This is a genomic window from Myroides odoratimimus, assembly GCF_001485415.1.
Taxonomy (GTDB): domain Bacteria; phylum Bacteroidota; class Bacteroidia; order Flavobacteriales; family Flavobacteriaceae; genus Flavobacterium; species Flavobacterium odoratimimum.
The window spans coordinates 1-57,671 of record NZ_BCMQ01000009.1; the positions used below are offsets into that span (position 1 = coordinate 1).

Below are 57,671 nucleotides of genomic sequence, written 5' to 3' on the forward strand. Positions count from 1 at the left end.
GTTTACAGTTTACAGTTGCTCTCGACATCTATAAACAGAACGTTGACCTGTGTTCTTATTTTGATTTACGGTGAACGGTATACAGCTTACAGCAAGCGGTTTACAGTTTACAGTTAAATGTACCCGATAATTCTATTAATGTTCTATTTATAGAATAAACAATATTATAGTTTACTTTTTACTATCCATTGTTTCTCTTATTCTTTTAATCAACACTACAAGCATCTTTTTAATACTTACAATATCATTCTGAACTGAGTAAAAATCATTCTCATTCAAGTAACCTAAGTCTTTTGATAAAAATATTAAATACTCAACTTCATGTGCTGAACCTGAGGCGATATATAGATATCTAACAAGTTCTTTTTGTGTATCCTTACCACATCCTTCTGCGATATTGGTAGGAATTGATACTACTGCCCTTCTTATCTGATCTATTAAATTTCTTTCCTCATACTTAGGATATAAATTTAATAATGGATAGATCTTTAATACCAATTCATGGCTCAGTTTCCAAACATTATAATTTCGATAGTCTATCATATAATTCATGGTTATTTATAGTACCATAAATTGCAACAACAAACATTCCATTATACACAAAATCTAATAACTTAATAATTTGTTTATATAACTAATTATCTCTATTAAGTAGTTTTATACTGTAAACTGTTAACCGTGAACTGTAAACTATTTCATCCAATCAACAGGATTAGCTAATACCTTCAACAGCTTTTCTTCCCAACTGTTTTCTTCTGGATGGTGGTCATATACCCATTGTACATGTGGTGGCAAACTCATTAGGATAGATTCGATACGTCCATTGGTTTTTAGGCCAAATAGAGTTCCTTTATCATGAACAAGATTAAACTCTACGTATCTACCTCTTCTGATTTCTTGCCATGTACGGTGCTCATTGCTATAAGGGGTATCCATACGACGTTCTACGATAGGTGCATAAGCTTCTAAGAAGCTATCTCCTACTTCGGTTACGAAGTCATACCACTGTTGCATAGACATTTCTTCTGTTACTTCTAAGCGGTCAAAGAATAATCCTCCGATACCACGTGCCTCTTCTCTATGTGCATTCCAAAAATATTCATCACATTGCTTTTTATACAATGGATAAAACGCTGGATTATGTTTATCACAAGCTGTCTTACATACAGTATGAAAATGCGTAGCATCCTCATCGAATAGGTAATAAGGTGTAAGGTCTTGTCCTCCACCAAACCAAGAACGCACTACTGTACCTTCTTTGTCATACATTTCAAAATAACGCCAGTTAGCATGTACTGTAGGTACCATAGGACTCTTCGGGTGAATCACTAACGATAGTCCACAAGCGAAGAAATCTACATCTCCTACATTAAAGTACTTTTGCATCGCTACTGGTAATGGTCCGTGTACGGCAGAGATATTCACTCCTCCTTTTTCGAATACTGCTCCATTCTCGATTACGCGTGTGCGACCTCCACCACCTTCAGGACGTTCCCAAAGGTCTTCTTGGAATTTTGCCTTTCCATCTATATCTTCAAGTCCTTTTGTAATGGTATCTTGAAGCTGTTGTATATATTGATAAAATTGTTCTTTCATATTATAAATAGTACATATCCTCTCTCTGTCAGGATACTCATCATTAAAAAAACTATTGTTCCGTAGTTCAGCCAATACATTATATTACACCTCTCTACCTTATCTTTAAATAAACAATAGTAAGCAGACTCCTCTAGTCCTACATATCACTATCATAGTGTGTATGATACCTCAACCTGTTTCTGCTGTAAATAGTGATCTCTTAAAGACGACTAATCTTAGTCATGATATTAAATGAGAATGCTTTACTCTCATCTTGGATATATTGATAGACAGCCTTTGCTTTTGCTTTTAATAAAGGCTCTTGAGAAGACCACTTCACTAATAGATCTGTGAACTCTTCCATCTTATCCCAAGGGAAGTTGAATTTATGTAAGTGTAAGGCTAAGTCCTTACCTTCTGTTATCAACAGTTGTTCATAACTCAGGCCTATCTTTTGAAGCTCTACGTCTAGATCTTCTATAAATTTCTTGTCCTCTGGTGTAAATCCAATAGAAGACAACTTCTGAACAATAGACTCTATACGTCTTTCTTCTTCACTTTTTGTTCCTTTGTTTAACATAGGTCAAATGATATAGTAAAACAAAAAAGCCTACGTCATACTTCGGCAGGCTTTTCTGTCAATATTTTACTTGTGTTCGTATTCTTTTACCGCTTCGATAAATGCTTTTGCATGATCTACTGGGATATGAGGTAAGATACCGTGACCTAAGTTCACTATATACTTATCTTTACCGAAAGCATCGATCATCTCGTGTACCATTTTCTTAATAGTAGGGATCGGAGACATTAGACGGCTTGGGTCAAAGTTACCTTGTAATGTGATATCTCCTCCTGTGAATAGACGAGCGTTCTGTGGGCTACAAGTCCAGTCTACTCCTAATGCAGAAGCTTTTGAATTCGCCATTTCAGGTAATGCAAACCAACATCCTTTTCCAAATACAATAACTGGAGTGATATCAGCTAATGCTTCTACTATTTGATTAATATACTGCCATGAAAACTCTTGGTAATCTACTGGAGATAACATACCTCCCCATGAATCGAATATTTGTACTGCATTTACACCTGCTTTTACCTTTTCTTTAAGGTATAAAATAGTTGTATCTGTAATTTTTTGTAATAACGTATGCGCCGCTACTGGGTCAGAAAAACACATTCCTTTCGCTAAGTCAAAGCTCTTAGAACCTTTTCCTTCTACTGCATAACAAAAGATAGTCCAAGGTGAACCAGCGAATCCAATCAATGGTACCTCATCGTTTAACATCTCTTTCGTTACTTTAATAGCATCCATTACATATCCTAATGTCTCTTCGATATTAGGTACGATAACTTGCTCTACATCTTTAGCAGAACGGATAGGATTAGGTACCCATGGCCCTACTCCTGGTCTCATCTCTACATCAATGTTCATAGCTTGCGGTACGACTAAAATATCTGAGAATAAAATAGCAGCATCTGGTTTTACAATACGAATCGGTTGTACTGTAATCTCAGCTGCGATTTCTGGCATTCTACAACGTGTAAAAAAATCATACTTATCTCTTAATTCGCGAAACTCTGGTAAGTATCTACCTGCTTGACGCATCATCCATACAGGTGGTCTCTCTACTGTTTCACCTTTTAACGCTCTTAAGAATAAATCATTTTTAATCATTTCTATTCGATTTTAATACGTCAATTTTTAGCTGACTCTATTTATAATAATCCACACAAGCTTGTAATGTAGCCTCCACTGTAGGTTGCTTCGCTATTACAATATTCTGTGTAACTCCTTTTAATGGTTCTGCTGTAGTATCTCCTATACAGAAGCACACTTCTGTCGTGATGCTGTTCTGCTGAAGATAACTCTCTATCGCTGAAGGACTGTAAAAGCACAATCCATCTATTTTATATTCATTCTTTACTGGATTAAGTACAGTCTGATATACTGTGAACTCATTAAAGACCACACCATTTGCTCTAAAAGCATCTGGCAATAGATCTCTTCTGATACTTCCACTAAAGAATGTTATGTATCTATCTTTATAGTCCTGAACAATGATAGGAGCTAATTCTTTTGCATAATGTGCCCAAGCCTTAACTTCCCAACCGTTCTCTTCCAACAATTCTTTTGTTTTTATCCCTACACATAGCGCTGGTTTCTTATTCAGAACTTCTCTATACCCTTGACTAATCACACTCTTCACCGCATTCTGACTTGTAAACAATACATACTCATGTACAGCATCTAAGTCGAATACCAAGTGTTCTGTCAAGATATAATCTTGTTCTACTAAATGCACCTTCCCTAAAGCAACAGTGTCTAATACACTCGCTTTAATCTTACGTGTAGATAAAATAGTTGGATTAAAAGACATTTTATTTTTTTAATTGTTGACGTAGTGTTTCCATTAATTCACTACCACCATTCTCAAGAATTTCTTTAGCCGCAAAGAATCCAAGTTTCTTCCACTCTGCGATATCCACTACTTTGTTCACTTCGAACTTCTGTTGACCATCTAAAGAGAATAATACCCCTTTAAAATTAATCGTGTCATCGTGATCATTATAAGTAGCTAAAGCACCGATAGGAGCTGTACACCCACCTTCTAGTGTTCTTAAGAACTGTCTTTCTATATAAGTAGTCATCTCTGTTTCATAATCATTTAACTGAGCTACTGCGTCTAAAGCATGATTATCATCTGCATTTACGACTACTACCATAGCTCCCTGTGCAGGTGCTGGTATCATCCAGTCAAGATTAATGAAGTTCGATGGTTTCTTTTTAATACGATCTAAACCAGCTGAAGCGAAGATTGCTCCATTCCAATCGCTGTTTTGTAGTTTTTCCATACGAGTATTTACATTACCTCGTAGGTCAACTGTTGTATGCTTTGGGAAACGGTTTAACCATTGAGCTTTACGTCTTAAACTTCCTGTAGCTACTACTGCCTCAACCTCTTCTGACATAAAAGATGTATCTCCTTTATGTAATAAGATATCTACAGTATTAGCACGTTTAAGTACTGCTCCTTGTACGATTCCTTGTGGTAGAGCTGTTGGTACATCTTTCATAGAATGTACTGCGATATCTACCTCTTTTTTAATCATTGCCACATCTAGAGTCTTAGTAAAGATTCCTGTGATTCCCATCTCATATAGTGGCTTATCTAACACTAGATCTCCTGTAGATTTAACAGGTACTAACTCTGTTTTGTACCCTAATTTCTGAAGAGATTGTTCAACTGTTTTTGCTTGCCACATTGCTAGTTCACTATCACGTGTACCTATACGAATAATTCTACCCATTTTAATTTGATTCTATATGAAACACTTTTTCTATCCATTCTATACTCTGATCCACTACTGTATCTTCATGACGAAGATGGTTTGCAAAGTGCGTAGTGATCTTCTGTATGATGCGCATACTGATTAGTTCAGCCTGCTCAGAATCAAAGTTATCATATTTCTTTTTATGATAATCTAATTCCCCATCTTTTATCTGCTCTAGCTTAGATTTAAGAGCATGTATAGTAGGTGCGAATTTTCTCATCTTCGTCCAAGCGATAAACTCAGACATGATCTCTTCTATAATTTCTTCTGCTTGTGGAATGAACTCTCTTCTTCTCTCGATCGTCTTATCTGTCATTTGAGATAAATAATCAAGGTGTATTAATTCTACTCCTTCTATCTCAGTCACATCATCACTCACGTTCTTAGGAATAGACAAATCTAAAATAACAAGAGGTTTTGTCAAGTTAAGCAACGCCTTATCTACTGTAGGTTTCTGCGCACCAGTCGCTACGATAAGCACATCTGATTTGCGTATTTCTGCTTGTAAATCTGCATAATCCTTTACGATAAGGTTAAACTTACCTGCTACTTCTAATGCTTTCTCTTTTGTTCTATTAATAAGTGTGATATGATCATTCTTAGTATGCTTCACTAAGTTTTCGCATGTATTTCTACCGATTTTACCTGTTCCGAATAACAAGATATTCTTATTAGAGATATCTTCTACATGGTCCATAATATATTGTACAGAAGCAAATGACACAGAAGTAGCTCCAGAACTAAGCTCAGTCTCATTCTTGATACGTTTACTTGCTTGGATAACTGCATTGACTAATCTCTCGAAGTAATTTGTTGTCAATTCTTTCTCCTTCGCTAAGTAGAAAGCATTCTTAATCTGACTGATAATTTCAAAATCACCTAATATCTGACTATCTAGTCCTGTTCCAACACGGAATAAGTGTTCTATCGCCTCCTTAGTCTTATATACATAAGCCACGTTGCGGAAGTCATCCACTGTACCATTACTGTTATCACATAATAATTTAATCAGTTCGAAAGGGTGTTGTGCGAAACCAAATATCTCCGTTCTATTACATGTAGAAATCACGATTAAACTCTCGATTCCTTCATTTTTAGCTTGAGTTAATAAATTGTCTTTGGCCTCATCACTTAGACTAAACTTACCGCGCATTTCAGCGTCCGCTTTCTTATAACTTAATCCCACTGCATAAAAAGTCGCAGGTTTAGTCTTATCTATTTTGTCCATACCACAGAGTTAATTCAAAAAAGTAAACAAATTTAAGATTAAAGAATCGACAAAAGTAACGCTAGAAGGACTATTTATATCGCTAAGGGATTTCTGAAAAAAAAAGCCTTGCATTTCATTATAATACAGTACATTTGCAACAATAGCAAGGGTTAAAAGACACCCTATATAGAATCATTCTAAATAAAAAATAACTAGATAAGTTTCTAACTTAAGTTTAAAAAGTATCGCTATGAGTCCTACGGAAGAAATAATAATTGATGATAATTTTTCGATATTAAGATTCGAAAACAACTTGACAGAGAACATAACATTTCAACGAGAAATGGGAACAGATGTTATCCAATTTTACTTTGGTTTAAAAGGGTCTGCCAAATTTGTATTCAATCAAGGAGCCTATTCTCTTCCTCTTAATGAAGAAAAGTTCTTGATCTTATACAACCCACAAAAACAGCTTCCTGTACACTTAGAGATATCCCCTAATACATGGGTCATAAGTGTTTTAATTTCTATCAAGAAGTTCCATGCTCTATTTTCAACAGAAGCAGAGTTCATCGGTTTTTTAACTGGTGAAAACAGAGACAAGAAGTATTACTCTGAAGAAGGAATTACTCCTTCTATGGCTATAGTCCTAAATCAGTTGTTTAACTTCTATATGAATCCAACTATCAAAAAGCTATACTACACTGGTAAGACATACGAGTTACTTAGTTTACTATTTAATCAGAATGAAGATCAAAACATAGAGAATTGCCCATTCTTATCTGATGAAGACGATGTCGTTAAAATCAAAAAAGCGAAAGATATCATCATCAGTAAAATGGCTGAACCACCTACTCTTCAAGAGTTAGCAGACTCAGTAGGTATTAACATTAAAAAACTAAAAATGGGCTTTAAGCAGATTTACGGTGACTCTGTATTCAGCTTCTTGTTTGATTATAAGATGGAATACGCACGCAAGCTCTTAGACAACGGTAGTTATAATGTAAACGAAGTAGGACTAAAGATCGGTTATAGTTCTGCTAGTCATTTCATTGCTGCCTTTAAAAAGAAGTTTGGCACTACACCGAAAAAATACTTAATGTCTCTCAACACAAATAATTAACAACATGCAAGGTATATTATTAGTTAACCTAGGCTCACCTAAAAGCCCTACAGCAAAAGACGTAAAACCATACTTAGGAGAATTCTTAATGGATGAAAGAGTAATAGACATGCCATACATCCTAAGAAGTTTATTAGTTAAAGGAATCATACTGAATACTAGACCAAAGAAATCAGCAGAAGCTTATTCTAAAATATGGTGGAAAGAAGGTTCACCACTAATCGTAATTTCTGAAAGACAACAAAAGAAAGTACAAGCAAAAGTGGACATACCAGTAGCATTAGCTATGAGATATGGAGAACCCTCTATCCAAACAGGTTTACAAGAATTAAAAGACAAAGGTATAGATGATGTACTAATGATCCCTCTTTACCCTCAGTTTGCCATGGCAACTACAGAGACTATTAATGTATTAGCAGAAGAAGTAAGACAGAAATACTTTCCTCAAATGAAAGTTACGAGCTTCCCAGCTTTCTACAACAAGAAAGAATATGTAGATGCTCTAGCTCATACTATACAAGGTCATCTAGAAGGGTATGACTATGACCATATCGTATTCTCTTATCATGGGGTACCTGAAAGACATATCCGCAAATCAGATGTAACGAAGGGACACTGTACTATAGACGGCTCTTGCTGTCAAACAGCTTCTAAAGCACATGAGTTCTGCTATAGACACCAATGTTTAGAAACAACAAGACAAGTAGTAGAGAAATTAAACATCCCTGCTGATAAATACACTAACTCATTCCAATCTAGATTAGGAATGGACAAATGGCTACAACCTCCAACTGATGCTACTGTAAATGGATTAGCTGAGAAAGGCATTAAAAAGCTAGCAGTAGTTACTCCTGCCTTTGTAGCCGACTGTCTTGAAACACTAGAAGAAATAGGCATGGAAGCACATGACGAATTCTTAAAACACGGAGGAGAAGAGTTTAGAACAATCCCTTGTATGAATGATGATGACATGTGGATAGATGCAATGGTTACTTGGATTAAAGAATGGCAAAACAAATAATAGCATGTTATACCTATATCTAAAAGCTCTACATATTATTTTTATAGTATGCTGGTTTGCAGGACTATTCTATATCGTACGTCTATTTGTATATTACTCCGAGACGAAGGATATGCCTGAAGTACAATCCAACATCCTAAGAGATCAATACACCATCATGACTAATCGCCTGTGGAACATCATCACATGGCCTGCGGCAGTATTGGCAACTATTTTTGGAATATGGATGCTGATAGCAATACCTGCTTGGTTAAGTCAACCTTGGATGCATGTAAAACTATTATTTGTAGTAGCATTAATTGCTTATCATCTAAAATGCCATCAGTTCGTCAAACAAATCAACAATAGAACGATGACTAAAACATCTTCCTTTTTTAGAATTTGGAATGAAGGAGCAACCTTGATTTTATTTTCTGTAGTATTTTTAGTAATTTTAAAAAGTACTTTTAATTGGATATTTGGAGTTGTAGGTCTAGTAGGATTATCAATACTATTAATGCTAGGAATACGCTTATACAAACGAATTCGCGATAGCAGAAAATAATGAAAGATGACTTTATATTAAAGAACTTTTCTCTGAGAAATAGAATATTTTTCTCACTTATATTTTTGAGTATTATCTCATCTGTATTGATATCAGCTGTATCAGTGTATCAATTCAGAGAAGAAGCACGTACTTATCATCAATATAGACTAGAAAGGACAGAAAACTCTATCAACGAGAATATAAACTACATCTTAACAACCTCAGAATACCCTCTAACAACAGAGAATATCCCTCGCATTTTTAGAGATAAAATACATGAGCTAGCAGCCATACACAATACAGAGATCAATATACACGATCTACAAGGACACCTCTTGATTACCTCAAGAGGTACCTTTTCTGTAGATAGCATCTCTAAAAACATCTCTCCTTTAGTTTTAAAGACAATACAGTCCTCTCCAAACAAACGCTTTGTAGATATAAAAACGGTAGATAGCAACCGTATACGTATCGCATATAGCTTCTTAAAGGATTTAAAGTACAAACCCCTAGGTATACTTAAAATACCGTATGAGGAGAAAACAGAGTTTTACGAGAACGAGATTCAGAACTTCATGGTTAAATTTGGACAAGTATATATCATTATGCTGATTATGTCTATTGCTATCTCTTACTTCTTGTCAAACTATATTACCCAAAGTCTAAACAATATTAGTGTCAAGATTACAAGTACTAAGTTCGGGCAAAAAAACGAAAAGATTGATTCTAGCAACACTAGTAAAGAGATCTCAGCTCTTATCACTGCATATAATGATATGGTGGAGAAACTCGATGATTCGTACGAAAAACTAGCTCAAACAGAAAGAGAGCAAGCTTGGAGAGAAATGGCTAAGCAAGTTGCACACGAAATAAAAAATCCTCTTACTCCAATGCGTCTGACTGTTCAAAGCTTTGAAAGAAGATTTGACCCTAATGATCCTAATATTAAAACTAAACTAAAAGATTTTTCACAGGTATTAATACAACAGATAGATACGATGACTTCTGTTGCAACAGCGTTCTCAAGCTTTGCTGCAATGCCTGCTCAGCAAGACGAAACTCTTGACATTGTCAATACTGTAAAATTAACACTTGACATCTTTAATGAAGACTATATCTGGTTTGAAAGCACCGATCAGGAGATCATCTCTAAAATAGATAGAACACAACTAATCAGAATTATTACTAACTTAGTCAAAAATGCAATACAAGCTATCCCATCTGAGCAGAAGAGCCCACAAATAAAAGTGAGTATATCTAGAACAGAAGAAAGCGCAATCATCAAAGTAGCTGATAACGGAACAGGTATAAAGCAAGAAGATCTAAACAAAATATTCCAACCTAAGTTCACTACCAAAACAAGTGGCATGGGATTAGGATTGGGAATCATAAAAAACATAATTACAAATTACAACGGTACAATAGTCTTCGAAACAGAAGAAGGTCTTGGCACCACATTTATTGTTACCTTGCCTATTATAAATAATTAATCAAATAAAAGATATTATGGATTTTGAAAATATTCTAGTAGAAAAAGAAGGAAGTCTGGCCATTATAACCATTAATAGACCAACTAAATTAAACGCTTTAAACAAGCCAACAATTGAAGAGCTTCACCAAGCCCTTAAACACTTTGAAAAAGACCGTGAAACACGTGTTATCATCCTTACTGGAAGTGGAGAAAAAGCTTTCGTTGCAGGTGCTGACATTAAAGAATTCTCTAGCTTCAACACTAGTGAAGGTTCACAGTTAGCTGCCAAAGGACAAGAGCTTCTATTCGACTATGTTCAAAATTACAACAAACCAGTAATCGCTGCTGTTAATGGATTTGCCCTAGGAGGTGGATTAGAGTTAGCGATGTCAGCACACTTCAGAATAGCTTCTAATAACGCTAAAATGGGACTTCCAGAAGTAACACTTGGACTAATCCCAGGATATGGCGGAACACAACGCTTACCTCAACTTATTGGAAAAGGAAGAGCAATGGAGCTAATCATGACTGCAGAGATGATAACAGCTGATAAAGCTCTATCTTATGGATTAGTGAACCACGTTGTAGAGCAAGAAGAACTATTAGCATTCACAAAGAAAATAGCGAACAAAATAGCTTCTAACTCTGCTTCTGCAATTGGAAGAGCAATAAAATCTATTAATGCTAACTTTAAAGATGGTGTAAACGGATACCACGAAGAAATCAAGAACTTCGGAGAATGCTTCGAAACAGAAGACTTCACAGAAGGAACTACTGCTTTCTTAGAAAAAAGAAAACCTGAATTCAAAGGTCAAAACTAATAACAAAAAAAGGTCAGAGCGTGCTCTGACCTTTCTTATTTCAATTCCTTATTCTTGAAATAAAAAAACCTCTTGAATGATCAAGAGGTTTTTTGTTGGCCTACTAGGACTCGAACCTAGAACGACTGAACCAAAATCAGCTGTGTTACCATTACACCATAGGCCAGTACCATTTCATTACTTTGGCATAATTACTTCAGTAATGCGGATGCAAAATTAGCACATTTTTTGATTCTTCCAAATATAAAATGTCTTTTTTAATCACTCTCAGCCCCCTATTTTGCTAAGATACTCATAGTCAAGAGAGAGTATTGATAATTTTAACATTTTATTTTTACGTACAATTAAAATAAAAAAAGCCTCTTGAAAAATCAAGAGGCTTTTCTGTTGGCCTACTAGGACTCGAACCTAGAACGACTGAACCAAAATCAGCTGTGTTACCATTACACCATAGGCCAATACCTTTTTTACATACCGTAAAGCGTAATTACTTCATCAATGCGGATGCAAAAGTATAACTATTTTTATAATCTCCAAACTTTTCTATCAAAAAAATTAATTTTTTCTAATTCCTTCACGCAACACAAAAAAAATCTTTTCTTTGTATATACAATCTGAAAAAATATCTAGTAATTACAAATATGTTGACATTCAATTACAAGAAGTGGAATGTTATAGGAGGATGGCTATGTTTTGCCATTGCCCTATTGACTTATACACTAACAGTAGAGCCTACAGTAAGCTTTTGGGATCCAGGAGAATATATTGCTACCTCTGCTAAACTACAGGTAGGACACCCTCCAGGGGCTCCTTTTTATCAAATGTTAGGAGCTTTCTTCTCGATGTTTGCTACCTCTCCAGATAAAGTTGCCCTAATGGTAAACATGGTTGCTGTTATTTCCAGCGCGTTTACCATTCTTTTTATGTTCTGGACATTATCTAATTTACTTAAGAAAATCGTCGTTGCGAAAAGTGAGTGGACGAATATCAATGCTATCGTTGTTTTAGGTAGTGCTGCTGTTGGTTCATTAGCCTTTTCATTCACAGATAGTTTTTGGTTTAATGCTGTAGAGTCTGAAGTATATGCTTCTGCGATGCTTCTGACATCACTTCTATTGTACTTAGGTGTGAGATGGTATGATGATATCGACACTCCTAAAGGTAATCGTTGGCTATTATTGATAGGATTAGTTATCGGAGCTTCATTTGGAGTCCACCTAATGGCTTTGTTGACAGTTCCATCTATCGCATTACTATACTTCTTTAAAAGATATCAAAAAGTAACTATCAAAAACTTTATCATAGCCAATATAGCGGCTGTGGGAGTTTTATTCTTCCTTTTTGCTTTCTTATTCCCTAAGACCTTAGCCTTATTTGGTAAGACAGAGATCTTTATGGTGAACTCGATAGGAATGCCATTTAACAGTGGGACTATTGTTGCCTTCTTATTGATTGTTGCCTTCTTTGTATTCGGGTTGAGATACACAGAGAAGAAAAACAAAATAATGGCGAACACGCTTATTCTAACACTTCTTTTTGTATTTGTCGGATTGACAAGTTGGATAATGTTACCTATCCGTGCCAATGCAAAAGTAGTGATCAATGAGAACACTCCTTCTGATGCTTCTGAGTTATTAGCATACTACCAACGTGAACAGTATGGAGAAGAAAGTATCTATTACGACTCTTACTTCACTAAAAAATATGTAGGATTAGATAAAAACAATCCTTGGAAAGACGAAAAACCAAACTACGAAAGAAACTACCAAACAGGTAAATATGAAATCGTAAACGAATATAAAAACGCAGGACAAAACTTCGACAGTACTCATAAAGGATTCCTTCCTAGACTGTGGAGTACAGACAAAAATCACCGTGTTAACTATATGCGTTACACTAAACCGTTAGACTTCAGAGTATCTTCTCAATATGCTGGAACAAAAGAGTTAGAAGAATTAGTATCTGGAGTAAAACAAGGTCTTGCTAGTGGTGAAATTGACTATGACGGACTTGATAAGTTCCTAGATCAATATGGAGAATACCTAGAAATCGAAGTACCTTCATTCTCTAGTAATATCGGTTTTATGTTTGAGTACCAATTCGGATATATGTTCTGGCGTTACCTGATGTGGAACTTTGCAGGAAGACAAGATGATGTACAAGGTCAAGGTGACTTACAACACGGTAACTGGATTAGTGGTATCAAATTCTTAGACGAAATACGTTTAGGTTCTCAAGATAACTTACCTTCAGATACATTAGAAAACAAAGGTAGAAACACTTATTTCTTCTTACCTTTTATACTTGGGCTTATCGGTATTGTATTCCACTATCGTAAAGACCCTAAGATGTTCTGGGTATTGTTAGTGTTATTCCTATTTACAAGTTTTGCACTTAAAATATTCTTGAATGAACGTCCATTCGAACCGCGTGAACGTGACTATGCTGTAGTACCAGCATTCTATGTATTCGCGATGTGGATTGGATTCGGAGTATATGCTATCTTCGACGGTCTTAAAAAATATGTACAACCAAAAATAGCTGGTCCAGCTGTTCTAGTTGTATCATTATTTGCAGCTCCTGTATTATTAGCACAACAAAACTGGGATGACCACGACCGTTCAGATCGTTATACAGCCCTTGCTAACGCTAGAGCATACTTAGATTCATGTGATCCGAATGCTATCTTATTTACTATTGGAGATAACGATACATTCCCACTGTGGTATCTACAAGATGTAGAAGGATACAGAACAGACGTAAGAGTTGTATGTACGAGTTTACTTCCATTAGACTGGTATATTGACCAGATGAGAGCAAAAGCGTATGACTCAGAGCCTCTACCTATCTCATTCACACATGATCAATATGTAGGTAATAAAAGAGATGCTATCATCGTAAACAAGATGATTGACGAAAGAATAGACATCAACTCTCTTCTTAACTTCATTAAATCTGATGACGATAGAACGAAGATTAAAACAGAGGCAGGAACTACATTGTATATCGCTCCTACTAATCAGATCAGAATACCTGTAGATAGTGCTAATATAGCGAAACACAATATCGTATCTCCTCACTTAAGAAAAGATATATTACCTTATCTAGACGTTAACATTACTGACCAGGCTATCTATAAGCACCGCCTTATCATGTTAGATATAGTAGCAAATAATAACTGGGAACGACCTATATACTTCTCTGGAGGTAGCTGGGGAGATGATGATTTCATCTGGATGAAAGATTACTTACAGTTAAGTGGTTTAGTATATAAACTAGTTCCTCTGAAATCTGATACAGAGAGTTCTCATGCACTAGATAGAGGTTCTATAGACGCAGATAGAATGTACGATATCGTAACGAAGTGGTACTGGGGTAATATGGGAAGTGATAAAATCTATCACGATCCTCAGACTAGACGTAATGCACTGAGCTACCGTATCAACCTTGCTCGATTGATGGAACAACTATTAATAGAGGGTAAAGATGAGAAAGCGAAGAAAGTTATCGATATAGCGATGACGAACATGCCTATCAAATACTATGGTTTATACGAAGTTGTACATCCATTCGTAGAAGGTTCTTATAAAGTTGGCGAAAAAGAAAATGCTCGTCAAATGGCTAAAGAATTAATTCAAAAATCTCAAGAATCACTTACTTACTATAAAGGCCTTGAGATAAATGATATCGAATACTATGCTAGAGAGATTATTACTGAAATAGAAATATGGCGCTCTCTGTTACAAATAATAGAAGAAGAAGACCCTAGCTACTACGCTAGTCTAGTACCAGACTTCAATACATATAATGGCTATTTTAAATATTTTAAAAGAGCTAACTTATAGTTTAAAAGGCGATAGAAATAAATCTATCGCCTTTTCTTTTTACCTTTGCATTACTTTAAAATAAAGCAGATATACGATGATCGAGAATAAAAATCAATCTAAGACAGATATAGGACATTTAGGTGAGTTTGGATTAATAGAACATTTAACACAAAACTTTACAATAGAAAACGAGAGTACAACTAAAGGCATCGGAGATGACGCTGCAGTATTGTCTTTTGGAGAAGATAAAGTAGTTGTTTCTACAGATTTATTAATCGAAGGAGTGCACTTTGACCTTGCATACTCTCCTCTTAAGCATTTAGGATATAAAGCGGTGGTAGTTAACCTATCCGATATCTGTGCGATGAATGCCATCCCTACACAGATTACAGTATCTATCGCAGTATCTAATCGTTTTCCTCTAGAAGCTCTAGATGAGTTATACGAAGGAATCGCCTTAGCGTGTAAGTATTATAAAGTAGACTTAGTAGGCGGAGACACTACCTCATCACAAAAAGGGTTGATTATAAGCGTGACCGCTATTGGTAAAGCTAAAGAAGAAGAATTAGTATACCGCAATGGAGCGAATGACAACGACTTATTAGTGGTAACAGGAGATATAGGATCTGCTTATATGGGATTGCAAATCCTAGAGCGTGAGAAACAAGTATTCTTAGTAAACCCTAATAATCAGCCAGACTTATCTATCTACGAATACATCATCGAAAGACAGTTAAAACCAGAGGCGAGAACAGATATCAAACAGCTCTTAGCAGATCTAGGTGTAAAACCAACAGCGATGATAGACATCTCTGATGGATTGTCTTCTGAGATTATGCATATTTGCAAAAGTTCTAAGGTAGGATGTAATCTATATGAAGAGAAACTTCCATTAGACCCTCAGTTTATGAACACTTGCGAAGAGTTTAATATCGATGCCACTACGATGGCTATCAATGGTGGTGAAGACTATGAACTGTTATTCACTATTAAAATGGAAGACTTTGACAAAATCAAGGGGAATCCAAACTTAACAGTGATAGGTCACACAACACAAGAGAGTGAAGGTGTTCATCTTATCTCAAGAGCAAACACTAAAATCCCTTTAAAATCAAGAGGATGGAATCCTTTAAAAAACAAAGACGAAGAATAATAACTATTATAAAAGGTAATTTCTAACTAGAGATTACCTTTTTCTTTTTACCCCCTTCTCCATTCTCACTCCACATTCCCTTCACACCTCCTCTAGACTAGTTTTCCATCTTAGCTAACTACCTATATTACCCCTCCATAATAACTCCGTTGTTTTGTATAAAATAACGGACTTACTACGGACTCATAACGGACTCACTACGGACTCAAATACAATAAAACACAATGTTGATTAAAGCCGTTTAGCTATCAGAGAATACCTGTTCTACTTAACGAGAATAGTATAAAAAATTCCGATTGAATACCTTGTAACCTCTTTTATCTTATTTATTTACAATCAGAATCAACCAAAATTATTGTAAAAAAACAATATTTCCACCATAGTGTAGTAAAAAATTAAATTATCAATAAATATTATTTATATATCACACATTTAATTATATTTACGAATACCAAAAACTAAAAATATAATGAATAAAACGTATCAATTAAAAGTGAATGCTGATACTGTTTTTGAAAGTGAAGATTTATTACAAGGAGACATCAATGTATCTCGTGTAAATGAATCTACATATCACGTACTCAAAAACAACAGATCTTATGACGTGGAAATACTTGAGAACTACTTTACAGACAAAAACTATACTGTAAATGTCAACGGGAATAACTATTCTGTTAATATCCAAACCGAACTCGATAAGCTAATCAATCAATTAGGCTTCTCCTTAAACTCTACTAAGCAGGTTAATTCTATCAAGGCTCCTATGCCTGGTCTTATCCTAGATATTTTGGTAACTGTAGGGCAAGAAGTAGCTGAGAATGACAACTTATTAATCTTAGAAGCTATGAAGATGGAGAACAACTTATCTTCTCCTAGAGCTGGGATTATTAAGTCCATCAACGTGACTAAAGGTGCCACTGTTGATAAAGGATTAGTGTTAATTGAATTCGAATAAAGATGAAAAAAATATTAGTTGCCAACCGTGGCGAAATAGCTGTACGTATTATGACTACAGCTAAAAAAATGGGTATTAAGACAGTAGCTGTGTACTCTACTGTTGATCGTAATGCTCCACACGTACGTATGGCTGATGAAGCTGTATGTATCGGAGAGGCTCCTTCTAACCAATCTTATTTATTAGGAGATAAAATATTAGAAGTAGCAAAATCATTAAATGTAGATGGTATCCACCCAGGATATGGATTCTTAAGTGAGAACTCTAACTTCGCTTTAGCGTGTAATGCAGCTGGGATTACCTTTATCGGTCCAGATACGCATGCTATAGAAGTAATGGGTAATAAACTGGCTGCTAAAGAAACTGTAAAAGACTATAACATCCCTATGGTGCCGGGTCTAGACGAGGCTATCACTGACGTAGCCAAAGCGAAACAAGTAGCGAAAGAAATAGGCTTCCCTATCCTAATCAAAGCTGCTGCTGGTGGTGGTGGAAAAGGGATGCGTATCGTAGAAAAAGAAGAAGAATTCGAAAGTCAAATGCAGCGTGCTATTTCTGAAGCAACCAATGCTTTCGGAGATGGTTCTGTTTTCATTGAGAAATATATAGGTTCGCCTAGACACATTGAGATACAAGTGTTAGCGGATAAACATGGTAACGTAGTTCACTTATTTGAAAGAGAATGTAGTATCCAACGTCGTCACCAAAAAGTAATAGAAGAAGCCCCTTCTGCTGTATTAACTCCTGAAGTGCGTAAAGCTATGGGAGAAGCAGCTATTAAGGTAGCTAAGTCTTGTGATTATGTAGGAGCTGGTACGGTGGAGTTCTTAATAGATGAGCACCTTAACTTCTACTTCTTAGAGATGAATACTCGTCTTCAAGTAGAACATCCAGTCTCAGAGTTAATCACTGGATTAGACTTAGTAGAGATGCAAATCAAGGTAGCTCGTGGAGAGAAGCTTCCTTTTACACAAGAAGACTTAGAGATCAAAGGACATGCTATGGAACTTCGTATCTATGCAGAAGACCCTCTAAATGATTTCTTACCTAGTGTAGGGAACTTAGAAATCTATCAACTACCTACTGGAGAAGGTATCCGTGTAGATAACGGTATAGAAGAAGGTATGGATGTACCTATCTACTACGACCCGATGTTAGCCAAGTTAATTACTTATGGACAGACACGTGAGGAGGCTATAGAGATTATGATCGAAGCCATTAAAGCATATAAGGTAAAAGGTATCAGTACGACATTGCCATTCGGTAAGTTCGTAATGGAACACAATGCTTTTAGAGAAGGTCATTTTGACACGAACTTCGTGAAGAAATACTACAATGCTGATTTAATCAAAGAAGAGTATAAAGATGAAGCAGAGATAGCGGCATACCTTGCGTTACAGATGTATTTAGAAGACCAAAAACAACTTCGATTACCAAACTAAGAATCCTATGAATCCGAAAATAAATAAATTACAAGAAATACAAGCCCAAGCTAAATTAGGCGGAGGGCAAAAAAGAATAGATACACAACACAGCAAAGGGAAACTTACTGCTCGTGAACGTGTAGAATACCTACTAGACGAAGGTTCATTCGAAGAAATCGGTATGTTAGTAACACACCGTACGACCGACTTCGGTATGGATAAAGAAGTATATCACGGAGATGGTGTAGTGACTGGCTATGGAACGATCAACGGTCGCTTAGTCTATGTATTCGCACAAGACTTTACCGTATTCGGAGGAGCACTGTCTGAAACACATGCAGAGAAAATCTGTAAAGTAATGGATATGGCTCTTAAAATGGGGGCGCCAATGATAGGTCTAAACGATTCTGGAGGAGCACGTATACAAGAAGGTGTAAGATCATTAGGTGGATATGCAGATATCTTTTACCGCAATGTACAAGCATCTGGTGTGATACCTCAGCTATCTGCTATTATGGGGCCATGTGCTGGAGGAGCAGTATATTCTCCTGCGATGACTGACTTCACAATGATGGTAGAAGGGTCTAGTTATATGTTCGTAACAGGACCTAACGTTGTAAAAACAGTAACTAATGAAGAGGTAACTTCGGAAGAATTAGGAGGAGCAAGTACTCACTCTACGAAGTCTGGAGTAGCTCATACGACATCTCCTAACGACGTAGCCTGTCTAGAGGATGTAAAAACGCTATTGTCTTATATGCCTCAAAACAATATGGAGAAGCCTATGAGCCTTCCTTATACTATTGGCGAAGAGTATAGATATGAACTAGATGAGATAGTACCTGAGAGCTCTAATAAGCCTTATGATATGAAAGAGGTAATTAATCATATCATAGACGAGGACTCTTTCTTCGAAATACACAAAGACTACGCAGAGAATATTGTAGTAGGTTTTGCTAGACTAGGAGGTAAAAGTGTAGGTATTGTGGCTAACAATCCTATGTTCTTAGCAGGATGTTTAGATGTAAACAGCTCTATTAAAGCGGCACGTTTCACTAGATTCTGTGATGCTTTTAATATTCCTCTATTAGTCTTAGTAGACGTACCTGGATTCTTACCTGGTACAGATCAGGAGTGGAATGGCATCATCGTACACGGTGCTAAGTTACTGTATGCATTAAGTGAAGCTACAGTACCTAAAGTAACGGTGATTACTCGTAAAGCATATGGAGGTGCTTATGATGTAATGAACTCTAAACACATCGGAGCAGATATGAACTTTGCTTGGCCAAATGCCGAAATAGCAGTAATGGGAGCTAAAGGGGCAAGTGAGATTATCTTTAAAAAAGAAATAGCAGAAGCAGCTGATCCAGCAGCAAAACTAGCTGAGAAAGAAGCTGAATATGCAGACAAATTTGCTACTCCATATAGAGCAGCACAACGAGGATTCATTGATGAAGTAATTCTTCCTAATGAGACTCGTAGAAAACTGCTTAAGGCATTCTCTATGTTAGAACATAAAGAAGTAAATATGCCAAACAGAAAACACGGAAATATTCCTCTTTAATAAATTCAACAGCCCTTTAGTCACCTGTCTAAAGGGCTTTTTTATCTACTTCTCCCTCCCTACTCAAAGGCTTTCTATTCCCTAATCCTTATGCTCTTATTTCTTAAAATCACCCTTTACTTTCTTAAAAAAAACCTTTACAAATTAACAAAAAAGAAGTAAAAAAGAACACTCAATACTATTTTAGCCAAAAAGAGTTAATTAAATATTGATTTTTAAACATATAAGTATATTTTATTTGTTAAATAAAAACTATATTTGATCTATTAAAATAGAACCACTATGGAAGATAATAAAAACCTAGAAGGGAAGAAAGTTTCTGAAAATACGGAGCATACTCCTCCTCCAGTGCCTTCATCTGAAGAAACTAAACGCGACGAATCTATTGTTGATAGAGTAACTTCATCTATCGAAGAGACAGTAGACAACATAGAGAAAGAAGTTGTTGAGCCAATCGTTGAGACGATAAAAGAAGAAGTTATTGAGCCTGTAGTAGAGGCTGCAAAAGAACTTGAGAGAGAAATAGAGCAAGAGGTTAGATCTACACCTCCTCCTCCACAACAAGGATACAATCAACAACAAGCTTATTATCCTCCTATAGTTCCAGAAAAGAATAATCTTGGATTAGCAGGATTTATTTTATCAATTGTTGCATTTCTTCTGTTTTGGCTTCCTTTTATAAACGTAATATGTTGGTTATTAGGGTTGATTTTCTCTGCTATCGGAGTATTTAGAAAACCAAAAGGATTAGCAATTGCAGGTTTAGTGATTTCATTAATAGGTGTTATCTTCTTTATATTGACACTAACTCTTTTTGCTACAGCAGCAGTCTTAGGTAGTTAAACATATAACATACCCACATACTTTATAAAAAGGTTGTCTAAATAGACAGCCTTTTTTCGTATTTTGCCGAAAAATAAAGGATGAAAACACTTACTGATTTAATAAACATAGAGGAACCAGGAATTGCCCTTATCAATGAATGGCTAAACGATGCAGTAAGACCAATATCATTATTGCCTCAATACAATAAAGAGGTAGCTGAAGAAGCTCTCTTACAACTTCAAGTAACGACACGTTCTCCACTAGGTGCTATAGTATATGAGACTGGAGGAATACTGATAGACAATGGATGGATCAGAGTACTAGGTGGAGGAACAGAAACGCTACCTTCTAGTTATCAATGGAACAAAGGCAAAACAATAGATCAAAACAATCAATCTAGTGGTTACTATATTATCGCATTAGATGTCTTAGGTGGCTACTTCTGTATCAATAGTGGAGGTCTAGGAGAAGACCTTGGTAAGGTATATTACTTTGCACCTGACACATTAGACTTTGAGCCACTTGATATCAGTTATTCAGACTTAATTTATTTTTTCATAGCAGGTAATATAGATCAGTTTTATCAAGATTTTAGATGGAATACATGGAAAGAAGATACGGCACAACTTCCGTTAGACAAAGCTTTTCATATTTTCCCTCCTATGTGGACTAAAGAAGGAAAACACATTGATTCTACATCTATCAATCCTATTTCGATTGAAGAATTGTATCAAATCAATAAAGACTTTAAAGGAGGTTTAAATAATATAGAAGAGAAATATATATAAATGAGTAAATTCAATCACTATACAGTCATTCCTAATATCCATACACAATCATCAGAATTAGTATTACCATCTGTTGAGGATATTAACAATTGTGAACAAGTACTAAACTTCAACTTTGAAGAAGATTACAAGACCTATATTTTACAATATGGGGTAGGTATACTAGGGGGCACATATATCCGTATCTATGCTCCTAATCGAATGATAACAGAAAGAAAAGAATGGTTAGAACGAGTAACGCAATACTACTTCTGGGATGATGGTAAAGATGTACTAACTAAAGAACAAGTATTAGAAGGGATTTGTATAGGAGATACTTTTGATGGAGATGAGATTATATTCTATAACAATACCTATTTTGTATTGCCTAGACATGAGGAGAATATCTATGCTTTAGGAAACAATCTATATGATGCAATAGAATGGCTATGTAAAAAAGGAATACTTACTGAAGCATTTCCAGAAAGAGAATTTGAACCTTTTAATGAATAATAGCTTTTAAAGATAATCTTAGCACAATATTTGTATTAGTATTAATCTATACAAAGGTTTATTTTAACTTTTAAGCCTTTTATTTATACTTAATTTACAGTACTTTAGTTAAGTATTCTAGGGATGATTTAAACGCTTAACCATTATATATGCAAGACAAAATAACACTTTTAGAAAAGTACTTCGAAACAGGTCTATACGAAGATTTTCACTCTTTACAGAGCGACTTAGTGATCTGGGTAGATTGGAGTGAATACGATGATGCAATAGTAGAATATATAGAAACCTGTCTTCAAACAGGTCATCTATCAGCATCTATAGAAGACCTACCAAATGAGCAACTACAACTAAAGGTAAATTATGACAATAAGATTCATACTCATATTATCGTAGACAGAGATAATACGATTATATGGCTTAACAGTATATTACAGCCTGAGTATGAGATTCGCTTTTGCAAAATATCAGATGGGTCAGATACATTAGCATTCTTACCATTAACTAGAGAACATTGGAGACAATTAGAAACTATCTATACCTTAGAAAAAATAGAAGAACACTTTGAAGCTATTCACAGTGATTCTGTTTTCTTTAATAAGGAATATGATTTTGACGAAGATAGTTTTTTATCATAGAGATACTAAGCACCTACTCTTAAGAGCTAGGTGCTTTTTTATTCAACCTACATAACATCAACCTCATTATTAAAATCTCATTAGAACTTAACAGTATATTTACTTTGAATAAATACAAATTACTATCTTGCGTCATAATTATACAAGGAATTAGTAACTTTGTACTAGTCAATTCATAAACAACCAATTAAAGTGAAAAGAAAAATAGCAATATTTCTTATGGCACTCTTTTTAATTTCGACAACTGAGCTAGGTCAGGTGTTGAAGTTTCCGCTATTGGTTGAACATTACATTGAGCATACGACAAGTAATCCAGATTTATCACTCTGGGGATTCTTACAAATACATTACAGTGAAAGTCATAAAGAAGAAGGAGATCCTATGGATGAGAAACTTCCTTTCGTTACGCACACACACTTTGTAAGTATAGTAGGCATCGTTACCCCTACTCCTATTCTAAAAATAGACCGTATTAAGTTCAATACACTGGACAATAAAATACACGCTTTCAACGAAGATGAAGTTGAGAGTAATTACCTATCCTCTATTTGGCAACCGCCTAAATACTGTTAATACCTTATCGCAAAGAATAAGTTAGCTTTCTGTGTATCTATACATGGATAAGTTGGCTATACCTATCACGCAATTTTAACGTATTAACAGACTAAAATCATGTTAAATAAAATAATTGAGTTTTCTGTAAAGAATAAACTCATCATTGGGCTATTTGTATTAGCTCTAATCGGTGTTGGTATCTACCAGACATCTAAACTACCTATTGATGCTGTACCAGACATCACAGATAACCAAGTACAAGTCATTACAGTTGCGCCTTCTTATGGAGCTACAGATATAGAGCGGTTAGTAACCTTCCCTATAGAACAAGCAAACAGTAATATTCCAGGGATTAAGAATATGAGAAGTTTCTCTCGTTTCGGATTATCTCTAGTGACTATTGTATTTGACGAAGACGTAGATATCTATTGGGCAAGACAACAAGTAGGAGAACGCTTAAATCAAATTAAAGCTGATATCCCACAAGATATTGGACAACCAGAACTAGGTCCTATCTCTACAGGACTAGGAGAAATATACCAGTATGTAGTAAGACCATTAGAAGGATATGAAGACAAGTTTGACCTTACAGAACTACGATCAATACAAGACTGGGTTGTGCGCCGTCAATTACTCTCTGTTAAAGGAGTAGCCGAAGTCAGCAGTTTTGGAGGAAAACTAAAACAGTATGAAATAGCTGTTAATTCTAACAAGCTAGACGCCTATGGCATCACAATTAACGATGTGTTCTCTGCTCTAGAAAACAATAATGAGAATACAGGTGGGGCTTATATAGAAAAAGGACCTACTGTATTATATATACGAACAGAAGGATTAGTAGCCTCTATAGAAGACATAGAGAATATTGCTATTACTTCTAAAAATACTGAATTGCCTCTTCTAATTAGAGATGTGGCTAAAGTACAGATAGGGCATGCTACACGATATGGCGCCATGACTTATAATGATAAAGGCGAAGTATCAGGTGCTGTCGTAATGATGCTTAAAGGTGAGAACAGCAATGATGTCATCAAGAATGTCAAAGATAAAGTAGCCGAAATCCAAAAGACTTTGCCTGAAGGCGTTGTTATAGAACCTTTCCTTGACCGTACTAAAATGGTTAATAATGCCATCGGTACTGTAGAGACCAATCTAACTGAAGGAGCACTTATCGTCGTATTTGTACTAGTCCTATTCTTAGGAAATATGAGAGCAGGGCTGCTAGTGGCCTCTATTATACCCCTAGCGATGTTATTTGCTATTTGTATGATGAATCTCTTCGGAGTAAGTGGTAATCTAATGAGTTTAGGAGCTCTAGACTTTGGATTAATAATAGATGGAGCTGTAATTATTGTAGAAGCCGTACTCCATCAGTTCTCCCATAACGCCAGGTACAAATCAATGAATAAGCTATCTCAAGAAGATATGAATAAGACTGTAGTACACTCAGCATCTAAGATGATGAACAGCGCAGTCTTTGGTCAGATTATCATTCTTATCGTATACATCCCTATTCTTACATTAGAAGGCATTGAAGGTAAGATGTTTAAACCGATGGCTCAGACAGTAGCCTTCGCCTTATTAGGAGCATTCTTATTATCATTAACGTATGTACCGATGATGAGCTCTCTAATTATGAGCCGAAAAGTAACTCATAAACCAAATTTCTCTGAACGAGTAATGGCGAAACTAGAGAAGTTCTATCAGAAATGTCTTGTCAAAGTATTAGAAATACCAAAAACAATCTATGCTATTGTAGGAGTCTTATTTGCTATTGCCCTATACATCTTATCTACTTTAGGAGGAGAGTTCATTCCTTCTCTTGAAGAAGGAGACTTTGCAGTAGATACAAAAGTACTAAATGGTAGTACGCTAACCACGACTATAGAAAGTACTCAAAAGACTGCACATATCCTTAAATCACGCTTCCCTGAAGTAGAGAAAGTAGTGACTAAGATAGGTAGTGCAGAAGTACCTACAGACCCTATGCCTATGGACGCTAGTGATATGATGGTTATCCTAAAAGACAAAAAAGAATGGACATCAGCAAAGACATTTCCAGAACTAGCAGAGAAGATGACTAAAGCATTAGAAGAAGTACCAGGCGTGACTGTCGGCTTCCAATTCCCTGTACAGATGCGTTTCAACGAACTAATGACAGGTGCTAGACAGGATGTCGTAGTCAAAGTATTCGGTGAAGACCTTGATCAATTAGCAGAAATAGCAGGTAAAATAGGTAATATAGCTAATACTGTAAAAGGAGCAACTAACTTATATGTAGAACCCGTAACAGGAATGCCTCAATTAATGATTGAGTATAACCGTCCTGCTATTGCGCGTTACAGACTATCGATAGCTGAGATCAATAGAATAGTCAATTCTTCGTTAGCTGGTCAAAGTACAGGCATGGTGTATGAAGGAGAAAAGCGTTTTGACATGGTTGTTCGTATGGACGAAACCAACCGAAAAAACCTATCTGATATCGAAAATCTCTTAATCCCTACTCCTTTAGGTAATCAAGTTCCATTAAATCAATTAGCAAATGTAGAAATAAAAGAAGGTCCTAATCAAATCCAACGTGAAAACGCACAGCGTAGAATATTCGTAGGATTCAATGTAAAAGATCGAGATGTACAGAGTATAGTAGAAGAGCTACAAGAAAAAGTAGAAGCACAAATCAAACTACCTACAGGTTATCAAATTACCTATGGAGGGCAATTCGAAAACTTAAACGAAGCAAAAGAGCGATTAGCCATAGCAGTTCCCTTAGCGCTTGTCTTGATATTCCTATTATTGTTCTTTGCCTTTAGAGATATCAGAGAGTGTTTAATGATCTTTACAGCCATTCCATTATCTATCATTGGAGGTGTATTCTTATTAGCCCTTAGAGGCATGCCGTTCAGTATCAGTGCTGGAGTAGGCTTTATTGCACTGTTTGGTGTAGCTGTTCTAAACGGGATAGTACTTATTGCTGAGTTTAATAGACTTCAGAAATCTGGAATAAAAAACATTGTATTCATCGTAGTTAGAGGGGCTAAATCTAGGCTTCGCCCAGTATTAATGACTGCTTGTGTGGCATCCTTTGGTTTCTTACCTATGGCATTGAGTAACGGTGCAGGAGCAGAAGTACAGCGCCCATTGGCAACAGTAGTAATCGGAGGTTTAATGTTAGCGACATTCCTTACCCTATTTATACTACCGTTGTTGTATATCACATTTGAACAAAAATTACACTTCAGCTTTATGAAAAAGAAAAAAGTGATAACAGCTATTGCTATCTTTTTAGGACTAGGTCTTTCTGCTCAGGCACAGACGCCTATCAGCCTAGAGAATGCCTTAGCTCAAGCGATAGAGAATAACAGTACTATCCGTGCAGAAAAACTAAAAACAGAATATGCTAAAGCATTTATTAGAACAGCCACAGATATACAACAAACAACTATCACAGGAGAGTTTGGACAGATAAACGGCCCTTATACGGACAATAAATTCTCTATCTCTCAGGACTTTGCTTTTCCGACGGTATATAATAAACAGAAAAACGTATACAAAGCTGAACATCAACAAAGCATTTATAACCTTAACCTAAAGGGATATGAGCTAAAGAAAACAGTCACTCAGAACTTCTATGATTTTATCTATTGGCAAGAGAAAGAAGCTCTATTACTACGTGCAGATAGTCTGTACGCCAATTTCTACAACAAGGCTACTCTTCGTCTACAAAAAGGAGAGAGCAATATCTTAGAGAAAACAATGGCTCAGAATCAACAACTAAGTATTCAAGCACAATTAGGTGAAGTACAAAAAACAAAACAGTTAATTCAACTTCAGCTTCAGTATTTATTAAATACATCTGAGAACATCGTTCCTTCATTAGAACAGAAAAAACTAGAACTGTCTAGTCTAGAAAGTGATTTAGAAAACAACCCTGTGCTTCAATTAATAGAGAACCAAAAGATAATTGCACAAGAGCAAACTAAACTAGAGCGATCTAAACAACTTCCTAACCTACAAGCGGCTTATAATAACAGTAGCTTTATGGGCATGGCGGCTAACGATGTGTATTATGACAGGAATAATCGTTTCCATTCCTTTCAGGTAGGTATCTCACTACCCCTATTCACTAGTGGGCAGAGAGGTCGTATTAAAAGTGCTAAAGTAGCAGAAGAAGTAGCAGAAGCAGAATACACGATGACTAGAGACCTTATGAACTCACGTTATCAACAGTTATTAATAGCCCATCAGAACAACCAAGGTATTCTAAATAAATATGAAAGTTTCTCTTTTGATAACTCTAATACAATTACAAAGACAGCCCAATTACAGTTCATCAACGGAGATATCAACTATCTAGAATATGTGATGCTGATCAACCAAGCTCTAGAAACTGTCAATAAGTACTTAGATACACTAAAAATGTACAATGACAATATCATCCAGATTAACTACTTAACTTCTAATAATTAATAATCATGCTATCTAAATATATCAATACCAAATACTTTGTTCTAGGACTTGCCTTAGCGAGTATCACACTATTCACCCAATGTAAGACAGAGCCAAAAGAAGAAGAACCTATCTCTGCAACAGACGAAGACACAACTACTGTACATCTAACAGATGCACAGATAAAGAATACAACTATAGAAACAGGTTCTCTGACTGAGCGCAAAATAGCAACAACGCTAAAACTAAACGGTAAAATAGATGTACCTCCACAGAACCTCATCTCCATAACTAACCCTCTAGGAGGATACCTTAAGAGTACTAAGTTATTACCCGGTATGCATATCAAAAAGGGTGAACTAATCGCTACGATGGAAGACCCTCAGTATATTCAATTACAACAGAATTACTTAATCGCTAAGGACAAATATGAGTTTGCAAAACTAGATTACAACCGTCAGAAAGACCTAAACGCAAGTCAAGCGAGTAGTGATAAGGTCATGCAAATCGCGCAAGCAGAGATGAATAATCAACGCATCACGATGAATGCATTAGCACAGCAGTTAAGTTTAATCAACATTAGCCCTGCTTCACTGACTCATACTAATATTAGTAGAACTATTAATATCTACAGCCCTATTAATGGCTTTGTGAGTAATGTTTTTGTCAATGTGGGTAAGTATGTAACTCCTTCTGATGTAATGTTCGAATTAATTAACCCTACCGATATACACCTAAACCTAAAGGTGTATGAAAAAGACCTTGATAAGCTAGAGATTGGACAGCGTGTAGTAAGTTATACTAACGGTGCACCAGATAAAAAATATGAAGGAGAGATTATACTAATCAGCATGGATGTAAACACAGATGGAGTATCAGAAGTACATTGTCACTTTGAAGCTTTTGATAAGAAGCTAGTTCCTGGTATGTATATGAATGCTGACATAGATACACACGCAGCTGTATCACAAGCTTTGCCAGAAGAAAGTGTTGTTTATTTTGAGAAACAAAACTATGTTTTTATAGAAACAGCAAAACAAACTTATGAGATGACTCCTGTAAAAATCGGCCCTAAAGAAGATGGATATGTACAAATAATAAACGCAGATCAATTAGCTAATCAGAAGATAGTTACTAAAGGAGCCTACACATTACTTATGAAGTTAAAAAATACAGAAGAGGAAGAATAACTTCACTTCTCATCTACTACCAAAGGGGGTATTATCTAGATAATACTCCCTTTTGCTTTTTACGCAATAAGGAATCACTAATAAACAATATGTCAAAGAACTACACCACAAAGCTACTATTCTACTGACACTGCTTTGATGATACAGACTCTTATGACTATATCTGACCCTATATGCCCCATAATGGTCGCAACTAATGGGACACTATAACATTAAAACCTCAATTATAAAAAAATGCTATCCAAAAAGGATAGCACTCTCTAAGTATACTATTTAAGCCGTAATTAAGGCTTTAAAGCTTTTTGATATTTCTCAGCGATAGCTTGGAATCTAGCAGTTTGCTCTTTAGTGATAGTCGATGGGTCAGTTTTTTGTAACTCCTCAGCGATTTTCATTAATTCCTCGCTTACTTTAGTAGCGTCAGTAAGAGCTGCAGTGTCTCCAGCTTGTACTTTTTTCATCAAAGCGATGTGCTCATCAGCGATTTTTTCATACTTGTCTAATACTGCATCGTATCCAGAAGCAGCAGGAGCCTCTTCTTTTGCAGGTGCTTCTACTTCAGTTGTAGTAGCCTCTCCTTCTTTTGCAGTTTCTTTCTTCTCACCACAAGCAACAGCTACCATAGCAGCCATTCCTAATACCATAAACGTGATTTTTTTCATAGTTAATTTTGTATATAATTAAACAACCTTTAAATTATTTGGTACTACCCTTATTTACTTAATTATCATAAAGATATGCACCTCATTAAAGACTATGTAAATTTAACACAAATTAACTTACAACAAAATATTTAGTAGAATATTTTTCATTTACCACCCTCATTGACAATAAGTAGCGCTATTTCGCAAAATATTCACACTACTATATTAACATCTGCTCCGCTATTCATAAGGGTTAGCAATATTATAATGTTATTTTTTACTCCTAGCCTACCCTAGTGAATTCTTACTTATTTATAATTCAACTACTTATTTCTCCTTGATTATTACACTACTTTTAACCAAACATCATAATTCTGATGTAATTCATAAAATTATACCAAAATATTCTAATCTAAGTATCGATTATTCAATAGATATCCACTAACTTTAATTTTTCTAAGAGCCTTATCTTCCGATTGAGGCATTTTTTATTTACATAATACAGTAATTCTATTCACTATGAACAGACGTGATTTATTAAAACTATCAGGAACGTTGTTCGCAGGAAGTATCCTTACACAAGGATTTGCAACAACACAAGCATTAGGATCTATTGCAGATTTAGGTTTACCAACATCAGTTGATGACCCGTTATTCTTACACTTTAACGAAAATAGCTTAGGTATATCTCCTAAAGCTAAAAATGCAATTATTGACGTTTTATCTAATGTAAATCGATATCCTGACAGTTATATAAAAGAATTACAACGCACCATCGCTGATATATTTAAGATGTCTCCAGCTCAGGTGACTCTAGGAGTGGGATCTTCTGATCTAATTAGAGCTACAGTGAATTTACAAGTGTATAAAGCAGTCAAAAATGGGCAGAAAGTACAGCTTATCTCACCAGATCCATCGTTCTTCTTAGCTGCTAGTCATGCAGAAGGCATGGGTATTCCTGTCGTTAATGTACCACTAGATAAGGAGTTCTGTATGGATCTAGCTAAGATGAAGCAAGCAGCAGACAACTTTGATGGCATCTCTATCATCTACTTATGCAACCCTAATAACCCGACAGGGACATTAACTAGCTCTAGTGCTATCGCAGATTGGGTAACTAGTGTTGACGCTAAGAAGAACTTCTTCATGGTGGACGAAGCCTATGCAGAATACATCACTGACAAAAACTTCGTGAGTGGGACTTCATTCATTAGAGAAGGGAGAGAGAATGTCATTGTACTGCGTACCTTTTCTAAGATATTTGCCATGGCAGGTATGAGGTTAGGATATAGCCTATCTACAGAAAATCTAGCGAATGAACTAAGTCCATATATGGCAGTAGAGAACATTAGTATGACTACTGCAGTAGCAGGTACAGCCTCTTTAAAAGACAATGCCTTCATCGTACACAGTAGAGCAGTGAATGCTAATTCTCTTGGTATCACGACAGAGACCTTTGATGCACTAGGAATAGAATATCTACCTAGCCAAGGAAACTTCTTATTCCACAAGATAAAATGTGATCAACAGCAGTATATAGATGGCATGGCATCAGAAGGTATTATCGTAGGTCGTCCTTTCCCTCCCCTATTACAGTGGAGCAGAATAACGTTAGGCACACCAGAAGAAATGAACCAATTCTTAGCTGTTATCCAAAAATTCAAGAAGAAAGGATGGGTATAACCTCATCACTAATCTCAATACGAAATAAATAAGCCATGCACAGAATACTTAGTGTCATAACGATGTTAATCTGTACTACATTAGTACACGCTCAATCTGACAAACTAAAAATCAAACAACTCAATGATAATATGTATATATACACTACTTATCAAGAGTTTCAAGGAGTAACATACTCTTCTAATTCGATGTACGTACTGACAGACGAAGGCGTTATTCTAATAGACACACCTTGGGATAAAGATCAGTACGAACCTCTATTAGAGTACATCAGATCGAATCATAACAAAGAGGTTAAATGGGTCATCACTACCCACTTCCACGAAGATCGTTCTGGTGGATTAGGTTACTTTAACAGTATAGGAGCACAGACGTATACCTATGCATTGACCAATGAAATATTAAAAGAACGCAATGAACCACAAGCTCAACATTCTTTTAATAAAGAAAAACAGTTTACCTTTGGCAATGAGAAGTTGGCTGTATACTTTTTAGGAGAAGGACATTCACTAGATAATACCGTAGTCTGGTTTCCAAAAGAAGAAGTATTATACGGAGGATGCCTGATTAAGAGTGCCGAAGCTACCACTATAGGTAATATAGCCGATGGTAACGTGATAGCTTGGCCTAAGACTATCGAAGCCGTAAAACAAAAATTTAAGAATGCTAAAGTCATTATACCAGGACATGATGAATGGGATATGACAGGCCATATCGAGAATACTGAGCGTATATTATCAGCATACAATCAACAACATTCAACTAAAAACGATTAATTAATATAGTAAATCAATAAACTTTAGGTTATTAACACTAAAATGCCAATGGCAGAGTTCCTAATCTTAAAGTCTTTTATTACTTTTGCACTATGGCAAAACAAGATGATATTTTTAAGAACGTTATTTCGCATGCTAAGGAGTATGGATACATCTTCCCTTCTAGTGAAATATACGATGGTCTAAGCGCAGTATATGACTACGCTCAGAATGGTGTGGAGTTAAAGAGAAACATTAGAGAGTACTGGTGGAAATCCATGGTACAAATGCACGAAAATATTGTAGGAATTGATGCCTCGATTTTTATGCATCCTACCACTTGGAAAGCTTCTGGTCACGTAGATGCGTTTAATGACCCATTAATTGATAATAAAGACAGTAAGAAAAGATATAGAGCTGACGTTCTTATCGAAGACTACTGTGAAAAATTATACCAAAAGGCTCAAAAGGAAATCGAGAAAGCGAAAAAGCGCTTTGGCGAATCTTTTGACGAAGAACAATTCGTAGCTACTAACCCTCGTGTAGTAGAATATTTAGCGAAGAAAAAAGAGATCTTAGAGCGTATGGCTCGTGGTCTTGATTCAGGAGATTTAGCAGATGTAAAAGCACTTATCGAAGAGCTAGAGATCGCTGACCCTGATACAGGTTCTAAAAACTGGACTGAAGTACGTCAGTTTAACCTAATGTTTGGTACGAAGCTAGGAGCTTCTGCAGACTCTGCTATGGACTTATACTTGCGTCCTGAGACTGCACAAGGTATCTTCGTAAACTTCCTAAACGTACAGAAGACAGGTCGTATGAAGATTCCTTTCGGTATCGCTCAGACAGGTAAAGCATTCCGTAACGAGATTGTTGCTCGTCAGTTCATCTTCCGTATGCGTGAGTTCGAACAGATGGAGATGCAATTCTTTGTGAAACCAGGTGAAGAGATGAAGTACTACGAGTACTGGAAAGAGACTCGTCATAAGTGGCACTTATCATTAGGAATGGGAGCAGAGAACTACCGTTTCCATGACCATGAGAAATTAGCACACTATGCTAATGCAGCTACTGACATTGAGTTTAACTTCCCATTCGGATTTAAAGAATTAGAAGGTATTCACTCACGTACTGACTTTGACCTTAAAGCACATGAGAAGTTCTCTGGTAAGAAACTACAGTTCTTCGATAACGAGACCAACACTTCTTATGTACCTTATGTAGTAGAGACTTCAGTAGGTCTAGACCGTATGTTCCTTTCTGTATTCTCTAAATCATTAGTAGAAGAGACATTAGAAGACGGTTCTACTCGTACAGTATTAAGATTACCATCTGTACTAGCTCCTACTAAGGCAGCTGTACTTCCATTAGTGAAAAAAGATGGTCTTCCAGAGTTAGCTCAAGAGATAATCGAAGAGCTTAAATGGGACTTTAATGTAGCGTATGATGAGAAGGATGCAGTAGGTCGTCGTTACCGTCGTGCAGATGCACTAGGTACGCCATTCTGTATCACTGTAGATCACCAGTCATTAGAAGATAAGACTGTGACTATCCGTCACCGTGACACGATGAAACAAGACCGTGTAGCAATCGCTGACCTTAAGAACATCATAGAGAACGAAGTATCTATGAGAAACTGGTTAAAGAAAATGATGTAATCCATCATCTACCCTATACACAAAAGCCACTCTGATATAGAGTGGCTTTTTTTATGTCATTAAGTGTGTACACTATGATTCATGTTGCACTTTACAAGTAATTTTACCGATTTTTAGTTCTTCTTTAGTAGGAGATTGTTCGGATACAGATTTGATTTAGTTCGGTAAAACACTCTCTAGTCTGAGTAAACACAAGGTATTACCGAACAACTTCCGAACAGTATTAATCCAAAAATGCACATACACTTAATATACAACAAGTTAAAACAGCAATCAAACTCCAAAATAACTTAAAAAAGTCTTTTAAGGGCAAAAATATTCAACTCCATTCTTATAAATAGATTTAAATAAACAAAAAACACACCCTAATAGATAATATATACAATTATTTAAAAACAATCATCATTACCTCATTCTCATAAAAAACAAAAAATAATGAATTTAATATGCTACATATTGTTTTTATTCAACTAAATACGTTCTTAATCTATATTAACCACTAATACATCTACCCCTCTGTAACTTTGTCCTATAAATAAAGTAAAACAGATTTTTTATGAAAAAGACAATATTCACATTAACTGCAATAACACTAATGACAAGTGCCTTTGCTGATGTAGTAACAAAGGATACTACAACAAAAACTGTATTTCAAGATAAAAACAAAAAAGGCAAAGGATACCAAGCGAGTACAGCTGATAAAAAACTAAAAATAGTAAACCTACACGAGCTAGAAGGACAAGTAAAAGCAGAGATGGATCAGGGTGCCTTTGGGTATATCGTAGGTGGAGCTGAAGACCAGAATAACTTAAAGATTAACACGGAGAACTTCGATAAGAAATACATCATGCCTCGTGTGCTAAAAGGGATTAAACATGAGGATATTGACTTATCTACTTCTCTATTCGGTATTCCTCTAAAAACACCTATCATACAAGCACCAATGGCAGCTCAAGGACTATCTCACGTAGATGGAGAGATAGCTACTGCTAAAGGTATGATAGCAGCAGGATCACTATTCTCGCTTAGTACTTATGGTAACAAAACAATAGAGGAAGTAGCAGAGGGTATTAATGGAGCGCCTTTCTTCTTTCAGTTATACATGAGTAAAAATGATGACTTCAACAAGTTTACGCTTAACAGAGCTAAGAAATACGGAGCTAAGGCTATCATCCTTACAGTAGACTCGCCAGTAGGTGGGTATAGAGAAGAAGATATTAAGACAGGCTTCACTTTCCCACTAGGAATGGGTAACTTAGAGTTATTCGCAGCACAACAAGCTGATGGCAACAAGACTGGTAAAGGAGCTGGTATTACAGAAATATATGCTCAAGCCAAACAAGACTTTAAGCCTTCTGACATTAAGTACGTAAAGGACTTAACTGGACTACCTGTTATCATCAAGGGAATACAGTCACCTGAAGATGCCGAAATCGCCATCCAAGCAGGAGCAGATGCGATATGGGTATCTAATCACGGAGGAAGACAGTTAGATGCAGGTCCATCTTCATTCGATGTACTACCACTAGTAGCTAAGACAGTGAATAAGCGTGTACCTATCATCTTTGACAGTGGAGTGAGAAGAGGGTCTCATATCTTTAAAGCCATAGCTAGTGGAGCAGATATTGTAGCGATAGGACGTCCTATACTATACGCCCTACACCTAGGAGGTAGTCAAGGGGTAACGTCTGTAATCGATCAGTTAAATAAGGAATTGACTATCAATATGTTCTTAGGTGGAGCAAAAAACATCAAAGAAATACAAAATACTAAACTATATACAGATAAAGATTTTCAATTATAATAAACTCCTCTATCCTACTATTAAAGAAAGGATTACGATTAAAAAAAAGAAATAAAAAACCACAATTGCACAAGATAAAAACACTTCTTAATGTAGGTTAAGTGCTTAAAGCTAAATGTGGTACTAAATTTGTAATAAATAACAGAACAATTAAAATTATTATCATGAAAAAAATAGCATTATTATTCGTAGCAACATTATTCTCTGTTGCATCATTCGCTCAAACAAAATGGAATGTAGATAACTACCACTCATTTTTAAACTTCTCTGTGAAGCACTTAGGAATTTCTTTCGTAGATGGTCGTTTTGATAAATACGAAGGAACATTCGAAGGAACACCTGAAGACCTAACGAAAGGAACATTTAAATTCTCAGTAGATATGAACAGTGTGAACACATCTATCGAGATGCGTGACAACCACTTAAAAGCAGATGTTTTCTTCGCAGCTGAGAAGTTCCCTGCAATGACTTTTGAGAGTAAATCAATCAAAAAAGTAGGTAAAGATCAGTACAAATTAGAAGGTAACTTAACAATCAGAGATATCACTAAGCCTGTAACTTTTGACCTTACTTATGGTGGTTTATTAAAAGATGATGGACAAGGAAATACTAAATTAGGATTCCAAGCATCTACTACGATCAACCGTTTTGACTTCGGAGTAGCATATGATCCATCAGGACAAGCTATCGCTAAAGATGTAAAAATCAATGTGAACTTAGAGTTCAATCAAGTTAAATAATCCTTTTACACATACTTAATTTCTGAAATAGGCTTCGCATTATTGTGAAGCCTATTTTACATTATAGCTACTCCCTAACTCACTCATACAGAGCAACCATAATCGTCAATTAATTATAGATAATAAACTATGAACAAGAACATTATCTCGTTTATATTGCTTATTTTTATTATATATTAACAAATATAATTGCTATGAAAAAGATTTTATTGAGTGCTTTTATTGGAGCATTAGTTCTTACATCGTGTGGAGATAAGAACAAAAATGGTGTAGGAGACGGAGAGACTATGAAAGAACTAGTCGCAAAACCTACTCCGCCTAAAGCAGAAGGTCCTATACGAGTACTATTCGTAGGGAATAGCCATACGGAGTACTTCGCTAGTTTTCCGAAAATGCTAGACGCACTAGCTAAGGAAAACAATAAACAAGTAGAGGTAAAATCCCTTTTAGAAATGGGGGTAAGCATTGATCAGATCATCTCTTCAAACAAGAAAAATGCTGAAAAATTATTTAAACAAACGGATAAAGATGGAAACTATCTAGACTATGTGATTCTACAAGAATCAACACCTGTAGCCATACAAGAACTAGGCAAGTATAAATCTAACACAGCAGAAGTACATGATCAGATAGCCAAAAACAGCCCTGATGTAGCTACTTATATCTATGGTCTGACGGTTCCATTTGAGTACAATAGTGCAGATTATAAAGATTATCAACCTCTACTAGTAGAGAATGGTGTAGCAGTAGCTAAAGCGTTACCTAACACTGGATTCTTAAACTTCTCTGCTGTATTAGGTGCTGCCTATGCTGGCAAAGAAGGTTATACCGCTACTAAGGATGGTAAAGATATGCTACGTCACACAGATAGATCACGTCATATGCTTAATGACGCTGTCTTCGTAAACTCTATAGTGCTATACCAAACCTTGTTCGGTGAGACTCCTAAGATTCCTCAACAGCTACCACTGAGCACTGGTCTAGGAGATGATGATACGATAAAACTGATGAATGTAAAAGAAGGTGTCAGCGATCCTGAAGCTCTACTTAAGATAGCAACTAGCTTTAAGTAATACTATACAAAATAAATGAAAGGCTTGTCTCTAAGAGATAAGCCTTTTTATTATATCTCATTGCTTTCGATAATCAAGCGACGACAGCAGTGATTCTTCGCTTCTCTACGCATACGATTGGCTACTTTAACCACCTCTATCGGTTTATACTTCATAAACAATCGCATCTTATTAAAGAAAAACAAAATCTTAGCAGCTATTCGCTCCCCCATACGGTTAGTCCCTGGACGTAATAAAAGTCCTGGACGCAGAATAATAGTATTCTCAAAACGCAAATTCAATACAGAGCGCTCTAATGTTCCCTTTAGTCTACTATAGAAGAATGCACTCTTATCAGAAGCTGCCTTAGCTGATAATAATACAAAGTTAGTTACTCCATTTCCTTTTGCATACTGAGCGAACTGCATGACATAATCATAATCTATATGCCATTGCTTTTGTTTAGAGCCTGCCTGCTTCAGCGTAGTCCCTAAACAACTAAAAGCGACATCTCCTGCTATTAGATGCTTCCATTGGTCGATTTGTTCAAAATCAACTAAATGAACGACTAACTTAGGATGCTGAATATCCCATTCTTTACGAATAAATATGACTACTTCGTGAAAATCATCGTCACAAAGTAGTTGACGTACGAGTACTTTACCAGTTGCTCCAGTACCTCCGATGACTAATGCTTTCATAACAAACATTTTAAAGCTATTATATCACTACAATAAACTTACCAATTTGTATTGAGACAACAGATTTTAAAAAAGTTACATCTATAAACAATAAAAAAGTCTCCTAGTAGGAGACTTCTTATATTTAATAACACGTATCGATTAGATCGAATGCGGTGCTAGCATATGTTTAGGGTCTAGAATCTCATCTAGTTTCTCCTTAGTTAATAGATTGTGCTCTAATACTAATTCATAAACTCCTCTACCAGATTCTAATGCTTCTTTAGCGATTTTAGTACTTGCTTTATATCCGATATAAGGGTTTAGCGCTGTAACGATACCGATACTTCCTAATACTAACTCCTTATTATGTTCTACATTAGCCTTAATACCTACTACACACTTCTCTACTAATGTTTCCATAGCATTCTCTAACCATGTCATAGACTCCATTAGAGTATGAGCTAATACAGGCTCCATCACGTTTAACTGTAACTGAGCTGCCTCAGAAGCCATTGTGATAGTCATATCGTTACCGATTACTTTAAAACACACTTGGTTTACTACTTCTGGGATAACAGGGTTTACTTTACCTGGCATAATAGAAGAACCTGGCTGCATAGGAGGTAGTTGAATCTCGTTAAGTCCTGTACGAGGCCCTGAAGATAATAATCTAAGGTCATTACAGATCTTAGATAACTTAATAGCTACTTTCTTCAAGATTCCTGAATAAGCAACAAATCCGCTTGTATCAGATGTAGCCTCTACTAAGTTCTCAGCAGAAGTAACAGGTTGTTTCATCAACATTCCTAAATTCTTAGCACATAAATCTGCATAACCTGGTACAGCGTTTAATCCAGTACCGATAGCAGTAGCTCCCATATTAATCTCTAAGAACGCTTGGCTAGCCTGGTTAAGAACTGCTATTTCTCTCTTCAAAGTGAAAGCAAAACCACCGAACTCTTGTCCTAGAGTCATTGGCACTGCATCCTGAAGTTGAGTTCTTCCCATCTTAATAATATTCTCAAACTCTACAGCCTTAGCCTCAAATCCTTTTACTAATTTCTCTAGCTTCTCTACTACTTTCTTATTCATTTCGAATACAGCTACCTTAAGAGAAGTAGGGTATGCATCATTAGTAGATTGAGATAAGTTTACATGATCGTTTGGAGAACAGTGTTGATAATCACCTTTCTCGAAACCTAAGATTTCTAAAGCTCTATTTGCGATAACTTCATTCGCATTCATATTAACAGAAGTACCTGCTCCCCCTTGTATCATATCTACAGGGAACTCAGCATGTAGCTTACCGTCTATTATCTCCTGACATACATCAGCGATAACCTTATATATTTTTTCGTCTAAAACGTTTAATTCAAAGTTGGTTTTAGCTGCCGCCCATTTTACAATAGCTAATCCTTTTACAAACTCAGGGTAATCAGACAACTTACTTGTCGATATCTTGAAGTTATTGATTGCTCTTTGTGTCTGTACACCATAATAAGCCTGTTGAGGAATTTCTAATTCACCTATTAAGTCGCTTTCAATTCTGGTTGGTTTCATACTTATACAGTTTTATATTTTCACTAAGTTACGAAGTAATTTTTATTTACCCTCTCTAAAACACAAGGATTATTCCTTAAATGTTCCTGATACATAATACCACTTCCCTCCTAACATTTCAAACAAAGAATCCTCATAGTGTTCGCACACATTGTCCTCTGCATCTTTATAATAAGCCTTAAAGACTACACGACTCTCCTCACTGACAAGAATTTCTAAGCGTTGCCATGTATTTTCTTTTGCCCACTGTAGAATTGCCTTTTTACTATGAAAGTGTCTAGTCTTAGGATGGGTAGTATTAATGATGTATATCGCATTAGCTAAGGCATAGGCTGTGTACCTAGAGCGCATCAGCTGCTCTGCAGTAGAAGGAGCTGTAGTATTCGTCACATACGGCTCACAACACTCACTATATGCGTTACCGCTACAACAATAACAAGGTTGGTGCTGCTCCATTATCCTATCTTCTGTTTTAACTCTTCGATAATCTTCAGGAATTTACCCCAACGAACGACTTCGTCATCTGTCTGTGCATAGTCAAGTCCATCATTGATACTTTCTTCTATTTTCTCTATTGCTACAGAGGCTTCTTCTTTCTTATTTTGAGCAATTAATACCATTAATTGCATGATTTGCTGTTGTACTTCTTCTATTTTCATTTCTATATCTTCATTTCAACACAAAGATATTTGTTATTAATAATTACATAGAGAAAGTTCTGATTAATTTTAGCATAGCATCTAAATAACCCACATAGTAACCTAGAACTGATGATCATAACTGATATTCTGAATCTCCTCTTTCCGAAGAACTGTATGGCTTGTAACTCCATATTATTGAGAAATGAACAATATCTATGCATTACTTGTAGAGACGAAATCCCCTATACACAAGAACATCTTATAGATCAAAATGATTCTATGGCTAAGTTCTATGGTAAGATACCCATAGAGTTTGCTGCTAGTTTACTCTTCTTTTCTAAAGGAGGCAAAGTGCAGCAGATCATCCATAATCTCAAATATAGAAATCATCCTGAGCTAAGTTATTTCTTAGGTACTATCTATGCACATCAACTAACCAAAACAACGCGTCTAAAGGAGATCACTTCTATCATACCTGTCCCCATGCATAAAAAGAAACAAAAGAAAAGAGGATATAATCAAGTAGACGGCTTCGCGAAAGCACTAAGTGATCACTTTCACATCAAAATAAATAATCAACTTCTAATCAAAACACTTCAAACCTCTTCTCAGACAACTAAATCACGTTTTCAGAGAAAAAGTCAAACAAAAGAAGTTTTTGATCTAGACCTAAACTTTAAAGACGACGAATACAATCATTTCTTACTGCTAGATGATATCCTCACTACAGGGAATACCTTAGAGGCATGCTGTAAAAAATTATTACAAATACCAAATACTAAAATCACGATTCTCTGTTTGGCTCGTAGCATTTAAAAGTTTTAATAATACATATTTTCTAACTAAAAAATATAGTCGTTAATTTGTCTTTTAAATTAAAACTATGTCTAAGTTTCGTATATACTTTATTGTTTGTTTTACAGTATTTTGTTTTATAACGTTTTCGAACTGTGCTAAAAGAGGGTTTATTTCAGGAGGACCTAAAGATACTATTCCACCTGTAGTACTAGGAAGTAGTCCTAAGAACCACTCTATACATTTTGACAAAAAGCAAATTACTATTGATTTCGACGAATTCGTTAAGATCAAAAACGTAAATCAAAACTTGATTATCTCTCCTCCTATGGATAGAATGCCTGAAGTATTACCTATGGGAAATGCTAGAAAGACGGTTACGATCAATCTTATAGACACTTTAAAGCCGAATACGACTTATAGTTTTAACTTCGGGGACGCTATTACGGATAACAATGAAGGTAATGTCCTAAAACAGTTTAAATATATCTTCTCTACAGGAGATTATATCGACTCTCTGAAACTAAGTGGGACAATCAGAACTGCACATCAATTAAAGTCGGATAACTTCGTCAATGTAATGCTATACGATGCTGAGACATTTAAAGATTCTACTATCTATAGAGAAAAACCTCTTTATGTAACGAATACACTAGACAGTCTTACGACTTTCTCTATAGAGAATATTAAAGCAGGAAAGTATTACTTAGTAGCATTAAAGGATAAGAACAGCAACTTTATGTTTAATCCTACTGAGGATAAAATAGCTTTTATAAAAGAACCGATTGAGATTCCAACAGATCAATCTTATGATTTGACACTATTCAAGTCTGATGAGAAATTCGAGGCTTCTAGACCTGCTCAGATTACCCAAAACAAATGGTACTTACCGTATATAGGAAACGCTGAAGGAGCTACCGTAGAAGTTAAAAAAGATGGGGTAGTAATCCCTAGTGCTTATACACAACTAGCAGATAAAGATAGTTTGCAAGTTTGGTTCCCAAAGATAGAAGCAGACTCTCTGCACTTCACTGCTACGAAAGGTGAGTTTACAAAGACATTTATGGTTAAACCAAGACCTAAGATGAAAGAAATAGATTCGCTATCCGTGTCAGGAAAATCAGGTACACTTGATTTCTTATCTGATTTACTAGTAGAAACAACTACACCTGTTAAGTCTATTAATAAAGATCTAATCACCATCTTTAATAAAGATTCTGTAGCAGTCCCTTTTACTATAGATAACAAAGCAAGGGAACAAAAGTTCTATCTAAAGTTTAAGAAAGAAGAACTAGATAATTACAAGGTAACACTATGGCCTGGAGCTATTACAGACTTCTTTGGAAAAGCAAATGATACAATCGTGCTGAACAATAAAACGACAGATTATACAGATTATGGAAACTTGACCATTACACTAAATGGATTAAAGCGTTATCCTGTTATCGTTGAATTACTAGATGACAAAGAAAAAGTAATCGTTAGTCAATATAGTGAAAGCTCTAATACATTCGAGTTCTTAGCATTACCCCCTAGAATGTACTACATAAGAGTTATCTATGATGACAATAAAAATGGCGTATGGGATAAAGGATACTATTGGGACAGAAGACAACCTGAAGAATCTGTCTACTTCCCTGAACAGATAGATGTCCGTGCCAACTGGGATATTAAAGAACAAATCAACTTATAAACAAATAAGGCTCTTAGCATAAAAACTAAGAGCCTTTTTTGTTTATAGGATAGTAAATGAATCAGCATCTCTAAGTACACCGAAACTCTTTCTTATTTTATCTTGTTTTGCTTTATCTAAGGTTACATACACTACTTGTTCTCCTGTCAATGGTTCTACTAAATAGCCTCCTAGCATATCTAAGGCTTGTGAATGGCCTGAATAGATATTGTCATTCTCATCACTTCCACATCTATTTACAGCTACCAAATAACTCATATTCTCTATAGCACGTGCCTTTAGCAGAGAATCCCATGCGTAAATACGCTGATCTGGCCAACTAGCCACATAGATTAATAAGTCATATACTCCGTCATTATTTCTACTAAAAACAGGGAATCTTAGGTCATAACAAACTAAAGGGCATATATTCCATCCCCTATAGTTAACTACTAATCTATCTACCCCTGCTTTATATACCTTCTCTTCTCCTGCTAATGAGAATAAGTGTCGTTTATCATAAGTACTAATCTCACCTTCATCAGAGATAAAGAACATTCTATTATAGTAGTCTTCTCCTTCTTTAATAACAATACTACCTGTAAGCGCATATAGATGCTTTTTACACAACGATTGTAACTCGGTGATATATTCGTCTTCCATAGTCAAAAAAACGCGCTCAGGCTTCATTGTAAAGCCTGACACAAACATCTCAGGTAAAACTACCAAATCTGTATCTTGTTCTATAGAATCTAGCTTTTCTAAAAAATGTTCTTTATTCGCTTCTATATCTTCCCATACCAATGGTGATTGTAACATGGCAACTTTCATTACACTACGATATTTAGATTATACTCCAAAAATAAGCAATAATTCTTACTTCTCTTCTTGAGGTCTACCACAACACGGGCAATTACAACTAGAAACATTCTTTTTTTGTAGAGCTAATAACTTCTTCTCCTTTCTTTCAGCCAAGATCTCTGAGAAACCAGATGAGATAATACCTGTAGGTAAAGCAAAAAAGCCTATTCCAATAACAGCTAACACCCCTCCTATTAGCTTACCGATCACAGTTACAGGGTAGATATCTCCATAACCTACAGTACAAATCGTAATAACAGACCACCACATAGAATCAGGAATACTAGAAAATGCCTCAGGCTGAGAAGGGTTCTCTGCATAATAAATAGCTGTAGAAGCTATTAACAATAAAAAGATCAACATAAATGCGGCAATTGCTAACTCACTCGCTTTTCTTTTAAACACATTAACTACAAGAGCCAATGCTGATACATAACGAGTAATCTTGAATACACGTAATAATCTAAACACACGCATTAATCTTATGATACGGAGATCCACATGTACAAAAGCTAGATAAAATGGTAACACAGCGCATAAATCTATTAACTGCATAGAAGTAAAAGCATATTTTAATCTTCCCAAAAAAGGTTGATTAAATCGCTCATCACAGGTAATAGACCACATTCTCAACACATACTCTACTGAAAAGAAGACTACAGAGAATAAGTTAAATAAGGAAAAAAAAGAACTGTACTCTGCACTAACTTCAGGAATTGATTCAAAGATCAGTGAGATAGCATTCAGTAATATCAAGATAATGATTCCTCCTTGTATTATTTTGCTTTCTAAAGCATTAGAATCATTATTTAATAAATTAAAGACACAGTGCTTTATTGACTTTTTACTCCTCATAACTCGAATTCTCTTTCCAATAAATTAGAGTACAAAAATAAAAAAAGCAGATATATCTCTATATCTGCTTTTTCATTTATTTCAAGAAAAACTATTATTTCAAGCTTGCTTTTAAGTATTCTCTGTTCATACGAGCGATGTTCTCTAAAGAAATTCCTTTAGGACATTCTACCTCACATGCTCCTGTATTAGTACAGTTACCGAATCCTAAAGCATCCATCTCAGCTACCATATTAAGTACACGATCAGCTGCCTCTACTTTACCTTGTGGTAACAAAGCAAATTGAGAAACTTTTGCAGATACGAATAACATAGCAGAAGAGTTTTTACATGTAGCCACACAAGCACCACATCCAATACAAGTAGCTGCGTCAAATGCACGGTCAGCATCATGTTTAGGAATTGGAATAGCGTTAGCATCTTGTGTATTACCTGAAGTATTTACAGATACGAAACCACCTGCATGTTGAATTTTATCAAAAGCAGTACGGTCAACGACTAAGTCTTTAATTACTGGGAAAGCTTTCGCTCTAAATGGCTCGATATAGATAGTATCACCATCTTTGAACTTTCTCATGTGTAACTGACATGTAGTAATACCTCTGTCTGGTCCGTGTGCTTCACCATTGATAAATAAAGAACACATACCACAGATACCCTCACGACAGTCATGGTCGAAAGCTACTGGATCATCACCTTTCTCGATTAACTCGTTGTTTAATACATCAAGCATTTCTAAGAAAGACATATCAGGAGAAACATTGTTGATTTTATAATCAACCATTTTTCCTTGTACTTTAGCGTTTGATTGACGCCATATTTTAAGTGTAAGATTCATTTGTGTCGAATTTTTACAAAAAGACTAGGTCCGAAGACCTAAGTCTCAATATTATTTATAACTACGAGTTACCAATTTAATGTTTTCATAAACTAAGTCTTCTTTGTGAAGCACTGCATCACTTGGGTTTCCTTTGTATTCCCAAGCAGCAACGTATGCGAAGTTCTCATCATCACGTTTTGCTTCTCCATCCTCAGTTTGGTGCTCTTCACGGAAGTGACCTCCACAAGATTCTTCACGGTGTAAAGCATCTTTCGCGAATAATTCACCTAATTCTAAGAAGTCAGCTACTCTTAAAGCTTTCTCTAACTCTTGGTTAAAGCTCTCTGCAGTACCTGATACTTTCACATCTTTATAGAACTCTGCTCTTAACTCAGCAATCTCAGCCATAGCTTCAGTTAAACCTTTTGCGTTACGAGCCATTCCTACTTTATCCCACATAATTTTTCCAAGCTTCTTGTGGAAGTGGTCAACAGAATGTGTTCCTTTATTGTTCATTAAATGGTCAATGATATCACGAACATTTTTCTCAGCAGCTTCGAACTCTGGCAAATCTGTTGGGATAGTTCCAGTACGAATATCATTAGCTAAATAATCTCCGATAGTATATGGTAATACGAAGTATCCATCAGCTAAACCTTGCATTAATGCAGAAGCTCCAAGACGGTTAGCACCGTGATCAGAGAAGTTAGCCTCACCTAGGATATAACATCCTTCGATAGTTGACATTAAATTATAATCTACCCATAATCCACCCATTGTATAGTGAACTGCAGGGTAAATCATCATCGGAGTTGTATATGGATCCTCATCTACGATCTTCTCGTACATTTGGAATAAGTTACCATATTTATTTTCAACTACATCTTTACCTAATTTGTAAACTAGCTTAGCGTCGTTTTCATCTAAGTGTTGAATACGAGCTTGCTCTTTACCATAACGGTCAATAGCAGAAGCGAAGTCTAAGTATACAGCTTCACCTGTAGCATTAACTCCATATCCAGCATCACATCTTTCTTTAGCAGCACGAGACGCAACGTCACGAGGTACTAAGTTACCAAATGATGGGTATCTTCTCTCTAAGTAGTAATCTCTATCTTCTTCAGCGATTTGAGTTGGTTTTAATCTACCTTCTCTAATTGCTATAGCATCTTCCATTTTTGCAGGAACCCAAATACGTCCATCATTACGTAATGACTCAGACATCAAAGTAAGTTTTGATTGGTGGTCACCAGTTACAGGAATACAAGTTGGGTGAATTTGCGTATAACAAGGGTTAGCAAAAAATGCTCCACGTTTGTGTGCTTTCCAAGCAGCAGTAACGTTAGAACCCATTGCATTTGTAGATAAGAAGAATACGTTACCATATCCACCTGTACAGATAACTACAGCGTGAGCAGAGTGACGTTCTATCTCTCCATTGATTAAGTTACGAGCGATAATACCTCTTGCTTTACCATCAACTTTAACGATGTCTAACATCTCATGACGATTATACATTTGGATTTTACCACGACCGATTTGACGGTTCATAGCAGAATATGCTCCTAACAATAACTGTTGTCCAGTTTGTCCTTTAGCGTAGAAAGTACGAGATACTTGTACCCCACCAAAAGAACGGTTATCTAATAAACCTCCGTACTCACGTGCAAAAGGTACACCTTGAGCTACACATTGGTCAATAATATTTTCAGAAACTTCAGCTAAACGATAAACGTTTGCTTCACGTGCACGGTAGTCTCCTCCTTTTACAGTATCATAGAATAATCTGTAAACTGAGTCACCATCACCTTGGTAGTTCTTAGAAGCGTTAATCCCCCCTTGAGCAGCAATAGAGTGCGCACGACGAGGTGAATCTTGATAACAAAAAGCTTTTACGTTATATCCTAACTCAGCTAATGTAGCAGCAGCAGAACCACCTGCTAATCCAGTTCCTACAACGATAACATCAATGTTACGTTTATTCGCTGGGTTAACTAATTTAATATGATTTTTATAGTCAGACCATTTTTTATCAAGTGGTCCATTAGGTATTTTAGAATCTAATTTCATGATCAATTTCTTTAGGACTATTTAATAAAATGAATATATAATGGGATAATAGCAAATAGCGCAGGTACAACATACGCAATTAAGAAGCTAAGCCCTTTAAGTACTCCCTTATATTTAGGATTATTAGCTCCTAAAGATTGGAATGCACTACCAAATCCATGAGATAAGTGGAATCCTAAAACCACCATAGCAAGTACATAAGCAATTGTAGCGATTAATCCAGTACTTTCGTTTTGGAAGAACTCAATTGTAATTTTATGTAAATCTTTATATCCATCAGCAATCTTTAAGTCTGTACCTGCTTGATAAAACTTAGTACCTTTTACTTCTATCTGTCCCATTTCAACAGCGTTTACTGGGATAGCTTGCTCTTGTACTGTTTTATATACTACTACAGGATCTTGACCCTCTACTTTTACTTCTACAGTTTGTAAAGGCATTTCACTAAAGTGCATTTTAGCCCAGAAGTTAGCCATGTGAGTCACGATGAATACTAAAAGTAAAGTTCCTAATACCGCCATGTTTCTTGAAGAAAATGAGCTATTAGAAGCAGCATTGTTTTTTGCATATCCGATTGGACGTGCTTTTTTGTTTTGAATCGTTAAAACGATACCATCAATCGCGTGAAAAAGGATTGAAATATACGTAACATAAGATAATACTTTTACTGCTGGATTAGTAGTCATAAATAACGCATACTCGTTAAATGCAGAAGCGTCACCAAATATCAATTGAAGGTTTCCCGCCAAGTGACCTACTAAAAACAAGCATAAAAATAACCCTGTAAGAGCCATCCAATATTTCTTAGCTAAGGATGACTTTAAAAGTGCAGATTTTGCCATAATGTAATTTTAATTGTTTTTCTTGAAAAAATCTCTCAAAAATACACCTTCTTAACGTTATCAACAAAGTCTACCCTTCTATTTATACTCGATATAAACAAAGAATAAAACAATGCTAATTCACTAAAATAGACCAATTGAGACTTTTTTTAAGAAAAAAAAAAGTTTTTTATAGTAAAGCGTTAAAATGACTTTAAAATATTCGCATCTATAACAATAATAAAGTTAGCCAAGTCTAAATTATCATATTCGAAATGACCAACATTATCACTCTCTACCATCGTAATAGTAGCTATTTTTAGCGAAGGCCTATATTGGTTAAGATACCAAACTATACCTTCATAATTATTACTGTGATAAGAACCATTATAGTGCAAGAATAAATGGTTTGGTTTTAAATTTTGAACAATAAAGTGCCCCATAGTAGCATCTTTAATTGCTTGCGCCTTCGGCAAATTCTCATCTTTATGATCCTCAAACATTGCCATCATATTCTTATATCCTGGCAAATTAGCATCATAAGGAAATGGCAATGGTGCAATCCAACTCTTCTCTTGTACACTTAAAGTATCTAATGCAGCAGTACCTTTTTTAAACAATAGACTTGCATATCGTCTAGGTACATTAGTCGCAATAAATTCTAATTTATTCTCCTTTGCATATTCTACTAATGGTCTATAATCAGTTTTATAATTATTCCACAGCCTCACTTCTTCTTGAAATTGCTCTTCTGTACTATTTCCTTTTACATATTTAGTCAACCCTTCTTGGTTATCTGCTTCAAACATCTCTGCTCCTAGAGTCAATTCTCTTTTATCTCCTAAAGATTCTGTTACTTGTAATTGCAACCAATGGCCTAATGAATTATTGTGAAACTCTCCAAATAAAACAACCTCGCTTTTACTAAGCGATTTTATCATCTTTTCATAAGAAACTTTCTTTCCTTTATTTGTATAAATCTGATAAGGTAATCCTAATTGCCCATAAGTTATTCCACATAACAACAAAAACGCACCAACTATTTTTTTCATTTTACTAAATATTTTGAAATTAGAACTGCAAAGATAATCTTTTCTATTATTTAGACTGGTTTAATATAACTGTAATACCTGGAGTTCTGTTGAATGTTAAAAGATTTGACAAAGTCATAGTATATCATACATTTGCAACAAAATTAAAGAATGGCTACTACAAAAATTCTATATAAAAACACCAATTTATCATATACTGACAAAGGAAAAGGAAGCACCTTAATCTTTCTACACGGATTTTTAGAAGATAGTAAAATGTGGAATTACTACCTTGACTACTTTTCAAAGAAATATAGGGTTATTGCTATTGACCTTTTAGGACATGGTGAATCAGGTTGTATTGGTTACATACACAGTATGGAAGACATGGCCGATGCTGTTTTTACAATTACAAATTCTTTAAACCTAAAAAGGGTAACACTAATAGGACATTCTATGGGAGGTTATGTATCACTAGCCTTCGGAGAACTATATCCGGATAATGTAAAGAAAATAATCTTAGTTTCATCTACTACCAGAGCTGACAGTCCAGAAAGGCAAATTAACAGAGACAGAGCAACTGAAGTAATCAAAAAGAATAGCGACCTCTTTGTTACTATGGCAATTAACAACACCTTTTTAGAAGACACTAAAATCACTCACGCTAAAGAAGTACAAGAACACTTAGATACTGCTCTTAAAATACCTAAACAAGGCATACTAGCAGCTGTAGAGGGAATGAAATCAAGAAATGACAGAGAAGTTCTACTCCATTTTGCTCCATACCCTATAAGTATGATTGTAGGTAATGCAGATCCTGTTCTTTCTATTGACGACATCACTAAAGAAGTTGAAAATACAGACTCTGATTTAACTATTATCCCTGGAGGTCACCTACTTCAGATTGAAGCAAAAGAAGAGCTACTAGAAGCACTAAAAAATACGATAAAATAAAAATAGGGAAGCAAAAGCTTCCCTATTTTCTATAATTCTTTTTCTATAAAATCCTCATCTGGATTTAGTATTTCTAACAACAAGGCAACTAATTCATCCTTGAATAAGGTTAATGTATCATTTGTAATAGCATGATCAACCTCTCTTCCTTCTTTTACTCCAAAAAATAAGAAGCCACCTTTTCTATTCTTGAATGAATAAATACCGGCTTCCACAGATTGATTTGTATTGTGTTTCGTATACATTAAAGCATAACACAATAACTGAATAATCTTATCATTTTTCAAATCAAGTGTAAGTCCTTCCCATGTACTTAACTTAACATCATTTGCTTCTACTTTACCACTTTTATAATCGATAACTCGGATTACACCATTTCGTTCCTCTATTCTATCTACAAATCCAAATAGATTAATAGGATAAGGTAATCTAGGATCTTCAAGTGTAAAAGTAAGTTCTGTCTCTAACTCCAATAATAAAATATCATCCCCTCCGTTTATCTTTTCTATCTCTCCTTCTAGAAAATGATACACATTTCGTTTAGCTACTTCAAAAGCGAGCAGATTCTTTCCTATCTTCTCCTTATCACTGTTGTACACCTCTTCAAACTGTAACTGTACTTCTGCATCAGCTTTTGTTTTTATTGTGTTAATAATCTCCACTGTAAGCCTAGCTCCTTTAAAGGGTTTATACAAATTCTCTAAAGAGTTGTGTATAATAGTACCCAAAGTATTTAAAGCCACACTCTCCTCTACCTCTTCCACTTCTCTAATCCTTAAGACACGTTGCAAGTAAAACTGTATAGGATTACGAAGATAATTAGATAAAGCTGATGGTGAGAAACCTTTAGTTGTAGCAATATTCTTTAGCTCTTCTTTTAAGAGGTCTGACTTCGGAATCTGAATCAACTCATTTGCTTTTTCAGGTAAATCCGCAGAATAGGTAACATATTTTACATCATGTGCTTCTAACTGTTCTACTTCTAACTGCGTTAAGAATCTACTCTTTTCTCCAGCATCCATTCCCTCTGATTGAGAGTTATACAAAAGGTAAATATTCTTTGCCCTTAACAACAAGTGATAAAAGTGAAAACTATAAATAGCATCCTTTTCCTTATAAGTTGGCAAGCCTATTTCTCTCTTTACATCATAAGGAATAAAAGAATTAACTGACTTACCTGCAGGGAACTTCCCTTCATTAACAGAAGTCACAATAACAGTGTCAAAATCCAAAACACGACTCTCTAACACCCCCATTATCTGTAGTCCTTCTAAAGGTTCACCCTCAAAAGATACTTCAGACATATCCATCACTTGTTTATACAACGAATACAAAGTATCGTAACTTTGTATAAAATCATATTTCTGACAATAAGAAACTAACCTATTCAACATCTGATAGGAAGAATACAAGAATGTTTTACTAATTCGGTCACTGTGTACCTCATCATTTAAACTATACTTAATAGCTAATACAATCTCAATAAGGTTTTGTAAAACCTCAACAGATGACCTTTCATTCCATCTACCGAAAACAAGCTTACGAACAGGAAAATCAGGATCCTCTATCCACTCTGCAAAACGATTCATGCTAAAGAAGCTAAGATTTCGATCATTAATTTCTTTAATAACCTTTTCAGGAACAATAATTTGCGTTAATACAGGATTAGTCAATACATCTAAAATTTCCTTGTAGTAAACAACATATTGTTTATTTGAGCGTCGTATAGCGGCCAAATGCATCTTAAAAATCTTGTTCAATAAGATCTGAATAGGATTACTCTTACCACTATACCCCATTGTGATATTCAAACTTGATACTGAAGAAGGCAAACTATGCAATACTGGTAATAGCAAATTCTCCTCCCCTAAAACAATGGCAACCTTCTCTAATCTCGAAGCTTCCTCTCCAAGTCCTTCTACTATTTGCCCTGCGATCTTTGCTTGCCCTACACTCTTAGGAGTTTGTATCACTTGTATATTCTTTTCTTTGCCAAACTCATCTACTATCCATTCAAAAGGGTTGTATTGATAATGTATCCAGTTGCGTTTTATACGTCTCAAAAAGAGCGCTGCATCGTGATAAGGATCCTCCATAAAATGCTTATCAATATCCCAAAACACCTTAGCTCTTTTCTCCAACAAGAAATGTTGAATAATTTTCTCCTCTGCTGCATTTAATGCATTAAACCCAGCAAAATAAAACACCTTATTATTACTGTTCAAATACTCTTTATGCGACTTAACAGCTTCACGATATATCAACCCTTGATAACCGATACGCTCCTCTAGTAAAACCTCATAGAACTTTTTATAGTAAACTGGTATCTGCTCCCAAAAGGCTAAATAATTTACAATTAAGTCTGTCTTTTGTTCAGGATCTAAAGACCAGTGTTTAATGTCTTCAATATTCTTTAAATATGAAAACACATAATCAGGATTCAACAAGTAACGATCTACTTCATTAAAATCACTTAACAACATATTAGCCCAACTAGAGAAGCGATCAAAATCCTGTGCATTACCTCCCTCTATTTCTTGATAAACTACATAAAACTTAAAAAGTAATTCTATCGAATCGATCCCTCTAATCTTAGACACTTGTTGAATGAAATCCTCAATATTAATAATCTCTGGAGCGAAGACACTATTTCTGTAATACTTCTTTAAATTTTCTAACAAAAAGACCTTAGCTCTTTTATTAGGAAGAACGATCACCAAATTGTCCATGGAATTAGGAAAATCGGCATAAATCTGCGCACTCAGCTTATCTAAAAAAGTATTTGATTTCATAAAATAAAGGTACAAAAAAAACGCTCCGATTACTCGAAGCGTTTTCTATAGATTATGTGTTTTAAATCAATTATTTAGCTAATTGGATTTCAACACGTCTGTTTAACTCACGTCCTTTAACTGTTTTGTTAGAAGCGATTGGATCTTTAGATCCGTATCCTTTAGAAGTTAATCTAGCAGAATCGATTCCTTTTTCAATTAAATAAACTTTTACAGCGTTAGCTCTGTTATCAGATAATGGTAAGTTAATTCTGTCAGATCCTGTACTGTCAGTATATCCAGCGATGTGGAAATTAGCAGTTGGGTATTCTTTCATGATTTTAACCATATTATCTAACACTGCGTAAGAACCATCTTGGAAAGTATATTTTCCAGTGTGGAATAATAATGTTTTTCCGTAGTCGTTAAGCTGTTTTACTTTCTCAGGCTCGATTTCTTTAACTTCAGGACATCCGTTGTTAGAAGCTGGACCAGGTACATCTGGACATTTATCTAAATGATCAGGTACTCCGTCTCCGTCTCTATCTGGCCAAGGACAACCATTGTTTTCTTTTGGACCAGGTACTTCTGGACACTCATCTTTATTATCTGGCACTCCGTCTCCGTCTGTATCAGGACATCCGTTGAACTCAGCTAAACCTGGGATCTCTGGACATTCGTCTTTATTATCTGGAATACCATCTCCGTCTGTATCAGGACATCCGTTGAATTCTGGTAAACCTGGTAAGTCTGGACACTCATCTAAATGATCTGGAATTCCATCTCCATCTGTATCAGGACATCCGTTGAACTCAGCTAAACCTGGGATCTCTGGACATTCGTCATATTTGTCTAAAACTCCATCTCCGTCAGTATCTTTTCCTCCAAATTGGAAACGAATACCTGCAAAGTGTTGCATGTGTGAAGCAACTCCTACGTCTGGTGTTCTAGAATCAGAGAATGAATGCTTATAAGTAGATTGCACAGTTAAAGCAACGTTTTTAGTAAACCAGAAGTTTAATCCAGCTCCTCCATTAACAGTTCCTTGACTTGCATCTCCCATAAAAGTATAACCTCCACCTACTAAGATGAATGGATCAACTACTTTCGATTTCAAAATCTCTTTGAAGCTATATTTAACTTCTGCGTCAATTCCGTAGTAAGTTAAATCTCCAGGATTGTACTTTTCATATCCTTCTGCTTCTGATTTGATGAATTTGTCAATTTTATTAACAGACCCAACTAAACCTAAAGAGAATCCATCACCTAAGTATCTAGCTACATTTAAGTAAGATACTGATGGTAAGATATTCCAGTTATCCGTTTTAAAATATCCTCCTGTTCTGTGTGCAAAACCTTTAGCTGAACTTACTTTTGTGTCAACTGCGTTTGCTCCAACAGTTACAGCCCACGGATGGTCAGCGTCTTGCGCGTGAGCTGAAAGCCCTGCACAAAGAATTGCTGCTGCAAATAATTTGTTGAAATGTTTCATAACTTTTATTTTTTACTTTACCGTAATAATCTAGCAAAAGTACAATTATCAATCAATATTTACAAAAAATTTCGTTAAGAATAGTACTTTTTATTGTATTAACCTTTTTTATTGAATAACTTTTAGCTCTTTACCTACTTCTGTAAATGCAGCGATAGCTTTATCTAAATGCTCTTGAGTATGCGCAGCTGATAATTGTACACGGATTCTCGCCTTATCTTTTGGTACCACAGGGAAGAAGAATCCAGTTACATAAACTCCTTTTTCTAGTAGTCTATCTGCCATTACTTGTGATAATTTAGCATCGTATAACATTACTGGTACAATAGCAGAATCTCCATCAATAATATCAAAACCTGCCTTTTTCATTCCGTCTTTGAAGTAGTTTGTATTCCACTCTAGCTTATCGCGTAATGAAGTATCGTGTTTTAAAATTTCAAATACTTTAATAGAAGCTCCAACAATCATTGGTGCTAATGAGTTAGAGAATAAATAGGGTCTAGAACGTTGTCTTAATAATTCAATAATTTCTTTTTTACCTGTAGTATATCCTCCCATTGCACCACCTAGAGCTTTACCTAAAGTTCCTGTGATGATATCCACACGTCCCATTACGTTCTTAGCTTCTAATGTTCCTTTACCTGTAGCTCCGATAAATCCAGCAGCATGGCATTCGTCTACCATTACTAAAGCATCATACTTATCAGCTAAATCACATATTTTATCTAATGGTGCTACTAGACCATCCATTGAGAATACACCATCCGTTACGATAATTTTAAAACGGTGACCAGCCTCATTCGCTTTAATTAATTGCTCTTCTAACTCAGCCATATTGTTATTTTCATAACGATAACGAGCTGCTTTACATAAACGCACTCCGTCAATAATTGAAGCGTGGTTTAAGCTATCAGAGATAATTGCATCTTCTGCACCTAATAACGGTTCGAATACTCCTCCATTAGCATCAAAAGCTGCTGCATAAAGAATAGTATCTTCTGTTCCATAGAAATCAGCAATAGTAGCTTCTAATTTCTTGTGTATATCTTGTGTTCCACAAATAAAACGCACTGAAGACATTCCGAATCCATGGGTATCTAATGTATCTTTTGCTGCTTGAATTACTTCTGGATGTGATGACAATCCTAAATAATTGTTTGCACAAAAGTTTAAAACTTTATCCCCTGTAGAAACAGTAATCTCTGCACCTTGTGGCGAAGTAATAATTCTCTCCTTTTTAAATAATCCGTTATCCTCTATTGACTTTAATTCATTCTGAAGATGATCTTTAATCTTTCCGTACATAATATTTTAAGTTTTAAACAATTTATACTCTTCTACAAATGTATTATATTTAAGTTCTCCCCTGTATATAGCAACACCATTTTAACGACTTCATAACCCATTTCCACTAAAGACTGTCCATAAGCCTTCACCTGGTCTTTATATTTCTCTTCTTCTTTACCTGTTTTATAATCTAATATATAAGCCTGTCTCCCTCTTACCACTACTCTATCAGGTATAGTATTACGCTGATAAGGCCCTATGATTACTCGCTCGTTAAATACAATATTATCTTCTCTAAAGAAAATCTCTAAATCAGGGTTACTCACGATACGTTGAATAATCTCTTTAAAACGCTCCTTTGCATCCTCCTGTATCAATCCCTTTTCTAGCCCTTCTCTTACCACAGCATCTACATCGCGATAATCTGTTATAAACGACATCAGTTTATGGACTAAGTTACCATACTCTATCGCTTTTTGGTTAAGAGAGTCCCACATCAAGGCTTCCCTCTGTGCAATTTTGATCGCTTCAAAATCCAATACACTCTTTACAGGAAGAATCATTTTATTCACTTCATCCGTAATGACCTCTTTACTTTTTGAAACCTTTACCTTATCTCCAAATCCATAGACTAAATCTACGTCATTATAAACACCTTCTGTCACTAAAAAATCTAAGAATAGTTTAGATAAATTATTTCTAAACTCTCCCTTACTTGTTACGTTTTTATAACTAATAATATATAACTGTTCTTCTGCCCTTGTCAATGCTACATAAAGAACATTTACATTATCCAGCAACATCTCTTGTTCTTTTTTCTCGTACAGAAGTTGAGCATACTCACCATACTCCACCACTTCCTTCTTAGAGTCAACCAAAGCTTTGGGGAACATAATCTGATCTTTATCCGTCTCTATATTCACCCATAGTTTATCACGACTAGGGCGTGTGAAATCCTCTTCTGCAAAAGGAAATATAACGATTGGAAATTCTAACCCCTTAGATTTGTGTATCGTCATAATCTGCACAGCATTTCTACCTTCAGGTGTCGGTATGCTAAACTTGTGATAGTTTGTATTCCAATACTCTAAGAAGTCACTAATTCCAAATTGATTCTTTAAAGACTTTTCTAATACCAAGTCTAAGAAATACAAAACATAAGAACTAGCACTCTTATCTGGTAAAAAAGCCAAAACAATAGCCTCAACAGCATCGTACAACGACTTCGAACGACAAGACTCAAATGAGATAGGCACATTGTGGTCTACTAACCAAGCTTCTAATTCTAACTCAGTCTCAAAAGAAAGTCCCGCTTTTATAAAGTCGTGTTTCTTTGTCAAATCACTTTGCTTACCACTTACATAGTACAGCATCATCATCTTTGCTTCTAGATCGCGCTCTGTCTTTAAGAACTTCAGTACATTAATGATTAACCTCACTTCACTAGCATTGTTAATCAATAACGAATCAGAAGAAAGTATCTCTAGACCATTCTCTGTTAAGTAATTTGCTAATAGCACACCATGGTCTCTCTTACGTGTTAGAATAACAATATCTTTCAGATCAAACCCCTGCTCTAAAACGCCTTGTATAGTATTCAGCGTAGCTTGCGCATATTGCATATTCTTCTCTTCAGCATCTTCTCCTTCATCCTTTTGTAAGAATTCAATATTTACATACCCACCAGCTTTACTATTAACTTCTTGATAACTATTATTCTCATATAGATCTTTATAATCCTCGTTAATAAAGTTGCGAGAGACATCCTTAAAAAATCTATTATTAAATTGAATGACCTCAGCATAACTTCGATAATTACGACCAAGGTTCACGGTCTGTTTATCAGGATTAGCAAAGGGATTCTCATCCTTGCTCAAAGCAATAAATTGTTCTGCCTTTCCTCCGCGCCATCTATAGATAGACTGTTTAGGGTCACCTACTATCATCAGGCTTCCCTTAGTTCCTGTATGATCTTCTCCTGCTAATGCATTATCAATCAGTGGTACCAAGTTCTGCCATTGCATTTCTGATGTATCCTGAAACTCGTCTATAAAAAAGTGATGATATCGCTCTCCTAAACGC

General features: G+C 35.6%; 48 protein-coding genes and 2 tRNA genes (1 of these 50 running past the window's edge). 26 read left to right on the forward strand and 24 right to left on the reverse strand.

Features of this window, described 5'->3' with window-relative positions; translation table 11 throughout:
* Positions 1-171: 171 nt before the first annotated feature.
* The 7 genes from MODO_RS19505 to hemA form a co-directional block, all read right to left on the reverse strand.
* On the reverse strand, positions 172-543 hold the full coding sequence (locus MODO_RS19505; RefSeq protein ID WP_006259828.1) for a four helix bundle protein: 372 nt from the start codon (positions 541-543) through the stop codon (positions 172-174).
* Between the two features lie 147 nt (positions 544-690).
* Positions 691-1,671, reverse strand: coding sequence for an oxygen-dependent coproporphyrinogen oxidase (gene hemF / locus MODO_RS10170; RefSeq protein ID WP_006259829.1), 981 nt, complete (start codon positions 1,669-1,671; stop codon positions 691-693).
* 127 nt (positions 1,672-1,798) lie between these two features.
* Positions 1,799-2,158 carry a hypothetical protein gene (locus tag MODO_RS10175; protein WP_006259830.1) on the reverse strand — a complete coding sequence of 120 codons (360 nt, stop codon included), beginning with the start codon at positions 2,156-2,158 and terminating at the stop codon, positions 1,799-1,801.
* 66 nt (positions 2,159-2,224) lie between these two features.
* Positions 2,225-3,253 (reverse strand): uroporphyrinogen decarboxylase, encoded by a 1,029-nt coding sequence (gene hemE, locus MODO_RS10180; RefSeq protein WP_006259831.1) that lies wholly within the window; start codon positions 3,251-3,253, stop codon positions 2,225-2,227.
* A 37-nt stretch (positions 3,254-3,290) separates the two neighbouring features.
* Complete coding sequence (locus MODO_RS10185) at positions 3,291-3,956, reverse strand: uroporphyrinogen-III synthase (RefSeq protein ID WP_006259832.1); 666 nt, start codon at positions 3,954-3,956, stop codon at positions 3,291-3,293.
* A gap of 1 nt (position 3,957) precedes the next feature.
* A complete protein-coding gene (gene hemC / locus MODO_RS10190) occupies positions 3,958-4,887 on the reverse strand; it encodes a hydroxymethylbilane synthase (protein WP_006259833.1) in 930 nt (309 codons plus the stop codon).
* A 1-nt stretch (position 4,888) separates the two neighbouring features.
* Positions 4,889-6,139 carry a glutamyl-tRNA reductase gene (gene hemA / locus MODO_RS10195; RefSeq protein ID WP_006259834.1) on the reverse strand — a complete coding sequence of 417 codons (1,251 nt, stop codon included), beginning with the start codon at positions 6,137-6,139 and terminating at the stop codon, positions 4,889-4,891.
* Positions 6,140-6,371: 232 nt separating this feature from the next.
* On the opposite strand from hemA, the gene MODO_RS10200 reads away from it, so the two are divergent.
* Genes MODO_RS10200 through MODO_RS10220 form a run of 5 tightly spaced genes read left to right on the forward strand, consistent with a single transcriptional unit; the run spans position 6,372 to position 11,083 of the window.
* Positions 6,372-7,244 carry a helix-turn-helix transcriptional regulator gene (locus MODO_RS10200; RefSeq protein ID WP_006259835.1) on the forward strand — a complete coding sequence of 291 codons (873 nt, stop codon included), beginning with the start codon at positions 6,372-6,374 and terminating at the stop codon, positions 7,242-7,244.
* A gap of 4 nt (positions 7,245-7,248) precedes the next feature.
* Positions 7,249-8,265 (forward strand): ferrochelatase, encoded by a 1,017-nt coding sequence (gene hemH / locus MODO_RS10205; protein WP_006259836.1) that lies wholly within the window; start codon positions 7,249-7,251, stop codon positions 8,263-8,265.
* 4 nt (positions 8,266-8,269) lie between these two features.
* The gene (locus MODO_RS10210) at positions 8,270-8,809 is read left to right on the forward strand and encodes a CopD family protein (RefSeq protein ID WP_006259837.1); all 540 of its coding nucleotides are present in this window, start codon (positions 8,270-8,272) and stop codon (positions 8,807-8,809) included.
* Positions 8,809-10,281, forward strand: coding sequence for a sensor histidine kinase (locus tag MODO_RS10215; protein WP_006259838.1), 1,473 nt, complete (start codon positions 8,809-8,811; stop codon positions 10,279-10,281). The genes MODO_RS10210 and MODO_RS10215 overlap by 1 nt, the downstream gene beginning before the upstream one ends.
* A gap of 16 nt (positions 10,282-10,297) precedes the next feature.
* The gene (locus tag MODO_RS10220) at positions 10,298-11,083 is read left to right on the forward strand and encodes an enoyl-CoA hydratase/isomerase family protein (protein WP_006259839.1); all 786 of its coding nucleotides are present in this window, start codon (positions 10,298-10,300) and stop codon (positions 11,081-11,083) included.
* A 95-nt stretch (positions 11,084-11,178) separates the two neighbouring features.
* Here MODO_RS10220 and MODO_RS10225 read toward each other — a convergent pair.
* Together MODO_RS10225 and MODO_RS10230 are read right to left on the reverse strand one after the other, a co-directional pair.
* Positions 11,179-11,249 (reverse strand) — tRNA-Gln (locus MODO_RS10225).
* A gap of 221 nt (positions 11,250-11,470) precedes the next feature.
* Positions 11,471-11,541 (reverse strand) — tRNA-Gln (locus MODO_RS10230).
* A gap of 183 nt (positions 11,542-11,724) precedes the next feature.
* Between MODO_RS10230 and MODO_RS10235 the strand changes: the two genes are divergently transcribed.
* The 12 genes from MODO_RS10235 (at position 11,725) to MODO_RS10290 (ending at position 28,940) form a co-directional block, all read left to right on the forward strand.
* Positions 11,725-14,928, forward strand: a complete 3,204-nt coding sequence (locus tag MODO_RS10235; protein WP_006259840.1) for a glycosyltransferase family 117 protein — start codon at positions 11,725-11,727, stop codon at positions 14,926-14,928.
* Between the two features lie 76 nt (positions 14,929-15,004).
* Complete coding sequence (thiL, locus tag MODO_RS10240) at positions 15,005-16,063, forward strand: thiamine-phosphate kinase (RefSeq protein WP_006259841.1); 1,059 nt, start codon at positions 15,005-15,007, stop codon at positions 16,061-16,063.
* Between the two features lie 469 nt (positions 16,064-16,532).
* Complete coding sequence (locus MODO_RS10245; protein ID WP_006259842.1) at positions 16,533-17,018, forward strand: acyl-CoA carboxylase biotin carboxyl carrier protein subunit; 486 nt, start codon at positions 16,533-16,535, stop codon at positions 17,016-17,018.
* A gap of 2 nt (positions 17,019-17,020) precedes the next feature.
* Entirely contained in the window at positions 17,021-18,460 is a 1,440-nt protein-coding gene (gene accC, locus MODO_RS10250; protein WP_006259843.1) for an acetyl-CoA carboxylase biotin carboxylase subunit, read from the forward strand.
* A gap of 7 nt (positions 18,461-18,467) precedes the next feature.
* The gene (locus MODO_RS10255) at positions 18,468-20,009 is read left to right on the forward strand and encodes an acyl-CoA carboxylase subunit beta (RefSeq protein WP_006259844.1); all 1,542 of its coding nucleotides are present in this window, start codon (positions 18,468-18,470) and stop codon (positions 20,007-20,009) included.
* Positions 20,010-20,291: 282 nt separating this feature from the next.
* Positions 20,292-20,852: a DUF4190 domain-containing protein gene (locus MODO_RS10260; RefSeq protein ID WP_006259845.1), complete on the forward strand. Its 561-nt coding sequence runs from the start codon at positions 20,292-20,294 to the stop codon at positions 20,850-20,852.
* A gap of 80 nt (positions 20,853-20,932) precedes the next feature.
* A complete protein-coding gene (locus MODO_RS10265) occupies positions 20,933-21,622 on the forward strand; it encodes a DUF2625 family protein (protein ID WP_006259846.1) in 690 nt (229 codons plus the stop codon).
* Positions 21,623-22,114, forward strand: coding sequence for an SMI1/KNR4 family protein (locus MODO_RS10270; protein ID WP_006259847.1), 492 nt, complete (start codon positions 21,623-21,625; stop codon positions 22,112-22,114). It abuts the gene before it with no gap.
* A gap of 149 nt (positions 22,115-22,263) precedes the next feature.
* Positions 22,264-22,749 (forward strand): hypothetical protein, encoded by a 486-nt coding sequence (locus MODO_RS10275; RefSeq protein WP_006259848.1) that lies wholly within the window; start codon positions 22,264-22,266, stop codon positions 22,747-22,749.
* Positions 22,750-22,968: 219 nt separating this feature from the next.
* Complete coding sequence (locus tag MODO_RS10280; protein WP_006259849.1) at positions 22,969-23,322, forward strand: hypothetical protein; 354 nt, start codon at positions 22,969-22,971, stop codon at positions 23,320-23,322.
* 99 nt (positions 23,323-23,421) lie between these two features.
* Positions 23,422-27,771, forward strand: a complete 4,350-nt coding sequence (locus tag MODO_RS10285; RefSeq protein ID WP_006259850.1) for a CusA/CzcA family heavy metal efflux RND transporter — start codon at positions 23,422-23,424, stop codon at positions 27,769-27,771.
* Between the two features lie 5 nt (positions 27,772-27,776).
* Entirely contained in the window at positions 27,777-28,940 is a 1,164-nt protein-coding gene (locus MODO_RS10290) for an efflux RND transporter periplasmic adaptor subunit (RefSeq protein WP_006259851.1), read from the forward strand.
* A gap of 284 nt (positions 28,941-29,224) precedes the next feature.
* On the opposite strand, the gene MODO_RS10295 is transcribed toward MODO_RS10290, so the two are convergent.
* The gene (locus tag MODO_RS10295) at positions 29,225-29,602 is read right to left on the reverse strand and encodes a DUF6591 domain-containing protein (protein WP_006259852.1); all 378 of its coding nucleotides are present in this window, start codon (positions 29,600-29,602) and stop codon (positions 29,225-29,227) included.
* 501 nt (positions 29,603-30,103) lie between these two features.
* Here MODO_RS10295 and MODO_RS10300 point away from each other — a divergent pair.
* From MODO_RS10300 to MODO_RS10325, 6 genes are all read left to right on the forward strand, one after another.
* The gene (locus tag MODO_RS10300) at positions 30,104-31,267 is read left to right on the forward strand and encodes a pyridoxal phosphate-dependent aminotransferase (protein ID WP_006259853.1); all 1,164 of its coding nucleotides are present in this window, start codon (positions 30,104-30,106) and stop codon (positions 31,265-31,267) included.
* A gap of 35 nt (positions 31,268-31,302) precedes the next feature.
* Positions 31,303-32,043 (forward strand): subclass B1 metallo-beta-lactamase MUS-1, encoded by a 741-nt coding sequence (locus MODO_RS10305; protein WP_006259855.1) that lies wholly within the window; start codon positions 31,303-31,305, stop codon positions 32,041-32,043.
* A 92-nt stretch (positions 32,044-32,135) separates the two neighbouring features.
* Positions 32,136-33,680, forward strand: a complete 1,545-nt coding sequence (locus tag MODO_RS10310; RefSeq protein ID WP_006259856.1) for a glycine--tRNA ligase — start codon at positions 32,136-32,138, stop codon at positions 33,678-33,680.
* 556 nt (positions 33,681-34,236) lie between these two features.
* Positions 34,237-35,484 (forward strand): lactate oxidase, encoded by a 1,248-nt coding sequence (locus MODO_RS10315; protein WP_006259857.1) that lies wholly within the window; start codon positions 34,237-34,239, stop codon positions 35,482-35,484.
* Positions 35,485-35,648: 164 nt separating this feature from the next.
* The gene (locus MODO_RS10320; protein WP_006259858.1) at positions 35,649-36,224 is read left to right on the forward strand and encodes a YceI family protein; all 576 of its coding nucleotides are present in this window, start codon (positions 35,649-35,651) and stop codon (positions 36,222-36,224) included.
* Between the two features lie 194 nt (positions 36,225-36,418).
* Entirely contained in the window at positions 36,419-37,297 is an 879-nt protein-coding gene (locus MODO_RS10325) for a hypothetical protein (protein ID WP_006259859.1), read from the forward strand.
* A gap of 50 nt (positions 37,298-37,347) precedes the next feature.
* On the opposite strand, the gene MODO_RS10330 is transcribed toward MODO_RS10325, so the two are convergent.
* The 4 genes from MODO_RS10330 to MODO_RS10345 all read right to left on the reverse strand — a co-directional run bounded on the left by MODO_RS10330 (position 37,348) and on the right by MODO_RS10345 (position 40,178).
* Positions 37,348-37,977, reverse strand: coding sequence for an NAD(P)H-binding protein (locus tag MODO_RS10330; RefSeq protein ID WP_006259860.1), 630 nt, complete (start codon positions 37,975-37,977; stop codon positions 37,348-37,350).
* A 141-nt stretch (positions 37,978-38,118) separates the two neighbouring features.
* On the reverse strand, positions 38,119-39,519 hold the full coding sequence (aspA, locus tag MODO_RS10335) for an aspartate ammonia-lyase (protein ID WP_006259861.1): 1,401 nt from the start codon (positions 39,517-39,519) through the stop codon (positions 38,119-38,121).
* A gap of 69 nt (positions 39,520-39,588) precedes the next feature.
* Positions 39,589-39,975, reverse strand: a complete 387-nt coding sequence (locus MODO_RS10340; protein ID WP_006259862.1) for a YchJ family protein — start codon at positions 39,973-39,975, stop codon at positions 39,589-39,591.
* Positions 39,975-40,178 carry a hypothetical protein gene (locus MODO_RS10345; protein WP_006259864.1) on the reverse strand — a complete coding sequence of 68 codons (204 nt, stop codon included), beginning with the start codon at positions 40,176-40,178 and terminating at the stop codon, positions 39,975-39,977. Before MODO_RS10345 ends, MODO_RS10340 begins: the two co-directional genes overlap by 1 nt.
* 111 nt (positions 40,179-40,289) lie before the next feature.
* Here MODO_RS10345 and MODO_RS10350 point away from each other — a divergent pair, with 111 nt between their 5' ends.
* Positions 40,290-40,976: a ComF family protein gene (locus tag MODO_RS10350; protein WP_225600439.1), complete on the forward strand. Its 687-nt coding sequence runs from the start codon at positions 40,290-40,292 to the stop codon at positions 40,974-40,976.
* A 67-nt stretch (positions 40,977-41,043) separates the two neighbouring features.
* Positions 41,044-42,648, forward strand: coding sequence for an Ig-like domain-containing domain (locus tag MODO_RS10355; protein WP_006259866.1), 1,605 nt, complete (start codon positions 41,044-41,046; stop codon positions 42,646-42,648).
* A gap of 42 nt (positions 42,649-42,690) precedes the next feature.
* Here the strand turns inward: MODO_RS10355 and MODO_RS10360 are convergent, their stop codons facing one another.
* From MODO_RS10360 to MODO_RS10385, 6 genes are all read right to left on the reverse strand, one after another.
* On the reverse strand, positions 42,691-43,458 hold the full coding sequence (locus tag MODO_RS10360) for a nitrilase family protein (RefSeq protein WP_006259868.1): 768 nt from the start codon (positions 43,456-43,458) through the stop codon (positions 42,691-42,693).
* 45 nt (positions 43,459-43,503) lie between these two features.
* Positions 43,504-44,343: an ion transporter gene (locus MODO_RS10365; protein ID WP_006259869.1), complete on the reverse strand. Its 840-nt coding sequence runs from the start codon at positions 44,341-44,343 to the stop codon at positions 43,504-43,506.
* Between the two features lie 94 nt (positions 44,344-44,437).
* Entirely contained in the window at positions 44,438-45,181 is a 744-nt protein-coding gene (locus MODO_RS10370) for a succinate dehydrogenase/fumarate reductase iron-sulfur subunit (RefSeq protein WP_006259870.1), read from the reverse strand.
* 51 nt (positions 45,182-45,232) lie between these two features.
* Entirely contained in the window at positions 45,233-47,233 is a 2,001-nt protein-coding gene (locus MODO_RS10375) for a fumarate reductase/succinate dehydrogenase flavoprotein subunit (protein WP_006259871.1), read from the reverse strand.
* Between the two features lie 17 nt (positions 47,234-47,250).
* The gene (locus tag MODO_RS10380; protein ID WP_006259872.1) at positions 47,251-48,075 is read right to left on the reverse strand and encodes a succinate dehydrogenase cytochrome b subunit; all 825 of its coding nucleotides are present in this window, start codon (positions 48,073-48,075) and stop codon (positions 47,251-47,253) included.
* A gap of 182 nt (positions 48,076-48,257) precedes the next feature.
* Positions 48,258-49,106, reverse strand: a complete 849-nt coding sequence (locus MODO_RS10385; protein WP_006259873.1) for a ChaN family lipoprotein — start codon at positions 49,104-49,106, stop codon at positions 48,258-48,260.
* Between the two features lie 150 nt (positions 49,107-49,256).
* On the opposite strand from MODO_RS10385, the gene MODO_RS10390 reads away from it, so the two are divergent.
* Positions 49,257-50,039, forward strand: coding sequence for an alpha/beta fold hydrolase (locus MODO_RS10390; RefSeq protein ID WP_006259874.1), 783 nt, complete (start codon positions 49,257-49,259; stop codon positions 50,037-50,039).
* A 29-nt stretch (positions 50,040-50,068) separates the two neighbouring features.
* Here MODO_RS10390 and MODO_RS10395 read toward each other — a convergent pair whose 3' ends face one another.
* The 4 genes from MODO_RS10395 to MODO_RS10410 form a co-directional block, all read right to left on the reverse strand.
* Positions 50,069-52,831, reverse strand: coding sequence for a PD-(D/E)XK nuclease family protein (locus tag MODO_RS10395; protein WP_006259875.1), 2,763 nt, complete (start codon positions 52,829-52,831; stop codon positions 50,069-50,071).
* Positions 52,832-52,901: 70 nt separating this feature from the next.
* Positions 52,902-54,302 carry an OmpA family protein gene (locus MODO_RS10400; protein ID WP_006259876.1) on the reverse strand — a complete coding sequence of 467 codons (1,401 nt, stop codon included), beginning with the start codon at positions 54,300-54,302 and terminating at the stop codon, positions 52,902-52,904.
* Between the two features lie 108 nt (positions 54,303-54,410).
* Positions 54,411-55,607, reverse strand: coding sequence for a glycine C-acetyltransferase (gene kbl / locus MODO_RS10405; RefSeq protein ID WP_006259877.1), 1,197 nt, complete (start codon positions 55,605-55,607; stop codon positions 54,411-54,413).
* A 32-nt stretch (positions 55,608-55,639) separates the two neighbouring features.
* A protein-coding gene (locus tag MODO_RS10410) for a UvrD-helicase domain-containing protein (RefSeq protein WP_006259878.1) crosses the window boundary here: on the reverse strand, positions 55,640-57,671 show its 3' portion. Its footprint extends 1,115 nt past the window's final position; only the last 2,032 of its 3,147 coding nucleotides appear in the window; its start codon lies off the right edge, out of view; its stop codon occupies positions 55,640-55,642.

Bases quoted from the DNA above. Each gene is read 5' to 3' on its own strand.
- MODO_RS19505 (WP_006259828.1), bottom strand. From the start codon at position 543: ATGATAGACTATCGAAATTATAATGTTTGGAAACTGAGCCATGAATTG.
- MODO_RS10175 (WP_006259830.1), bottom strand. From the start codon at position 2,158: ATGTTAAACAAAGGAACAAAAAGTGAAGAAGAAAGACGTATAGAGTCT.
- hemE (WP_006259831.1), bottom strand. From the start codon at position 3,253: ATGATTAAAAATGATTTATTCTTAAGAGCGTTAAAAGGTGAAACAGTA.
- MODO_RS10185 (WP_006259832.1), bottom strand. From the start codon at position 3,956: ATGTCTTTTAATCCAACTATTTTATCTACACGTAAGATTAAAGCGAGT.
- hemC (WP_006259833.1), bottom strand. From the start codon at position 4,887: ATGGGTAGAATTATTCGTATAGGTACACGTGATAGTGAACTAGCAATG.
- hemA (WP_006259834.1), bottom strand. From the start codon at position 6,139: ATGGACAAAATAGATAAGACTAAACCTGCGACTTTTTATGCAGTGGGA.
- MODO_RS10200 (WP_006259835.1), top strand. From the start codon at position 6,372: ATGAGTCCTACGGAAGAAATAATAATTGATGATAATTTTTCGATATTA.
- hemH (WP_006259836.1), top strand. From the start codon at position 7,249: ATGCAAGGTATATTATTAGTTAACCTAGGCTCACCTAAAAGCCCTACA.
- MODO_RS10210 (WP_006259837.1), top strand. From the start codon at position 8,270: ATGTTATACCTATATCTAAAAGCTCTACATATTATTTTTATAGTATGC.
- MODO_RS10215 (WP_006259838.1), top strand. From the start codon at position 8,809: ATGAAAGATGACTTTATATTAAAGAACTTTTCTCTGAGAAATAGAATA.
- MODO_RS10220 (WP_006259839.1), top strand. From the start codon at position 10,298: ATGGATTTTGAAAATATTCTAGTAGAAAAAGAAGGAAGTCTGGCCATT.
- MODO_RS10235 (WP_006259840.1), top strand. From the start codon at position 11,725: ATGTTGACATTCAATTACAAGAAGTGGAATGTTATAGGAGGATGGCTA.
- thiL (WP_006259841.1), top strand. From the start codon at position 15,005: ATGATCGAGAATAAAAATCAATCTAAGACAGATATAGGACATTTAGGT.
- MODO_RS10245 (WP_006259842.1), top strand. From the start codon at position 16,533: ATGAATAAAACGTATCAATTAAAAGTGAATGCTGATACTGTTTTTGAA.
- accC (WP_006259843.1), top strand. From the start codon at position 17,021: ATGAAAAAAATATTAGTTGCCAACCGTGGCGAAATAGCTGTACGTATT.
- MODO_RS10255 (WP_006259844.1), top strand. From the start codon at position 18,468: ATGAATCCGAAAATAAATAAATTACAAGAAATACAAGCCCAAGCTAAA.
- MODO_RS10260 (WP_006259845.1), top strand. From the start codon at position 20,292: ATGGAAGATAATAAAAACCTAGAAGGGAAGAAAGTTTCTGAAAATACG.
- MODO_RS10265 (WP_006259846.1), top strand. From the start codon at position 20,933: ATGAAAACACTTACTGATTTAATAAACATAGAGGAACCAGGAATTGCC.
- MODO_RS10270 (WP_006259847.1), top strand. From the start codon at position 21,623: ATGAGTAAATTCAATCACTATACAGTCATTCCTAATATCCATACACAA.
- MODO_RS10275 (WP_006259848.1), top strand. From the start codon at position 22,264: ATGCAAGACAAAATAACACTTTTAGAAAAGTACTTCGAAACAGGTCTA.
- MODO_RS10280 (WP_006259849.1), top strand. From the start codon at position 22,969: ATGGCACTCTTTTTAATTTCGACAACTGAGCTAGGTCAGGTGTTGAAG.
- MODO_RS10285 (WP_006259850.1), top strand. From the start codon at position 23,422: ATGTTAAATAAAATAATTGAGTTTTCTGTAAAGAATAAACTCATCATT.
- MODO_RS10290 (WP_006259851.1), top strand. From the start codon at position 27,777: ATGCTATCTAAATATATCAATACCAAATACTTTGTTCTAGGACTTGCC.
- MODO_RS10295 (WP_006259852.1), bottom strand. From the start codon at position 29,602: ATGAAAAAAATCACGTTTATGGTATTAGGAATGGCTGCTATGGTAGCT.
- MODO_RS10300 (WP_006259853.1), top strand. From the start codon at position 30,104: ATGAACAGACGTGATTTATTAAAACTATCAGGAACGTTGTTCGCAGGA.
- MODO_RS10305 (WP_006259855.1), top strand. From the start codon at position 31,303: ATGCACAGAATACTTAGTGTCATAACGATGTTAATCTGTACTACATTA.
- MODO_RS10310 (WP_006259856.1), top strand. From the start codon at position 32,136: ATGGCAAAACAAGATGATATTTTTAAGAACGTTATTTCGCATGCTAAG.
- MODO_RS10315 (WP_006259857.1), top strand. From the start codon at position 34,237: ATGAAAAAGACAATATTCACATTAACTGCAATAACACTAATGACAAGT.
- MODO_RS10320 (WP_006259858.1), top strand. From the start codon at position 35,649: ATGAAAAAAATAGCATTATTATTCGTAGCAACATTATTCTCTGTTGCA.
- MODO_RS10325 (WP_006259859.1), top strand. From the start codon at position 36,419: ATGAAAAAGATTTTATTGAGTGCTTTTATTGGAGCATTAGTTCTTACA.
- MODO_RS10330 (WP_006259860.1), bottom strand. From the start codon at position 37,977: ATGAAAGCATTAGTCATCGGAGGTACTGGAGCAACTGGTAAAGTACTC.
- aspA (WP_006259861.1), bottom strand. From the start codon at position 39,519: ATGAAACCAACCAGAATTGAAAGCGACTTAATAGGTGAATTAGAAATT.
- MODO_RS10340 (WP_006259862.1), bottom strand. From the start codon at position 39,975: ATGGAGCAGCACCAACCTTGTTATTGTTGTAGCGGTAACGCATATAGT.
- MODO_RS10345 (WP_006259864.1), bottom strand. From the start codon at position 40,178: ATGAAAATAGAAGAAGTACAACAGCAAATCATGCAATTAATGGTATTA.
- MODO_RS10350 (WP_225600439.1), top strand. From the start codon at position 40,290: ATGATCATAACTGATATTCTGAATCTCCTCTTTCCGAAGAACTGTATG.
- MODO_RS10355 (WP_006259866.1), top strand. From the start codon at position 41,044: ATGTCTAAGTTTCGTATATACTTTATTGTTTGTTTTACAGTATTTTGT.
- MODO_RS10360 (WP_006259868.1), bottom strand. From the start codon at position 43,458: ATGAAAGTTGCCATGTTACAATCACCATTGGTATGGGAAGATATAGAA.
- MODO_RS10365 (WP_006259869.1), bottom strand. From the start codon at position 44,343: ATGAGGAGTAAAAAGTCAATAAAGCACTGTGTCTTTAATTTATTAAAT.
- MODO_RS10370 (WP_006259870.1), bottom strand. From the start codon at position 45,181: ATGAATCTTACACTTAAAATATGGCGTCAATCAAACGCTAAAGTACAA.
- MODO_RS10375 (WP_006259871.1), bottom strand. From the start codon at position 47,233: ATGAAATTAGATTCTAAAATACCTAATGGACCACTTGATAAAAAATGG.
- MODO_RS10380 (WP_006259872.1), bottom strand. From the start codon at position 48,075: ATGGCAAAATCTGCACTTTTAAAGTCATCCTTAGCTAAGAAATATTGG.
- MODO_RS10385 (WP_006259873.1), bottom strand. From the start codon at position 49,106: ATGAAAAAAATAGTTGGTGCGTTTTTGTTGTTATGTGGAATAACTTAT.
- MODO_RS10390 (WP_006259874.1), top strand. From the start codon at position 49,257: ATGGCTACTACAAAAATTCTATATAAAAACACCAATTTATCATATACT.
- MODO_RS10395 (WP_006259875.1), bottom strand. From the start codon at position 52,831: ATGAAATCAAATACTTTTTTAGATAAGCTGAGTGCGCAGATTTATGCC.
- MODO_RS10400 (WP_006259876.1), bottom strand. From the start codon at position 54,302: ATGAAACATTTCAACAAATTATTTGCAGCAGCAATTCTTTGTGCAGGG.
- kbl (WP_006259877.1), bottom strand. From the start codon at position 55,607: ATGTACGGAAAGATTAAAGATCATCTTCAGAATGAATTAAAGTCAATA.